At 58.8% G+C, this 57,671-nt stretch carries 45 protein-coding genes (2 of these 45 running past the window's edge); 17 read left to right on the top strand and 28 right to left on the bottom strand.

What is annotated here, in order from left to right:
- The 4 genes from purM to ppx form a co-directional block, all read left to right on the top strand.
- On the top strand, positions 1-943 hold the 3' portion of the coding sequence (gene purM, locus BJ885_RS09900; RefSeq protein WP_008501643.1) for a phosphoribosylformylglycinamidine cyclo-ligase. The gene continues 95 nt to the left of window position 1, outside the view; only the last 943 of its 1,038 coding nucleotides appear in the window; its start codon lies beyond the left edge, outside the window; its stop codon occupies positions 941-943.
- A complete protein-coding gene (purN, locus tag BJ885_RS09895) occupies positions 940-1,581 on the top strand; it encodes a phosphoribosylglycinamide formyltransferase (protein WP_023308771.1) in 642 nt (213 codons plus the stop codon). Before purM ends, purN begins: the two co-directional genes overlap by 4 nt.
- A 207-nt stretch (positions 1,582-1,788) precedes the next feature.
- Positions 1,789-3,849 carry a polyphosphate kinase 1 gene (gene ppk1, locus BJ885_RS09890; RefSeq protein WP_121931847.1) on the top strand — a complete coding sequence of 687 codons (2,061 nt, stop codon included), beginning with the start codon at positions 1,789-1,791 and terminating at the stop codon, positions 3,847-3,849.
- Between the two features lie 3 nt (positions 3,850-3,852).
- On the top strand, positions 3,853-5,391 hold the full coding sequence (ppx, locus tag BJ885_RS09885) for an exopolyphosphatase (protein ID WP_023308773.1): 1,539 nt from the start codon (positions 3,853-3,855) through the stop codon (positions 5,389-5,391).
- 4 nt (positions 5,392-5,395) lie between these two features.
- Here ppx and BJ885_RS09880 read toward each other — a convergent pair whose 3' ends face one another.
- Positions 5,396-7,636: an EAL domain-containing protein gene (locus tag BJ885_RS09880; protein ID WP_121931846.1), complete on the bottom strand. Its 2,241-nt coding sequence runs from the start codon at positions 7,634-7,636 to the stop codon at positions 5,396-5,398.
- A 370-nt stretch (positions 7,637-8,006) separates the two neighbouring features.
- On the opposite strand from BJ885_RS09880, the gene BJ885_RS09875 reads away from it, so the two are divergent.
- Positions 8,007-8,177, top strand: a complete 171-nt coding sequence (locus BJ885_RS09875; RefSeq protein ID WP_147449217.1) for a YfgG family protein — start codon at positions 8,007-8,009, stop codon at positions 8,175-8,177.
- On the opposite strand, the gene BJ885_RS09870 is transcribed toward BJ885_RS09875, so the two are convergent.
- Complete coding sequence (locus BJ885_RS09870) at positions 8,174-9,064, bottom strand: LysR family transcriptional regulator (protein ID WP_121931844.1); 891 nt, start codon at positions 9,062-9,064, stop codon at positions 8,174-8,176. The two genes, BJ885_RS09875 and BJ885_RS09870, sit on opposite strands and share 4 nt — an antisense overlap.
- Positions 9,065-9,161: 97 nt before the next feature.
- Here BJ885_RS09870 and BJ885_RS09865 point away from each other — a divergent pair, with 97 nt between their 5' ends.
- The 3 genes from BJ885_RS09865 to BJ885_RS09855 are packed head-to-tail and all read left to right on the top strand — an operon-like array spanning position 9,162 to position 11,664.
- Positions 9,162-10,391, top strand: coding sequence for an MFS transporter (locus BJ885_RS09865; RefSeq protein ID WP_121931843.1), 1,230 nt, complete (start codon positions 9,162-9,164; stop codon positions 10,389-10,391).
- 50 nt (positions 10,392-10,441) lie between these two features.
- Positions 10,442-10,909, top strand: a complete 468-nt coding sequence (locus BJ885_RS09860) for a DUF6130 family protein (RefSeq protein WP_121931842.1) — start codon at positions 10,442-10,444, stop codon at positions 10,907-10,909.
- Between the two features lie 11 nt (positions 10,910-10,920).
- Positions 10,921-11,664: an alpha/beta fold hydrolase gene (locus BJ885_RS09855; RefSeq protein WP_121931841.1), complete on the top strand. Its 744-nt coding sequence runs from the start codon at positions 10,921-10,923 to the stop codon at positions 11,662-11,664.
- A 10-nt stretch (positions 11,665-11,674) separates the two neighbouring features.
- Here the strand turns inward: BJ885_RS09855 and BJ885_RS09850 are convergent, their stop codons facing one another.
- The gene (locus BJ885_RS09850) at positions 11,675-12,118 is read right to left on the bottom strand and encodes a helix-turn-helix domain-containing protein (protein ID WP_121931840.1); all 444 of its coding nucleotides are present in this window, start codon (positions 12,116-12,118) and stop codon (positions 11,675-11,677) included.
- 115 nt (positions 12,119-12,233) lie between these two features.
- On the opposite strand from BJ885_RS09850, the gene BJ885_RS09845 reads away from it, so the two are divergent.
- Positions 12,234-13,448 (top strand): MFS transporter, encoded by a 1,215-nt coding sequence (locus tag BJ885_RS09845; protein ID WP_121931839.1) that lies wholly within the window; start codon positions 12,234-12,236, stop codon positions 13,446-13,448.
- Here BJ885_RS09845 and iolB read toward each other — a convergent pair.
- From iolB to BJ885_RS09795, 10 genes are all read right to left on the bottom strand, one after another.
- Complete coding sequence (gene iolB / locus BJ885_RS09840; RefSeq protein WP_121931838.1) at positions 13,414-14,238, bottom strand: 5-deoxy-glucuronate isomerase; 825 nt, start codon at positions 14,236-14,238, stop codon at positions 13,414-13,416. The two genes, BJ885_RS09845 and iolB, sit on opposite strands and share 35 nt — an antisense overlap.
- A 9-nt stretch (positions 14,239-14,247) precedes the next feature.
- Positions 14,248-15,138, bottom strand: a complete 891-nt coding sequence (gene iolE / locus BJ885_RS09835; RefSeq protein WP_121931837.1) for a myo-inosose-2 dehydratase — start codon at positions 15,136-15,138, stop codon at positions 14,248-14,250.
- Between the two features lie 11 nt (positions 15,139-15,149).
- On the bottom strand, positions 15,150-17,054 hold the full coding sequence (iolC, locus tag BJ885_RS09830) for a 5-dehydro-2-deoxygluconokinase (protein ID WP_121931836.1): 1,905 nt from the start codon (positions 17,052-17,054) through the stop codon (positions 15,150-15,152).
- Positions 17,055-17,066: 12 nt separating this feature from the next.
- The gene (locus tag BJ885_RS09825) at positions 17,067-18,200 is read right to left on the bottom strand and encodes a Gfo/Idh/MocA family protein (protein WP_121931835.1); all 1,134 of its coding nucleotides are present in this window, start codon (positions 18,198-18,200) and stop codon (positions 17,067-17,069) included.
- A gap of 8 nt (positions 18,201-18,208) precedes the next feature.
- The gene (locus BJ885_RS09820; protein ID WP_028014045.1) at positions 18,209-19,237 is read right to left on the bottom strand and encodes an ABC transporter permease; all 1,029 of its coding nucleotides are present in this window, start codon (positions 19,235-19,237) and stop codon (positions 18,209-18,211) included.
- A gap of 11 nt (positions 19,238-19,248) precedes the next feature.
- On the bottom strand, positions 19,249-20,796 hold the full coding sequence (locus BJ885_RS09815) for a sugar ABC transporter ATP-binding protein (protein WP_047060733.1): 1,548 nt from the start codon (positions 20,794-20,796) through the stop codon (positions 19,249-19,251).
- Between the two features lie 48 nt (positions 20,797-20,844).
- Positions 20,845-21,774: a sugar ABC transporter substrate-binding protein gene (locus BJ885_RS09810; RefSeq protein ID WP_023333011.1), complete on the bottom strand. Its 930-nt coding sequence runs from the start codon at positions 21,772-21,774 to the stop codon at positions 20,845-20,847.
- 31 nt (positions 21,775-21,805) lie between these two features.
- Positions 21,806-22,792 carry an inositol 2-dehydrogenase gene (gene iolG, locus BJ885_RS09805; RefSeq protein ID WP_038417345.1) on the bottom strand — a complete coding sequence of 329 codons (987 nt, stop codon included), beginning with the start codon at positions 22,790-22,792 and terminating at the stop codon, positions 21,806-21,808.
- A gap of 301 nt (positions 22,793-23,093) precedes the next feature.
- A complete protein-coding gene (gene iolD / locus BJ885_RS09800; protein WP_121931834.1) occupies positions 23,094-25,019 on the bottom strand; it encodes a 3D-(3,5/4)-trihydroxycyclohexane-1,2-dione acylhydrolase (decyclizing) in 1,926 nt (641 codons plus the stop codon).
- Positions 25,020-25,030: 11 nt separating this feature from the next.
- Entirely contained in the window at positions 25,031-26,536 is a 1,506-nt protein-coding gene (locus BJ885_RS09795) for a CoA-acylating methylmalonate-semialdehyde dehydrogenase (RefSeq protein ID WP_121931833.1), read from the bottom strand.
- Between the two features lie 292 nt (positions 26,537-26,828).
- On the opposite strand from BJ885_RS09795, the gene BJ885_RS09790 reads away from it, so the two are divergent.
- A complete protein-coding gene (locus tag BJ885_RS09790; RefSeq protein ID WP_121931832.1) occupies positions 26,829-27,659 on the top strand; it encodes a MurR/RpiR family transcriptional regulator in 831 nt (276 codons plus the stop codon).
- A gap of 57 nt (positions 27,660-27,716) precedes the next feature.
- On the opposite strand, the gene guaA is transcribed toward BJ885_RS09790, so the two are convergent.
- Complete coding sequence (gene guaA / locus BJ885_RS09785; RefSeq protein WP_006811514.1) at positions 27,717-29,294, bottom strand: glutamine-hydrolyzing GMP synthase; 1,578 nt, start codon at positions 29,292-29,294, stop codon at positions 27,717-27,719.
- 67 nt (positions 29,295-29,361) lie between these two features.
- Positions 29,362-30,828, bottom strand: a complete 1,467-nt coding sequence (gene guaB, locus BJ885_RS09780; protein ID WP_023333022.1) for an IMP dehydrogenase — start codon at positions 30,826-30,828, stop codon at positions 29,362-29,364.
- Between the two features lie 159 nt (positions 30,829-30,987).
- Here guaB and xseA point away from each other — a divergent pair, with 159 nt between their 5' ends.
- From xseA to BJ885_RS09765, 3 genes are read left to right on the top strand one after another with little or no spacing between them, the layout of a single operon-like run.
- Complete coding sequence (gene xseA, locus BJ885_RS09775) at positions 30,988-32,361, top strand: exodeoxyribonuclease VII large subunit (RefSeq protein ID WP_121931831.1); 1,374 nt, start codon at positions 30,988-30,990, stop codon at positions 32,359-32,361.
- A gap of 58 nt (positions 32,362-32,419) precedes the next feature.
- A complete protein-coding gene (locus BJ885_RS09770; protein WP_029741664.1) occupies positions 32,420-33,439 on the top strand; it encodes a M4 family metallopeptidase in 1,020 nt (339 codons plus the stop codon).
- Entirely contained in the window at positions 33,440-33,790 is a 351-nt protein-coding gene (locus tag BJ885_RS09765; protein ID WP_024908659.1) for a protealysin inhibitor emfourin, read from the top strand.
- On the opposite strand, the gene BJ885_RS09760 is transcribed toward BJ885_RS09765, so the two are convergent.
- The 12 genes from BJ885_RS09760 to BJ885_RS09705 form a co-directional block, all read right to left on the bottom strand.
- Positions 33,787-34,008, bottom strand: coding sequence for a zinc ribbon domain-containing protein (locus BJ885_RS09760; RefSeq protein WP_121931830.1), 222 nt, complete (start codon positions 34,006-34,008; stop codon positions 33,787-33,789). The genes BJ885_RS09765 and BJ885_RS09760 overlap by 4 nt on opposite strands.
- Before the next feature lie 55 nt (positions 34,009-34,063).
- On the bottom strand, positions 34,064-35,608 hold the full coding sequence (locus BJ885_RS09755) for a peptide MFS transporter (RefSeq protein WP_029741661.1): 1,545 nt from the start codon (positions 35,606-35,608) through the stop codon (positions 34,064-34,066).
- A gap of 299 nt (positions 35,609-35,907) precedes the next feature.
- Complete coding sequence (gene der / locus BJ885_RS09750) at positions 35,908-37,380, bottom strand: ribosome biogenesis GTPase Der (protein ID WP_023308811.1); 1,473 nt, start codon at positions 37,378-37,380, stop codon at positions 35,908-35,910.
- 112 nt (positions 37,381-37,492) lie between these two features.
- On the bottom strand, positions 37,493-38,671 hold the full coding sequence (gene bamB / locus BJ885_RS09745) for an outer membrane protein assembly factor BamB (protein WP_008502135.1): 1,179 nt from the start codon (positions 38,669-38,671) through the stop codon (positions 37,493-37,495).
- A gap of 10 nt (positions 38,672-38,681) precedes the next feature.
- Complete coding sequence (locus BJ885_RS09740) at positions 38,682-39,302, bottom strand: YfgM family protein (protein WP_048976611.1); 621 nt, start codon at positions 39,300-39,302, stop codon at positions 38,682-38,684.
- 13 nt (positions 39,303-39,315) lie between these two features.
- Positions 39,316-40,590 carry a histidine--tRNA ligase gene (gene hisS, locus BJ885_RS09735; RefSeq protein ID WP_121931829.1) on the bottom strand — a complete coding sequence of 425 codons (1,275 nt, stop codon included), beginning with the start codon at positions 40,588-40,590 and terminating at the stop codon, positions 39,316-39,318.
- Positions 40,591-40,670: 80 nt separating this feature from the next.
- Complete coding sequence (gene ispG / locus BJ885_RS09730) at positions 40,671-41,789, bottom strand: flavodoxin-dependent (E)-4-hydroxy-3-methylbut-2-enyl-diphosphate synthase (RefSeq protein WP_023308814.1); 1,119 nt, start codon at positions 41,787-41,789, stop codon at positions 40,671-40,673.
- Between the two features lie 26 nt (positions 41,790-41,815).
- Positions 41,816-42,829, bottom strand: coding sequence for a cytoskeleton protein RodZ (rodZ, locus tag BJ885_RS09725; protein WP_029740679.1), 1,014 nt, complete (start codon positions 42,827-42,829; stop codon positions 41,816-41,818).
- 293 nt (positions 42,830-43,122) lie between these two features.
- On the bottom strand, positions 43,123-44,289 hold the full coding sequence (locus BJ885_RS09720) for a bifunctional tRNA (adenosine(37)-C2)-methyltransferase TrmG/ribosomal RNA large subunit methyltransferase RlmN (protein WP_014171168.1): 1,167 nt from the start codon (positions 44,287-44,289) through the stop codon (positions 43,123-43,125).
- Between the two features lie 169 nt (positions 44,290-44,458).
- Positions 44,459-44,890, bottom strand: coding sequence for a nucleoside-diphosphate kinase (ndk, locus tag BJ885_RS09715; RefSeq protein ID WP_003860625.1), 432 nt, complete (start codon positions 44,888-44,890; stop codon positions 44,459-44,461).
- A 156-nt stretch (positions 44,891-45,046) separates the two neighbouring features.
- Positions 45,047-47,371 carry a peptidoglycan glycosyltransferase PbpC gene (gene pbpC / locus BJ885_RS09710; protein ID WP_121931828.1) on the bottom strand — a complete coding sequence of 775 codons (2,325 nt, stop codon included), beginning with the start codon at positions 47,369-47,371 and terminating at the stop codon, positions 45,047-45,049.
- 1 nt (position 47,372) lies between these two features.
- Positions 47,373-52,325: an alpha-2-macroglobulin gene (locus tag BJ885_RS09705; RefSeq protein WP_121931827.1), complete on the bottom strand. Its 4,953-nt coding sequence runs from the start codon at positions 52,323-52,325 to the stop codon at positions 47,373-47,375.
- Positions 52,326-52,611: 286 nt separating this feature from the next.
- Between BJ885_RS09705 and BJ885_RS09700 the strand changes: the two genes are divergently transcribed.
- From BJ885_RS09700 to BJ885_RS09685, 4 genes are all read left to right on the top strand, one after another.
- Positions 52,612-54,156 (top strand): PTS transporter subunit EIIC, encoded by a 1,545-nt coding sequence (locus BJ885_RS09700; protein ID WP_121931826.1) that lies wholly within the window; start codon positions 52,612-52,614, stop codon positions 54,154-54,156.
- A gap of 12 nt (positions 54,157-54,168) precedes the next feature.
- Positions 54,169-55,536, top strand: coding sequence for a 6-phospho-alpha-glucosidase (locus BJ885_RS09695; RefSeq protein ID WP_121931825.1), 1,368 nt, complete (start codon positions 54,169-54,171; stop codon positions 55,534-55,536).
- Between the two features lie 90 nt (positions 55,537-55,626).
- On the top strand, positions 55,627-56,475 hold the full coding sequence (gene sseA / locus BJ885_RS09690; protein ID WP_121931824.1) for a 3-mercaptopyruvate sulfurtransferase: 849 nt from the start codon (positions 55,627-55,629) through the stop codon (positions 56,473-56,475).
- Positions 56,475-57,245 carry a MurR/RpiR family transcriptional regulator gene (locus BJ885_RS09685; RefSeq protein WP_121931823.1) on the top strand — a complete coding sequence of 257 codons (771 nt, stop codon included), beginning with the start codon at positions 56,475-56,477 and terminating at the stop codon, positions 57,243-57,245. The genes sseA and BJ885_RS09685 overlap by 1 nt, the downstream gene beginning before the upstream one ends.
- A 17-nt stretch (positions 57,246-57,262) precedes the next feature.
- Here the strand turns inward: BJ885_RS09685 and sseB are convergent, their stop codons facing one another.
- Positions 57,263-57,671, bottom strand: partial view of an enhanced serine sensitivity protein SseB gene (sseB, locus tag BJ885_RS09680; protein WP_029741156.1) — the 3' portion only. Its footprint extends 368 nt past the window's final position; only the last 409 of its 777 coding nucleotides appear in the window; its start codon lies off the right edge, out of view — the gene reads right to left on this strand; the stop codon is at positions 57,263-57,265.

Raw genomic sequence — 57,671 nt, 5'->3', positions numbered from 1 at the left:
AACCCGCCGCCCGGAAGTGATGGGTGGTCTGGGTGGATTCGGCGCACTGTGCGCGCTGCCGCAAAAATATCGTGAACCTGTTCTGGTCTCGGGTACCGACGGTGTAGGCACTAAACTGCGCCTGGCGATGGATTTAAAACGTCACGACACGATCGGTATCGATCTGGTCGCGATGTGCGTGAATGACCTGGTGGTACAGGGCGCAGAGCCGCTGTTCTTCCTCGATTACTACGCGACCGGCAAACTGGACGTGGATACCGCAGCCAGCGTGATTAACGGTATCGCCGAAGGCTGTCTGCAGTCCGGCTGTGCGCTGGTCGGTGGTGAAACCGCGGAAATGCCGGGCATGTATCACGGCGAAGATTATGACGTCGCGGGCTTCTGCGTCGGCGTAGTAGAAAAATCAGAAATTATCGACGGCAGCAAAGTGGCCGATGGCGATGTGCTGATCGCGCTGGCCTCCAGCGGCCCGCACTCCAACGGCTACTCCCTGGTGCGTAAAATCCTCGAAGTGAGCGGCTGTGACCCGCTGACGACCGAACTCGACGGTAAACCGCTGGCCGACCATCTGCTGGCGCCGACCCGCATCTACGTGAAAAACGTGCTTGAGCTTATCGAGAACGTCGATGTTCACGCTATCGCTCACCTGACCGGCGGCGGCTTCTGGGAAAACATTCCGCGCGTCCTGCCGGACAACACCCAGGCGGTGATCGACGAATCGTCATGGCAGTGGCCAGCCGTGTTTAACTGGCTGCAGACCGCGGGCAACGTAAGCTCTCACGAAATGTACCGCACCTTTAACTGCGGCGTGGGCATGGTTATCGCCCTGCCGGCAAGCGAAGCGGATAAAGCGGTTAAGCTGCTGACTGAAAAAGGTGAAAACGCGTGGAAAATCGGTACGATTAAAGCTTCCGATTCCGAACAGCGTGTGGTCATTGAATGAAAAACATCGTGGTGCTCATTTCCGGCAACGGAAGCAATTTGCAGGCCATCATAGACGCCTGCAAACAGAAGAAAATCAATGGCACCATTCGGGCAGTTTTCAGCAACAAGGCCGACGCGTTCGGCCTTGAGCGCGCGCGGGAAGCGAACATTCCCGCGCACGCGCTGGAAGCCAGCCAGTTCGCCGGGCGTGAAGCCTTTGACCGCGAGCTGGTGCATGAGATTGATGCCTACGCGCCGGACGTGGTCGTGCTGGCGGGCTATATGCGTATTCTGAGCCCGGCCTTCGTCGAACACTTCGCTGGTCGTCTGCTGAATATCCACCCTTCCCTGCTGCCAAAATATCCCGGCCTGCATACCCATCGTCAGGTTCTGGAAAACGGCGATGAGGAGCACGGTACCTCCGTGCATTTCGTTACCGACGAGCTGGACGGCGGCCCGGTGATCCTGCAGGCGAAAGTTCCGGTCTTTGACGGCGACAGCGAAGAAGACGTGACCGAACGCGTGCAGACCCAGGAACACGCCATTTACCCGCTGGTGGTCAGCTGGTTTGTCGACGGGCGTCTCGAGATGCGCGACGGCGCAGCCTGGCTGGACGGCGTGAAGTTACCCCCGCAGGGTTATGCGGCGGAAGAGTAGTTTGTTATGTCGGGTGGCGCTGCTGCGCTTACCCGACCTGTACATTGCATTACCCGATATTCCCTTCTCCAACCTTCTAAAATCCCCAACAAAAAAAATAACTGTCATACTTTTCTGGCACTGTTGGACATATCGTGGAAATGCTCGCCATAATAAGGACGAGACGGATTTACCACGTCCTGTGATTGAACTGGAGTGTGAGCTGTAATGGGTCAGGAAAAGTTATATATCGAGAAAGAGCTAAGCTGGTTAGCATTTAACGAACGTGTACTCCAGGAAGCGGCAGACAAAAGTAACCCGCTGATCGAGCGCATGCGTTTTTTGGGCATTTATTCCAACAACCTGGATGAGTTCTACAAGGTTCGCTTTGCCGAGCTGAAAAGACGCATCATCATCAGCGAAGAACAGGGCTTAAACTCGCACTCGCGGCATCTGCTGGGCAAAATCCAGTCCCGCGTGCTGAAAGCCGATCAGGAATTTGACGGCCTGTATAACGAACTGCTGCTGGAGATGGCGCGCAATCAAATCTTCCTGATTAACGAACGCCAGCTTTCCGTTAACCAACAAAACTGGCTGCGCCACTACTTCAAACACTACCTGCGCCAGCACATTACCCCGATTCTGATCAACCGCGAAACCGATCTGGTACAGTTCCTGAAGGATGACTACACCTACCTGGCGGTGGAAATTATTCGCGGTGATTCCATCCGTTACGCGCTGCTGGAGATCCCGTCCGACAAGGTGCCGCGCTTTGTGAACCTGCCGCCGGAAACCCCGCGCAGACGCAAGCCGATGATCCTGCTGGACAACATCCTGCGCTACTGTCTGGACGACATCTTCAAAGGCTTCTTCGATTACGATGCGTTAAACGCCTACTCGATGAAGATGACCCGTGACGCCGAATATGACCTGGTGCACGAGATGGAAGCCAGCATGATGGAGCTGATGTCCTCCAGCCTGAAACAGCGCCTGACGGCCGAGCCGGTGCGCTTTGTTTATCAGCGCGATATGCCGGACGCCATGGTGGAGATGCTGCGCGATAAACTGACCATTTCGCGCTATGACTCCATCGTACCGGGCGGTCGTTACCACAACTTTAAAGACTTTATTGGCTTCCCGAACGTCGGCAAAGCCAATCTGGTGAACAAGCCGCTGCCGCGCCTGCGCCATCTGTGGTTCGATAAATTCCGCAACGGATTCGACGCCATCCGCGAACGCGATGTGCTGCTCTACTATCCGTACCACACCTTCGAGCACGTGCTGGAGCTGCTGCGTCAGGCCTCGTTCGACCCGAGCGTGCTGGCGATCAAAATCAACATCTACCGCGTGGCAAAAGATTCCCGCATCATCGACGCGATGATCCATGCGGCGCACAACGCCAAAAAAGTCACCGTGGTGGTTGAGCTGCAGGCGCGCTTCGACGAAGAGGCGAACATTCACTGGGCGCGCCGTCTGACGGAAGCCGGTGTGCACGTCATCTTCTCCGCGCCGGGGCTAAAAATTCACGCCAAGCTGTTCCTCATCTCCCGCAAAGAGGGCGACGATGTGGTGCGTTATGCCCACATCGGTACCGGGAACTTTAACGAGAAAACGGCGCGAATTTATACCGACTACTCGCTCTTAACCGCCGATGCCCGCATCACTAACGAAGTGCGCCGGGTCTTTAACTTTATCGAAAACCCGTACCGTCCGGTGAGCTTCGACTATCTGCTGGTCTCGCCGCAGAACTCGCGCCGTCTGCTGTACGATATGATCGATAAAGAGATCGCCAATGCCCAGAAAGGGCTGTCGTCCGGCATCACGCTGAAACTCAACAACCTTGTCGACAAAGGGCTGGTGGACAGGCTGTACGCGGCGTCCAGCTCCGGCGTTCCGGTTAATCTGCTGATCCGCGGCATGTGCTCGCTGATCCCGGAACTGGAAGGCATCAGCGACAATATTCGCGTAATCAGCATTGTTGACCGTTACCTGGAACACGATCGGATCTATATTTTTGATAATGCGGGTGATAAACAGGTCTATCTCTCTTCGGCAGACTGGATGACGCGCAATATTGACTACCGAATTGAAGTCGCGGCACCGCTGCTGGATCCGCGTCTGAAGCAGCAGATCCTCGACATCATCGAGATTCTGTTCAGCGATACCGTGAAAGCACGCTATATCGACAAAGAACTCAGTAACCGCTATGTGCCGCGCGGCAACCGCCGCAAGGTGCGGTCGCAACTGGCGATTTACGACTATATCAAATCACTCGAGCAACCCGATTAACCTATGCCGATAAATGATAAGACCCCACGCCCGCAGGAATTCGCCGCGGTCGACCTTGGCTCTAACAGTTTCCACATGGTCATCGCCCGTGAGGTGGATGGCGCGCTGCAGATCATCGGTCGTCTGAAGCAGCGCGTACACCTGGCGGATGGCCTTGATGAACGCAGCATGCTCAGCGAAGAGGCAATGGAGCGTGGGTTAAACTGCCTGTCGCTGTTTGCTGAACGCCTGCAGGGCTTCTCGCCCTCCAGCGTGTGCATCGTGGGCACCCACACCCTGCGCCAGGCCCTGAACGCCCCGGAGTTCCTCAAGCGGGCCGAAAAGGTGATCCCCTACCCGATTGAGATCATCTCCGGCAACGAGGAAGCGCGTCTGATTTTCATGGGCGTTGAGCACACCCAGCCGGAAAAAGGGCGCAAGCTGGTTATCGATATCGGCGGCGGTTCAACGGAGCTGGTCATCGGCGAAGACTTTGAGCCGCGCCTGGTGGAAAGCCGCCGTATGGGCTGCGTCAGCTTCGCGCAGATGTATTTCCCGGGCGGCACCATCACCCGCGAGAACTTCCAGCGCGCGCGTATGGCGGCCGTTCAGAAGCTGGAAAATCTGGCCTGGCAGTACCGTATTCAGGGCTGGAACGTGGCGCTGGGCGCGTCGGGCACCATCAAGGCGGCGCATGAAGTGCTGCTGGCGATGGGTGAAAAAGACGGGTTCATCACGCCCGAACGCCTGACGTTGCTGACCGAAGAAGTGCTGAAGCATAAAAGTTTTGACGCTTTAAGCCTGCCGGGTCTTTCCGACGAGCGTAAAGCGGTATTCGTGCCGGGGCTGGCTATTCTCTGCGGCGTGTTTGATGCCCTCGCCATAAAAGAGCTGCGTCTGTCGGACGGCGCGCTGCGTGAAGGCGTGTTGTATGAGATGGAAGGCCGTTTCCGCCATCAGGATATTCGCAGCCGCACCGCGCAAAGCCTGGCCAACCAGTACAACATTGACCGTGAACAGGCGAAGCGCGTGCTGGACACCACGGTGCAGATGTACGAACAGTGGCAGGAGCAGAATCCGAAGCTCGCGCACCCGCAGCTTGCCGCGCTGTTGAAATGGGCCGCGATGCTGCACGAGGTGGGGCTGAACATCAACCACAGCGGGATGCACCGCCATTCGGCCTATATTCTGCAAAACAGCGATCTGCCTGGCTTCAACCAGGAGCAGCAAACCATGATGGCGACCCTGGTGCGTTATCACCGCAAAGCCATCAAGCTCGACGACCTGCCGCGCTTTACGCTGTTCAAGAAAAAACAGTTCCTGCCGCTTATTCAGCTGCTGCGTCTGGGCGTGCTGCTCAATAACCAGCGTCAGGCGACAACGACGCCCCCAACGTTAAAACTGAAAACAGACGACCATCACTGGACGCTGAGCTTCCCGCACGACTGGTTTAGCCAGAACGCGCTGGTTCTGCTGGACCTGGAAAAAGAGCAGCAGTACTGGGAAGCGGTCACCGGCTGGCTGCTCAAAATTGAAGAAGAGAGCGCCGACGTCGCCGCGTAACGGCTCAGGCGTCCGCGGTGGACGCCTCTGCTTCCAGCAGTGACTCAAGCGGTGCCGGTCTGCCAATCAGATAACCCTGCACATAATCGATGCCTAGCGCGTGAACCGCGCTACGTATCTCTTCGCTTTCGACATACTCCGCCACCACCAGCATCTTCTTCATGCGCGCCAGATGGCAGATAGACGCCACAATCTGATAATCCAGACTGTTGTTGACGATATTGCGAATAAAGCTGCCGTCAATCTTGAGAATATCCGCGTCCACGCTTTTCAGGCGCGCATAGCTCGCATAGCCGGTGCCAAAATCATCAATCGCAATACGTCCCCCCATTTTCTGCAGCTGCCGGAGGATGTGTAGCGCCTGCTCCGCATTGCAAAAGGTGCTGCACTCCGTCACTTCAAAGATCAGCTGCCACGGCTCAATGGCGTATTTCGCCAACAGGCGACTCACCTCAAGCGGAAACTGCACCCGACACACGGTCGACGGGGCCAGATTAATGGCAAAGCGCTGGCCGGGCAGTCTTTCGCGATGCGCGGCGAGAAAGCCCAGGGTGTGCTCCAGCACCCACAAATCTACCCGCGAAGACAGACCAAACTCCTGCGCGACGGGCAGGAATTGATCGGGGGAGATCAATAGCCCGTTTACATCCGGCATCCGGAGCAGGACTTCGTGATAGCAATCGCCACGCAGGCCGCGAACGGGTTGAACCAGCAGGGTGAATTCGTTGTTATCAAGCGCCTTTTGCAGGCGGCTCATCATCGCGACTTTATCCTTCAGGTTGCGCTGCAAATGGACGGCCCCACGCTGCTGAAGATTTTCCGGATGGTTGGAGGAGAGCGACAGGTCGGCAACCACGCCCAGCTCGCCCAGCACCAGATAAAGATGGTTAACCGGGGACCGGACATAGCAATAGCTCACACCCACCTGCGGCTGCAGCGGCATGCCGTCCCAGACAAAGCGGAACTGCTTGATATGCTCGTCCAGGGCTTCAATCCGCTGCTGGTGCGATTCCGCGTTAAGTCGTACCGCCAGGTCATACCCGGTCAGGTGATACACCAGCTCATTGGGCTGGAGAATGCCATTCACCCACTGCGCCAGCTGCTGCTTGTACTGAATCCGCAGCAACACGCCGTAATTTCGGCCCAGAATTTCCAGCTCTGGAATGCGCAGCAGGCAGAGCGCCGACCACGGGTTTTTCGCCAGATCGCGCGACAGCGCCCGCAGGTTAGGCATATGGACGACCGGGTCGAGCAGCGCCAGCCTGCGTGAGCGTTTGTTCGCCGCGCGCTGCCGGGTCGCCAGCATCGACATATAAATCACCACGAAGGAGAAGACCAGGTAACTGGAAGAGGTGATCGCCAGCTGAATGTCATACCCCGGATTTACCGGGATATAGCGGTAAAAATAGTGAATAGACACCAGCAGTATCGGCGTCCAGATAAGCGAAATCAGCTTATAGCCAAAACGCATCGCGCCCCAGAGCATCACCGGCATCAGCAGGGAAAGAGTGTAGTTGGTGGTGAAAATGGAGCTGTTCTCATTCATCGGAATCAGCAGCAGCGAAAGCAGCCCGCCAAGCGCGATAGCCCACACCAACAACTCAACGACCGTTACCTTTTTGTCTATCTCGGAACGGATCTGTGAGAGAAGGCTTTTGATATAGCGCGGATGACGAAGCAGACGGATCAGCAGATAGCTCAGCGGCACGCCCGTCAGCCCGCTGACCAGCAGCGTCTGATAGTTGATGAGCGTGCGAATATTGAGGGGATTTAATCCTGCAAGGCTCTGACGGCTCTCATACACGCCTAAATACACCGCAAACTGAAACAGCACCAGAAAAAGCGTCGCGGGGCAGAAGACTTGCCAGAAGATGCGCTGCGCCATCAGCCGCACGTCGCCGTACGCGGTCATATTCCGTCTGGGCGCAAACACCCGGTAACCACCCCAGCTGAGCACTAAAGGTACGACAAAATGGAGGACCCCCGCAACGGTTTCAAACATCCCGACCGACGGGTAATAGCGGATAAACAGCGACAATACGATCCCGGGCAGCGCTTCCAGGCCAAAGAACATCATCAGTGAAAGCAAAAATGAGAGGGGTAAATAATAGAGTGCCGCAATGCCGTCGCCCAGCTGCGTGAATGTATTCGCGACGCTCAGCACGGGAAGTAAAACCACAGGCAAAATAAGCGGTAATGCCCACCAGCGGTTTTCATTTTTTTTCAGGAAAGCCAGAATGTTCATAGATGCCCGGTTAAACCCCTTTCGCTCCAGAGGGAAAATAAAGACAGGCATCCAACCTGACGTACGCGCCGCCCGGCGGCGTGCGGGGCGAACAGTATGGAGGAAGGATTTTAAATATCAGGGCCGGGAAGCCGTTGACTTAAATCAAACTACTTTACGCAAATAACTTTTTGCGGCGTTTTTTTGAAATTATTTTCTTCATATTATCAATATGGTAAATGCATTAATTAATTTCAATAACATTAATCAATGTAAACATTGACGGTTATTTACACACATCAGAATTGACCCCATCTTCCCGCTGTGCCTTAATATCCTTGTCGCCCAAAAGGGCTTATCCAGGAAAAACAGAGTGAGTCAGGTCACGCGTATGCGAAAACGACATCAATTTAATACCCGAATGACCCGCATCATACTGCTCATCAGCTTCCTGTTTTTCTTTGGCCGCTTCGTTTACTCTTCAATTGGCGCCTGGTATCACCATCAGGACAAAACTCAGTCGCAGCAACCCAGCCTGACCGTCGATACCGCCGATCGCTAAACAGCCGCAGGATGTTGCACGAGCCGAATAATGGCCGCGATCCCTTTGCTGAGGATTTTATCCTGCCGCATTACCACCGCCAGCTGCCGCTGCAGCATGGGCGTAAGCGACATCACGCATAGCCCTTCGCGATCGGCATCCTGTTCGACCGCCATTCGCGGCACAATACTGTAGCCCAGCCCCGCGCGAACCATGCGTTTGATCGCCTCGATGCTGCCAAGCTGCATCACCGGTGCGATCGCTAATCCATTAGTCGCAAACCAGCCATCGATCAGCGCCCGGGTACCGCTGCCTGATTCAAAGGCAATCAGCGGCTGAGCGTGCAGCGCCTCCGGGGTGAGCGCCCTGAAAGCATCCTGCTGCTCCCGCGACGCGATAAAAACAAACTCTTCGTCCATTACCGGCATGACGTCCAGCGCTCTGCCGCTCACCGGCAGCGTCACCAGCCCCATATCGAGCCGGTTCTCTTCGATGGCCCTGACGATGTCGAGGGTGTTGCCCGTCGTCACCCCCACGCTCAGGACCGGATAGTCTTTGCGCAGCTTCTCCAGCAGCGGCGGCAGAAGATGGATGCAGGCCGTTGCCCCCGTGCCAAGCGTAATAGTGCCGCTCACATCGTGGCTGAATGCGCTCACGGACCGGATAGCGTCATCCACCGCCTGCTGAATACGCTCCCCGTGCGCCAGCAACGCCTGCCCGGCAGCCGTAGCCTTAATCCCTCGCCCGGTACGCTCCACCAGCCGCGTTTGCAGAAACTGCTCCAGCTGACGTATTTGCAGGCTGACGGCGGGCTGGGAAATGCCCAGCACATCCGCTGCCGCTGAAAAGCTGCCGCGCTGGATCACCAGACGGAAGGTGGCGAGATAGCTCAGATTAAGCGTTGTCATTCAAAGTTTCTCTTATATCGCGCATAAGGTTGCTGCCCTGCCAGCACAATAGCGCGCGAGTTATGCTCAGGACAACTGCCTAACGGAATGAAAAACAATGAAAACACCCGCCCTGCCACGCCGCCTCGCCCTCACGGCGGGATGTAATCAGCTTATCAACTGGGGGATCTCGTTTTATATGCCCGGCACCTTTGCGCTGGCGATTTCAGCCGACCGGGGATGGTCATCACCGCAGATTTACCTCGGCCTGACGCTGGCGATGCTGGTGATGGCGGCGGTTTCCCCGTTTGTCGCCCGCCTGCTGGCACGCTTTGGCGGTCAGACGGTGGTGATGAGCGGAACGTTGCTGATCGCCGCAAGCTGCGCAGGGATGGCCTATACCCAGACGGTTTTTGGCTGGTACTGTGCCTGGCTGGTCACCGGCGTCGGGATGCGCCTGTCGCTGTACGACGCGCTGTTCGCCGCGCTGGTAAACCTCTACGGGCAGCAGGCGCGAAGAACAATCTCACGCGTCACGCTGGCGGGCGGGCTGGCCTCCGCCGTCTTCTGGCCGCTGGGCGATGCCCTGCTTCAGGTGATGAGCTGGCAGGAGGCGCTGCGCGTCTACGCTCTCTTCGGCCTGCTGAGCGCGATGCTGATTCGAACGCTTCCCCGGCAAAGGCTGACGGTGACGACAATGGTCGCCGCGCCGCCGCTGAACAACGAGCGGCGTAACGGCTGGCTTTATGCCGCCTTCATTGCCCTCATCACCTTTGTCTCTAACGGCACGTCCACCCATCTGCCGGAGTTTATTGCCCACTTCGGCCTGCCGGTCGCCATCGGCATGCTGTGGGGGATCGGCCAGACGGGCGCCCGCTCGCTGGAAGTGCTGGCGGGTGCCCGCTTAACCCCCTTCAAACTCACCCTTTTTACCGCGCTCGCCATGCCGCTCTGCTTTCTTCTGGGGACGAGCAGCGCCCTGTTTATGTGGTGTGCAGCAGGGTTTGTGCTGGGCTACGGCGCTATCAACGGGCTGGTCACCATCGTGAAAGCCACCCTGCCGCTGGAACTGTTTAGCACCGAAAGCTATGCCCGCCGCACGGGCATGCTGCTTATCCCCGGCCAGCTGATGGCGGCAGCCTCACCGTTTGCCTATGCGTGGCTGAATAAAACGCTGGGGATCGCGGGTGCAATGTGGGTTTCAACGGGGCTGACGCTGGTGATTGCCGGGCTGGCGATAGCGATTGTGTACCGTCCCGGCAGGCAAACTGTATCGCACTGTATCCAGAACCCTGCGCTGACAAACGGGTACAAAACGCCGCCTCCGGCAAATATCTCCGATACATAAAAATGGTTTTCTTTCCCTGTCGCCATTCAGAACCGATGAGGAGAGAACCCATGATCCGTCGTTATGCACTTATCCCCCTGCTTGTCCTGGCATCTGTAGCCCATGCCCGGGCCACACCGCTGGACAACCTGAGCGCCAGGGACGTTAATGGCCCCGCCGCCGTTGCGCCGCTGGCGCAGCCGCAGCCGCCTGCCAGGCTAATAGTCGATCCGCCGCTTGCCGGGCCGCTAAGCAAAGGCGCGGTGTTTATCCAGTACCGTGCCGAAAACCTTCGCATCGAGCCGGTATTCGGCCCCGAAGCGCTCAAGGTCACGCCGCGCATCGGGCACATTCACGTGGTGGTGGATGACGCGCCGTGGCACTGGGCTGACGCCAGCGGAGAGCCGGTTATCCTGGTGGGGCTGCCCGCCGGTAAACACAAGGTGACCATTATTCTGGCCGACCCGACGCATAAGCCGCTCGACCACAAAACCGTTGAATTCACCGTCCCGCCCCACGCGGCGGTCCACCATTTTTAAGGAGTCTGAAGATGAAAGCACTGTCTGTAGTGACGGCAGGCCTGCTGGCGCTTTCCGCCAGCGCCTTTGCGCAGAGTAAAACCAGCGTCGTGCTGGTCCACGGCGCGTTTGCCGACGGCAGCAGCTGGAATAAGGTAATAACCCTGTTGCAGAAGCAGCACGCCGAGGTCATTGCCGTCCAGCTCCCGCTCACGTCGCTTAAGGATGACGTTGCGGCCACGCGGCGGGCCATCGCCCGCGCCAAGGGTGACGTGGTGCTGGTGGGCCACTCCTGGGGCGGCACCGTAATTAGCGAGGCGGGTAACGATGCGCGGGTAAAATCGCTGGTGTACGTGGCGGCGTTCGCGCCGGATTCCGGTCAGTCGACGGCGGATCTGGCAGGAAGCTATCCTGCCCCGCCGGGCAGCGCGGACATTGCTAAAACGGCGGACGGCTATTTATACCTGCCGACAGGAGCCGTCAGAAAGGACTTCGCGCCTGACGTGAAGCCAGCCATTCAAGATACGATTGCCGCCACGCAGGGGCCGATTAAGGCCGAGGCGTTTGGCGAAAAGGTCGCCCACGCGGCGTGGCATGACAAACCGAGCTGGTATGTGGTCAGCAGAAATGACCGAATGATCAACCCCGATCTTGAACGGGCGATGGCGAAGACGATCCATGCGAAAACCGCCGAGGTGGCGGCAAGCCACGTGTCGATGGTGAGCCAGCCGCAGATCGTTGCCCGGACGATTGAGCAGGCGATAAGCAGTAATTAACCGGAGCGACTCATTCGATCTTCTGCACTTCCGTATCCACCGCCAGCAGCGCAGTGCCGTCATGCGCTGCTGGCGCCATAAAGGGAACCGGCCTGCCCGTCCGCCTGTCGACCAGCAGCGAGTAGCGCTCGCCCTGCGCAAACAGATTTTGCTCTCCCCACTGACGCAGCGCCACGATCACGGGGAAAAGACGTTCGCCTTTGTCGGTCAGAACATATTCCTGATAAGCCGTGCCGTCCGATGCCCCCTGTAACGTCAGGATTTCTGCCTCAACCAGCTTGCGAAGCCGGTCAGAAAGGATGTTGCGCGCCACCCCAAGGCTGCGCTGAAAATCCCCGAAGCGCGTCATGCCGTCAAACGCATTACGCACAATAAGAAGCGACCAGCGATCCCCGAGCAGGTCAACGCTGCGGGCAACGGGACAATATTCCTCTTTTACCGTATTTCGGGACATCACCTGTTTTCCTCGCAAAGGCCACCCTATAACTAGTTGCATTTTAAAACTGCTTAGCCTAGCATTCAACCAGTTTCATTTTAAAACCAGGTTATCACAGGCGAGGATTTTGAATATGTCACTGACGTCAGCTCTTCCTTCAGCCGACATGCCGCGCAGCATGGTCTGGCTGTTCGCCACCGCCAGCGGCCTAAGCGTGGCAAACGTCTATTACGCCCAGCCTTTGCTTGACGCGCTGGCGAACGATTTCGGCATCAGCCATGCGGCCGTGGGTGGCGTGGTGACCGCGACACAAATTGGCTGCGCGCTGGCTCTTTTGCTTGTCGTTCCTCTGGGTGACAAAGTGGATTGTCGACGACTCATGGCAGTACAGCTGATTGCTCTGGTGGTGGCGCTGGTTTCCGTCAGCATGGCACAGTCCTCTTCAGCGCTGCTTATCGGTATGCTTGCGACCGGTATGTTGGGCACGGCCATGACGCAGGGGCTGATCGCCTACGCCGCCAGCGCCGCGTCGCCCCATGAACAGGGACGCGTTGTCGGCGCGGCTCAGGGCGGCGTGTTCATAGGTTTGCTGCTCGCTCGCGTCTTTGCCGGTGGCATCAGCGATATCGCTGGCTGGCGCGGGGTTTATCTTTGTGCTGCCGCGCTCATGCTCATGATTGCGTTACCTCTGTGGTGGCGACTCCCCGCTCTGCCAGCCGTCACTGCCACGATGAGCTATCCGCGCCTGATTGGCTCAATGCTCACGCTGCTGCGGCAGGAAAAAGTGCTGCAGATACGCGGCGTGCTGGCGCTGCTGATGTTTGCATCGTTCAACATTTTCTGGAGCGCGCTGGTGCTGCCGCTGAGCGCACCGCCGTTTAACTTTTCGCATACAGCGATTGGCGCGTTTGGACTGGCTGGCGCGGTGGGCGCGCTGGCGGCTGGCCGGGCAGGACGCTGGGCCGATCGGGGATATGCCCAACGCACCAGCGCGGCGGCGCTGAGTATCTTATTGTTAGCCTGGTGGCCCTTGTCGCTGATGGACCGTTCACTCGGGATCTTGCTTATCGGCATCATACTGCTCGATTTGGGCGGTCAGGCGCTGCACGTCACTAATCAGAGCATGATTTTCCGCACCCGTCCCGAGGCGCACAGCCGGCTGGTCGGGCTTTACATGCTGTTTTATGCCGTCGGCAGCGGGCTCGGCGCGCTCGGCACAACGATGACGTATGCCTGTGCCGGCTGGCCGGGCGTCTGCCTGCTTGGCGCCTCGGTCAGCCTGCTGGCGCTGATGTTCTGGTGGCTAACCCGCGCTAGACACCGCTGTCCGCGGGATAATCCCGATTAATCCACGCGTGGTCCTCTTCCCAGGTGAACATCCATTTGCGCACCGGCCCGGCCATAACGTTGAGGTAATAGCTGTCATACCCGGCCATCGTCGCCACCGGGTGATAGCCCTTCGGCACCATCACCACGTCACGGTTGTAGACCGCCATACACTCATCCAGCGTTCTGTCGTCGGTATAGACACGCTGCATGCAGAACCCCTGCTCCGGATTGAGGCGATGGTAGTAGGTCTCCTCCAGATACGTCTCCTGCGGCGGGTTATCCGTGTCGTGCTTGTGGCTCGGGTACGAGCTGGTGCAGCCCTCATTGGTCCACACCTCCACCACCAGCAGGCTGTCGGCGGGCTTGTCTTCCGGCAAAATGTTGTGCACGTAGCGCTGGTTATGACCTTTACCGCGCGCTTCGCCGTCGATATCCTGCGGCGCAATCAGCCGCGTCGGATACGTGCCCTTGCCCGGCGCGGCGCAGACCGCCAGCTCCAGCGTCGTCAGGGCTTTCACCTGCACCGTTTCCTGCGGGGCGACGTAAACCGCCCACGGCTTGATGCGCTCGAACGGGCTCATCCGCTCGCCGATGTCGTTAAACTGCGCGGAGGGCGTGCTGATGGAGGCCCGCCCGGCGACCAGCACCAGGCAGCGCTCTTCGCGGACGGCGGGCAGCGTCAGCGTCTGCCCCTCCTGCAGCTCATACGCCTCAAAGCCAACATATCCCCAGCCGGCGCGTTCCGGCGTAACACACTGGGTGCGCCCCTCCGCGTTCGGCTGTTGCCAGCGTGATAACAGACGTGACATGTCCCCTCCTCACATCAGTCCGGCGTCGCGGGCCAGACGGCTCAGGTTGTTATACCCCAGACGGGCGTAGGTCAGCGGATGGGCAATCACCGGATCCTGCTCCGCCTCGACCACCAGCCAGCCGTGATAATCCTGGGCCTTCAGCAGCCGCATAATCGGCGGGTAATCGACGCAGCCGTCGCCCGGCACGGTAAACACGCCGCTCAGCACCGCATCGAGGAAGCTGGTTTTGCGGTTTTTCACGTCTGCCAGCACGTCGGCGCGCACGTCTTTGCAGTGAACGTGGTTGATGCGCGACGCCCAGCGCTGCGCCACCGCCAGCGGATCGGCCCCGGCAAAGGTCAGATGGCCGGTATCGAGCAGCAATCCGACCGCCTCCCCGGTGTGGATCATCAGGTTGTCCACATCCTCGGCGGACTCAATCACCGTGCCCATATGGTGATGGTAGGCAATCTGGACGCCCTGCTGCTGGGTGTAGCGGGCAAATTCGGTGAGCTTCTCGCCGTACTCCTTCCAGCGTTCCTGCGGGAAGCGCGGGCGCAGATGCACCGGGGTCTGCTGTTCGCCGTGAATGCAGCCGCTCACTTCCGCAAAGACCAGTACCTTCGCCCCCAGCTCGCGCAGCAGCGTCAGGTGGGACTGCACGGCGGCGATCTCCTCCTCCACGCTGCGCTCCAGCAGGCGGCCGGAGTACCAGCCGGAGACCAGCTGCAGGTCGTGGCGCTGCAGGATAGGGCCAAGCAGGCGCGCTTCGCGCGGGAATTTATTGCCCAGCTCGAAGCCGGCAAAACCGGCCTCTTTACCTTCGCTCAGACAGGTCTCCAGCGACGTTTCCGCGCCGAGAGAAGGCAAATCGTCGTTCGTCCACGTCAGCGGGTTAATGCCTAATTGCACACTCATTGTCGTCTCCATTATGCGTGTCCGCGCTCGCGCCACCAGGCGATAAGCTGCAGGTAGTTGTCCCGGATGCGCGCCACCAGCTGCGCATCGTCAATATCGTGCTTCAGCCACGCTCGGGAGGCATCGCCAAACAGCGTGCGCCCCACGGCGAAGCCTTTTACTACCGTCTGCCCCGCTGCGGCTTTGAAGTCGGCGCGCAGCTGTTCCGCCGGAGCGTCCAGGCCGAGGATAACCACCCCGCGGCAGTGCGGGTCCCGGCGTTCGATAATCTCGCTCAGCGCCGTCCAGCCGTCGGCCGAGAGCGGCGGCAGCTTCCACCAGTCCGGGTAAATACCCAGGTTGTAGAAGCGGGAGATGGCGCGCAGGTAGAGCTCGTCGCTGCGCGGCATGGTCGCGGGCAGGATCACCTCCAGCAGCAGCTCGTGCCCGGACCGGCAGCAGGCGTGGTACACCTCAGCGATTTTCAGCTCCTGCTCCAGGCGCAGGCCGTGGGCATCTTCCGGGTGGAAGAAGACCAGGCACTTCACCACGTGCTCCTGCGGCCAGCTGATAAGCTGGGTGCCGATGTTGCCGTGCTCCATCTCCAGCGGCCGGGAGCCCGGCAGCTCGATGGGACGGCCAATCCACCACCCTTCCCCGGTGATCGCGTTCAGCGCGTCCTGACCAAAGGTGCCGTCGCACAGCAGACCGGCTTTGCCCTCCAGCCCGGCGCGGCTCGCCGCCTCGCGGCTGGCCTGCAGGATCAGCTGTTTCAGCGCCGGAATGCGCTTAAGCGACGCTCCGCACTGCATCGCCATATCCTCAAGCTGGCTGCGGTGGTCGAAGGCCATCACGCACAGCTCCGGCCATTCGCGGCGGCGGGTGGTCACCCGATGGAGATGGTTAAGACGCGGGTCGAGATCCGGGCGCGGCACGTCCGCAGCGCGGGAAAGATAGTCATCCAGCTCGATTTTGCTCGGCATCGCCGGGGCGCAGCCGTGGCGCGAGACCACCAGCGCGCCGCAGGCGTTGGCGTAGCGGCATGCCTGCTCCCAGCCCTCGTCGTTCAGGTAGCCGCGCAGCAGGCCGGACATAAACGCGTCCCCCGCCCCAAGGACGTTCAGCACCTCCACGCGCACGCCGGTCACCGTCAGGCCGTCGTCCAGACGGGGCGGAATGGCGTCGGTATAGACCGAGCAGCCGAGCGCGCCGCGTTTGCAGACCAGCGCAGCGTCACTGACGGCGCGCACCTGCTCCAGCGCCTGGAGGGTATCCGTGCTGCCACCCGCAATGTGAAACTCCTCTTCGGTGCCGACAATGACGTCGAAGAGGTGCAGAACCTCCTGCAGCTCGCGGGTGACCTTATCGGCGGCGATAAAGCGCGTTTCGCCGTCGCCTAAGGCGGTCAGCCCCCACAGCACCGGACGGTAGTCGATGTCCAGTACCGTGCGTACGCCGTGACGGCGGGCATAGCCCAGCGCCGTCAGCACCGCCTCGCGGGTCTGCGGATGAGAAAGGTGGGTCCCGGTGATGGCAAGACAACGTGCGGAGGCAATGTAGCTTTCGTCCACATCGCTGGCGGTAATCGCCATATCCGCGCAGTTATCGCGATAAAAAATCAGTGGAAAGGTGTCCCGGTCTTTAATGCCGAGCAGCACCAGCGCCGTAAGGCGTTGTTTATCGGTAATCAAATGGCTGGTATCGCAGCCCACCTGGTTGAGCTCTTCCCGCAGGAAGCGGCCCATATGTTCATCGCCGACGCGCGCCAGCATCGACGAGCGTAAACCCTGACGCGCGGTGCCGTACGCCACGTTACCCGACGACCCGCCGAGGTATTTGGCGAAGCTCGACACGTCCTCCAGACGGGCACCAATCTGCTGGCTGTAGAGGTCTACCGCCACGCGGCCCATGCATATCACATCAAACTGCTTTTCCACGTTGATACCTCATCAGACAATGTCGTTCACGTTCAGCCAGCGGCCTTCCCGGTGCGAGAGTGCAATCGCGTCCAGCACGCGCGACACCTTCCAGCCCTCTTCGAAGTCCGGCCACATCGGCGCGTCGGCGGCAATCCCGTCCACCAGGTCGCGCACCTCCACCGTTTTTTGATCGTTAAAGCCAATCCCGTGGCCCGCGCCCATGCAGAACGCGGCGTAGTCCGGGTGCGCCGGGCCAACGAGCAGCGTGCGGAACCCCTGACGGTTCACCGGATCGTCATGCAGATAGAGCTTCAGCTCAGCCATGCGCTCCTGGGTGAAGCTGATGGCGCCTTTCGTCCCGGTGATGACGTACGAGAGCCCCATCTTGCGGCCGCAGGCAACGCGGGAGGTTTCAATAACCCCTTGCGCCCCGCCCGCGAAGCGCACCATCGCGTGGGCCTGATCCTCGTTTTCAACGGCAATCATCTCTGACGATCCGGCCTTCGCCGGGCGCTCCGGGACCACGATCTTCAGGTCGCCGCAGACCTGCTCGATCTCCCCGACCAGGTACTGGGCCATATTGACGATGTGCGCCGCGAGGTCGCCCAGCGCCCCCAGCCCGGCGGTCTCTTTAAAGCAGTGCCAGTGAATGGGCGACAGCGGGTCGGCCATATAGTCTTCGTTGTGGGTGCCGTAGAAGTGGATCACCTCGCCAATCTCGCCGCGCGCGATAATCTCCTTCGCCAGTTGCGCCGTCGGGTTCTTCATGTAGTTGAACCCCACCAGCGTTTTCACCCCGGCCCGCTTCGCGGCGTCGACCATCTCGCGCGCGTCGTGGGCGTTAAGCGCCAGCGGCTTCTCCGAGTAGACGTGCTTGCCGTGGCGGATCGCCTCCAGCGCCATCTCCTTATGCAGGTGGTTGGGTGAGCAAATATCCACCACGTCAATGGCCGGGTCGGCCACCAGCTCCCGCCAGTCGCCCGTGGAGCGGCTGAAGCCAAACGCCCGCGCGCGCTCTGCCGCCAGCTCCGGCGTGACTTCCGCCACCATCTCGCGCACCAGCCTGCCGCGCAGGTTGAACACCGTCGGGGCCTGGGCATAGGCGATAGCGTGCGCCTTGCCGATATACCCGGTGCCAATTAATCCAATACGAACCTCTTTCATCGTGATCCTCACAGTGCGCCGCGACGGCTTTTGGCATAGGTATCGAATGCCACCGCCAGAACGATAATTAATCCGGTGATAATCTGCTGGTAGTAGGCCGAGACGTTCATCAGCACCAGGCCGTTAATCAGAATGCCCATGATGATGGAGCCGATAATGGTGCCGCCGATGCGCCCGTAGCCGCCCATCAGCGAGGTGCCGCCGATCACCACCGAGGCGATGACGCGCAGCTCAAAGGAGATCCCGGCCACCGCCTCGGCGCTCCCCAGACGCGCGCTCAGGATGAAGCCCGCCAGCCCCGCCAGACAGCCAATCAGCACGTAGACGCTGACCAGCACGCGCTTGACGTTCACCCCCGCCAGGCGCGCCGCCTCCGGGTTGCCGCCGATGGCGTAGACGAAGCGGCCCCAGCGGGTTTTATGCAGCGCCAGATAGCCGCCGACGGCGACGATGGCGAAGATCCAGATAGGAATGGAGATGCCGAGCAGCTCCCCGCGTCCCCACCAGCGGTAGCCAGGGTCGAAACCGGCAATCGGCGCGCCGTCGTTAATCACCAGCGTCAGGCCGCGCCAGATGGTCATGCCGCCGAGGGTAACGATGAACGGCGGCAGGCGCAGGCGGGTGACGCCCAGGCCGTGCAGGAAGCCAATCGCCGTGCCCATGGCCAGACAAATCCCCAGCCCGATCAGCCAGCTCATGCCGCCCCAGGCGTTCGGATCGACGGTGGTGAAGTTGTCGCCTTTGATCACGTACGCCGCGGTCATGGCGCACACCGCCAGAATGGAGCCCACGGAGAGGTCGATCCCGGCGGTCAGAATGACGAAGGTCATCCCCACGGCCATGATCCCGTAGATAGACACTTCGGTCAGGATGTTGAAAATATTGCGTTCAGAGAAAAAGTTGCTGTTCTGCGACTGGAAGAAGATCAGCAGCAGGATCATGAAAATCAGCACCCCGAAGCGCTCGAAGAAGGCGATGGGGTCGATGCGTCCGGCGCGTTTTACCGGGGCCTGCGTTTTAGAAATCATCTGCGTCATGAGAAACTCCGTTATGCCGCGTTCAGGGCGTTGTGGTTGATGGCCATCATCGTCATCAGCCGTTCTTCGTTAGCGTCGTCGCCGTGGATCTCGCCGGTCACCCGGCCTTCGCTGAGGGTGATGATCCGGTCGGACACCGCCATCACCTCAGGCAGATCGGAGGAGATCACGATCACCGCCACGCCCTTTTTCGCCATGTCAAACAGCACCTGGTGCACTTCCGATTTGGTCCCCACGTCGATGCCGCGCGTCGGCTCATCGACGATCAGCACCCGCGGGTTGAGCGCCATGCAGCGCGCGAGGATCACTTTTTGCTGGTTGCCGCCGGAGAGCTTGCGCACCTCCTGCGCGCTGTTGACCATTTTGATCTGCAGCGCCTTGCGGTAGGACTCAATCAGATCGTCTTCTTTGCGGGTGTTTACGAACCAGCGCCACTGCAGCAGCGAGGAGAGGCAGGAGAGCGACAGGTTGTCGCGAATCGACAGCCCCAGCACCGCCCCCTCTTTTTTGCGGTCTTCCGGCACCAGCGCCACGCCCTGATCGAGGGCATACAGCGGGTCGCGCGGCTGGTACGGCACGCCGTCCAGCTCAAAGCTCCCGGAGGTAAACGCGTCTGCGCCAAACAGGCAGCGGGCCACTTCGGTACGTCCCGCGCCCACCAGGCCGGCAATGCCTAAGACTTCCCCGGCGTGGACGTGGAAGCTGATGTCGTGCAGGGCAATGCCGTGCGGATCCAGCGGCGGCTTTTCGCGGCTCAGCCCCTTCACCGCCAGGCGGACGGGTTTGTCTTCATGATGCGTTTCGCTGGCGGGACGACGGTTAAAGGCCACGTCGCGTCCGACCATCAGGCGGATCAGCTGTTCGACGTTGGTCTCCGCCACCGCGCCGGTGCCGGTGAAGCGGCCGTCCTGGAAAACGGTAAAACGATCGCAGAGCTGGAAAACTTCGTGCAGACGATGGGTAACGTAAATAATGCTCACGCCGCGGTTTTTAAGCTCCCGCACCACGCGGTGCAGGCTTTCCACCTCGCTGTCGCTCAGCGCGGCGGAAGGTTCGTCCATAATGATTAACCGGGCGTTGAGGGTCAGCGCCCGTGCGATCTCCACCATCTGCTGCTGGGCCACGCTCAGACGGGCGACAGGCGTGGTCGGCGCAACGTTCAGCTGGAGGTAATCGAGAATGACCTGCGCCTCCTGGTTGACCGCCCTTTCGTCGACGATCAGGTTACGCCTGCGCGGCTCGCGGCCGAGAAACATGTTTTCCGCGACGGTCATGTTGGGCAGCAGGTTGAACTCCTGATAGATGGTGATAATGCCCTTGTTCTGGCGCGCCACCGGGGAGTCGTCCACCGGCAGCGTTTCGCCGTTGAACCAGATATCCCCGCGCGTTTGCGGCTGCGCGCCCGCGAGCGCCTTCAGCAGCGTGGATTTTCCCGCCCCGTTTTCCCCCAGCAGGGCGTGAATTTCTCCGCTGCCGACGGTCAGCTGAGCGCTGCTCAGCGCCCAGACGCCGGAAAAGCTTTTTGCCAGGTCGGTCACTTTCAGTAAGGGTTGCGACATCAGTCTGCTCCTCCTCATGATGAGCCGCCAGAGGCGGCTCGGGACATATTAATTACCGGCCTCACCGATACGCTCAGCCTGCTGCAGGTTCTCTTTGGTGATCAGCGTCGGCGGATAGTCGGCCCCGGTAATGGCTTTCTTCTCGCGCACGTTGGCCACCAGCTGGCTCATCGCCGTCTGCACCGCAAAGCCCGGGCGCTGATCCGCCGTTACCGCCAGCCAGCCGTCGCGCACGCGGGCCAGCGCTTCCGGCACCGCATCAAACCCGGTCACGAGGATTTCGCCCGGCTTCACGCCCTGGCTCTGCAGCGCTTCAATCGCGCCCAGCGCCATATCATCGTTGGCGGAGAGGATCACCTGCGGCCGTTTCGGCAGCGAAGGCAGAACGCTTTCAACAATACGCATCCCTTCAGAACGCATCCAGTTGCCGGTCTGATCGGCGACGATCTTGTATTTATCCCCGCCCGCCTTCAGGCTGTCGCGGATCCCTTTGGTGCGTTCAATATTGGAAGAGGAGCCCGGCTGACCGGTGAGGAGAATGATGTCCGCGCCGTTGGGGAATTTGGTTTTAACGAAGTCGCCAACCGCCTGGCCGCCCTTGTAGTTGTTGGCGCCAAAGTGCGGCACTTTCTTCTGGCTGTCGACGGAGCGGTCAAGGGTGACGATCGGCAGCTTTGCATCCTGAATTTCATCCACCGCGCTGGAGACCGCGTTGACGTCGTTCGGGGAGACGATAAAGCCCTGCGCCCCGCGGGTGATGGCGTTTTCCAGGTCAGCCACCTGCTTCGGCGAGCTACCCTGCCCGTCCAGCACCTGAAGCTTCACGCCCATCTCTTTTGCGGCTTTCACCGCCGTGCGCTGCATGTGAACTTCAAACGGCATGGCCAGGTTTGGCGTACTGAAAACAATTTGCTCGTTTTCGGCGAGGGCGGCCCCGGACGTCATGGCGATGAGGGCGGCTACGATCAGTTTTTTCATTATTATGTCTCTCTGTGTAGGGTTGTTGTGTTTAGAGGACGATCTCGCGCTGGCTGCGCAGTGACTCCAGCGCTTTATCCGCAAGGTACAGCGCACGTTCACCATCATCGCCGCTGCAGTCAGGCACCGCTTCGCCGCGCAGGACCGCAACAAAGTGTTCCCATTCCGCGGCGTAAGCGGATTTGTAGCGCTGCAGGAAGAAGTGTTCCGGCAGCGCGCTGGTGCAGCCCTGTTTGCCGTAGTGCTGCACCTGGTTTTCAAGAATGTTGCCCGCGCACAGCAGCCCTTCGGAGCCGTGCAGCTCCAGGCGCTGGTCGTAGCCGTAAGATGAACGGCGGCTGTTAACGATGGTCGCCATCGCGCCGGAGGCGTATTTCAGAACGATAAACGCGGTATCGATATCCCCCGCCTCGCCAATCGCCGGATCCACCAGGTTGCTGCCCTGGGCATACACCGACACCGGCTCTTCGCCCATGATGAAGCGGGCCATGTCAAAGTCATGAATGGTCATATCGCGGAACATGCCGCCGGAGACGCGCACGTACTCCGCAGGCGGCGGAGACGGGTCGCGAGAGATGATCAGCAGCGATTCCGGTTTGCCGATGCGCCCGGCCTGGGCGTCGGTTTTCACGCGGCGAAACTGCGGGTCAAAGCGGCGGTTAAAGCCAATGAACAGCGGTACGTCGTACTCTTTGACTACCTTCAGGCAGTCGCGCACGCGGGCGAGGTCAAGGTGTACCGGCTTTTCGCAGAAGATGGCCTTGCCGTGGCGGGCGGCCATTTCAATCAGATCCGCGTGGGTATCGGTGGCGGAGGCAATCAGCACGGCGTGAACGTTAGGGTCGGTCATCGCCTCGTTCAGGCTCTGCTGGCGGGCCTGATACTGCGCGGCGAGACGGGTGGCAAATTCCTGATTCGGGTCAACCACGGACCAGAGCGTGGTCGCGCCGTGGCTGGCGATGTTAGCTGCATGTACCTGGCCAATTCGGCCAGCGCCCAGTAAAGCAATGTTAAACATAACGGCTCCCGGTGTTGGTGAATGCTGTGAACTAACGACCCTATAAATAAAACATTTATTTCATTTTTATAAATAGTGAAAATTATGTTTTTGAGTGTGGGTTAACACTTTTGAGATGAATGAGATAAATTTTGTTATCAATCTCACAACATGGAAGGACGTGCGGCAACTCCCCTCACCCCGGTCCTCTCCCCAATGGGGCGAGGGAGAAAAGCGCGCACCAAACTATACCCTCTCCCCTTTGGGGAGAGGGTTAGGGTGAGGGGAAAATGAAATGAAAATTTCGTTACGAAGAGAAAACTCAATACTGGCGGGCTTTTTTCACCTGCGCCTGCGTTTGCTCAGCGGCCTCACGCACGGCAGAAGAGTCCGCCACCTGCGCGTCACCGGTTCGCCACCACGAGGCGTAGTCGTGGGTCATGGTCTTCGGCAGCACCTTGATGTCCAGCAGCGTCGGGCCCGGATGTGCCCGTGATGCCTCCAGCGCCGCCAGCAGGCTTTGCTCATCGTTCACCCGCCACGCCCGGCAGCCGTAGCTTTCCGCGTTTTGCGCAAAGTCGACCTTCACCAGCGGCCCGTCAAGCCGCCCGGTTTCCGGGTTGCGCCGACGGTTTTCCGTGCCAAAGCTGCCCATGCCGTGCCCCATCTGCAGGTTGTTAATGCAGCCGAAGCTGGCGTTATCAAACAGCAGAACGGTGATCTTAATACCCTCCTGCACGGCGGTTTGCAGCTCGGAGTGCAGCATCATGTAGGAGCCATCCCCCACCATGGCGTACACCGGCAGCTCGGGTCTGGCGAGCTTCGCGCCGATGGCCGCCGCAATCTCGTAGCCCATGCAGGAGTAGCCGTACTCCAGGTGATAGCTGTCCGGCGTTTTGACCTGCCAGAGGCGCTGTAAATCCCCCGGCAGCGAACCGGCCGCGCCCACCACAACGGCGTTATCTTCAATATGCTGGTTGATCAGCCCCAGCACCCGCGTCTGGGTCAGGCGGGTGTTGAGCGTCTCGCCGTATTCCGCCAGCTGCGCATCCAGGTGCCCCGCCACTTCGGGCGCGTCGTCAGGACGCCACTGGCGGTCCCACAGGCGGCGGCACTCGTCGCGCCAGGCGGACTTCGCCCCGGCGATCGCCTCTCCCCAGCCGCTGCGGTAACCCCCGAGCGCGTGGGTCAATGCCTGCAGCCCGGTTTGGGCATCGGCAATCAGCGCGGTGGCGTCCAGCTTCAGGGCGTCAAACTCGGCCACGTTCAGCAGCAGGAATTCGACGTCCGGGTGGGAAAAGAGCGCCTTGGAGCCGGTAGTAAAGTCGGTCAGGCGCGTGCCGATGCCGATCACTAAATCCGCCTGCGGTGCGAGCTGGTTGGCGGCCATTCCGCCCGTTACTCCTACGCCGCCCAGGTTAAGTGGGTGGTCACTTACCAGCGCCCCCTTTCCGGCCTGGGTTTCGGCAAACGGCAGCCGCAGCGTCTCGACAAACTCGCGAAACGCCTCATGCGCGCCGGAATAGCGCACGCCGCCGCCGCACACCACCAGCGGGCGACGCTTGCGGGCGATCAGCGCCCGCGCCTGCGCCAGACGCTGCGGATCGGGCGGACGGCGCTCGATGTGGTGCACGCGACGCGCGAAGAAGCTCAGCGGGTAGTCCCAGGCTTCCCCCTGCACGTCCTGCGGCAGACAAATGGTCACCGCGCCGGTATTGGCGGGGTCAGTAAGCGTTCGCATCGCGCTTAGCATCGCGCTCATCAACTGCTCGGGGCGGTTGATGCGGTCCCAGTAGCGGGAGACCGGACGGAAGCAGTCGTTGGTGCTGATGCTGAGATCGTGATACTGCTCGATCTGCTGCAGCACCGGGTCCGGCTGGCGGCTTGCATAGATATCGCCCGGCAGCAGTAAAAGCGGGATACGGTTTGCGGTGGCGGTTGCCGCCGCCGTGACCATATTGGCGGCGCCCGGTCCGACGGAGGAGGTGACGGCAAAAATACGCTGGCGGCGGTGCTGTTTGGCGAATCCCGTCGCCATATGGGCGATACCCTGCTCGTTGCAGCCCTGCATGATGTGCAGATGACCGGGGTCCTGCTCCAGCGCCTGGCCGATACCGAGCACGTTGCCGTGACCAAATATGGTGGCGACGCCCTCCACGAAGGGCGTTTCGTTGCCGTCTACGCTAACGTACTGTTGATTAAGGAACCGGACCAGCGCCTGGGCCATGGTCATACGTTCGGTTTGCATAAAACCTCCTGTCAGCCCAGCGTCGGCATGGAGAACGCAGCGCCTGTCTCCTGCTGCATTTCCGGCCAGCGCGCGGTGATGGTTTTCATTCGGGTGTAAAAGCGCACGCCGTCGTTGCCGTGGACGTTGAGCGCGCCAAAAATCGAGCGCTTCCAGCCGCCGAAGCTGTGGAACGCCATCGGCACCGGGATCGGCACGTTGACCCCCACCATGCCCGCCTGCACCTCTTCGCAGAAGCGGCGCGCGCAGCCGCCGTCGCGGGTGAAGATCGCCGAGCCATTACCATATTCATGGCGGTTAATCAGATCCACCGCGCTGGCGTAATCTGCTACGCGCACCACAGAAAGCACCGGACCGAAGATCTCTTCTTTATAGATGGTCATCTCAGGAGTGACGTTATCGAACAGCGTCGGCCCGACGAAGTAGCCCTGCTCGTGGCCCTTCACGCTGAAGCCGCGACCGTCCACGCGCAGTTTTGCTCCCTGCGCTTCCCCGCTGTCGATGTAGCCCAGCACCTTGCTGCGATGCGCGGAGGAGATGAGCGGCCCCATTTCGTTTTCCGGCGACTGGTCCAGGCCCGGCCCGACGCGCAGCGCGGCAATCTGTTTCTCCAGCCGGGCGCAGAGGTCATCGGCGGTTTTATCCCCCACCGCCAGCACCACCGAGAGCGCCATGCAGCGTTCCCCCGCCGCGCCGTAGGCCGCGCCCATGATGGCGTTGGTCGCCATCCCCATGTCGGCGTCCGGCATCAGGATGCAGTGGTTTTTCGCGCCGCCCAGCGCCTGACAGCGCTTACCATGGGCGGACGCGGTCTGGTAAATGTATTCCGCAATCGGCGTGGAGCCGACAAAGCTCACCGCCTGCACGCGCGGGTCGGTCAGGAGCACATCAACGGACTCTTTATCACCCTGCACCACGTTGAACACGCCGTCCGGCAGGCCGGCCTCTTTCAGCAATTGCGCCAGCGCGAGCGCCAGAGAAGGATCTTTTTCCGACGGCTTCAGCACGAAGGTGTTGCCGGTCGCCAGCGCAATCGGGAACATCCACATCGGCACCATCGCCGGGAAGTTAAACGGCGTGATCCCGGCGCAGACCCCGAGCGGCTGCATCAGCGAGTGGCTGTCGACGCCCGTGCCGACGTTCGCCGAGTGTTCGCCCTTTTGCAGATGCGGAATGCCGCAGGCAAACTCCACCACCTCCAGGCCGCGGGTCAGTTCGCCCACCGCGTCGGAGAAGACCTTGCCGTGCTCTTCGCTGATGATGCGGGCCAGGCGATCCATGTTCTCCTCCAGCAGCGCCTTGAAGCGGAACATCACGCGCGCGCGCTTCAGCGGAGCATGGCGCGCCCAGGCCGGAAACGCCTGCTGCGCGGCGGCAATCGCCTGCTCCGTTTCCCGCGCCGTACTCATCACCACCTGGCGGATCTGCTCGCCGGTGGCCGGGTTGAAGATCGCCTGAACGCGCTGGCCTGAACCGGTGACACATTCGCCGTGAATAAAATTCGCTACCGTCTCCATCCTTAACCTCTCGCTGTTGATACGTGACTGTTACCTGAACACTGTGTACTGGACACTATATATGAAACAAATATTCCATTTTAAGTTGAAATAAAATAAATGATGATTATTGTGATCAAGGATGGATTTTTATGTTAACAGGCAACAACACTGACACCGCGTGCGCTATTAAGGAATTTCGGGCGAGGAAATGACTGAAGTTTCTGTTTCATTTTTGCTGCCAGATGGATGGCCGACATTTAAAAGACGCGGTTTTGCGTTTAGAATCATAAGACTGTATTTGGGGGATAAGATGACGACAGCAACCAGCCTGAACGAACTGCAGCAGCAAATCCGCGATCGCTACGATAGCCTCAGCAAGAGGCTGCAGCAGGTCTCCCGCTATGTGCTGGACAACACCAACAGCGTGGCCTTTGATACGGTTGCCGTCATTGCCGAGCGCGCCGACGTGCCGCCCTCGACGCTGATCCGCTTTGCCAACGCCTTTGACTTCACCGGCTTCAACGAAATGAAACAGCTGTTTCGCATGAACCTGGTGGAGGAGACCGCCAGCTACAGCGACCGCGCCCGGCTGTTCCGCGAGATGGAAAGCGAGGCCGTGCCGGAAACGCCGCTCGATATCCTGCAAGAGTTCGCCCGCTCGAACGCGCAGGCGCTACAGCAGCTGGCCGCCCGCGCCGAACCGGATATGCTGGAGCGCGCGGTGCAGCTGCTGGCCGACGCCGACACCATCTATATTGCCGGACTGCGCCGCTCCTTTAGCGTCGCCGCGTATCTGACCTACGCCCTGAGCCACCTCGAGTGTCGCCCTATCCTGCTCGACGGCATGGGCGGCATGCTGCGCGAGCAGATCAGCCGCATTAAGGCGCGCGACATTGTGGTGTCGATCAGCTTCTCGCCGTACGCGGAAGAGACGGTGATGGTCAGCGAAACCGCCGCCAGCGTTGGCGCGCGGCAGATCGTGATTACGGACAGCCAGATAAGCCCCCTGGCGACGTTCAGCGATCTCTGCTTTGTGGTGAAAGAGGCGCAGGTGGATGCGTTCCGGTCACAGTCGGCGACGCTGTGCCTGGTGCAGTCGCTGGTGGTGGCGCTGGCGTATCGGTTGGGAGAGGGGAAGTAAGGCAATAAAAAAACCCCCTGCACAGGCAGAGGGTTTGGTTGTTAATTCAGCGGGAAATCATTCCCACTCAATCGTAGCCGGTGGCTTACCGCTGATGTCATACACCACTCGGGAAATACCGTTCACTTCGTTGATGATGCGGTTAGACACGCGGCCTAAGAAGTCATACGGCAGGTGCGCCCAGTGCGCGGTCATGAAGTCGATGGTTTCCACCGCACGCAGGGAAACAACCCAGTCGTACTTACGGCCATCGCCCATTACGCCGACGGAGCGAACCGGCAGGAACACGGTGAACGCCTGGCTTACCTTGTTGTACAGGTCAGCTTTGTGCAGCTCTTCGATGAAGATCGCGTCCGCGCGACGCAGCAGGTCGCAGTACTCTTTCTTCACTTCGCCCAGCACGCGCACGCCCAGACCCGGACCCGGGAACGGGTGACGGTAGAGCATGTCGTACGGCAGACCCAGTTCCAGACCGATCTTACGCACTTCGTCTTTGAACAGCTCGCGCAGCGGTTCAACCAGGCCCATCTTCATCTCTTTCGGCAGACCGCCCACGTTGTGGTGAGATTTGATGACGTGTGCTTTACCGGTTGCAGAGGCCGCGGATTCGATCACGTCAGGATAGATGGTGCCCTGCGCCAGCCACTTCACGTCTTCCAGCTTCAGCGCTTCTTCGTCGAACACTTCCACGAACACGCGGCCGATGATCTTACGTTTCGCTTCCGGATCGTTCTCGCCTTTCAGCGCGTCCAGGAAGCGCTGCTCGCCTTCCACGTGAACGATGTTCAGACCGAAGTGGTCGCCGAACATGTCCATAACCTGCTGGGCTTCGTTGAGACGCAGCAGACCATTGTCCACGAAGACGCAGGTCAGGTTTTTACCGATGGCGCGGTGCAGCAGCATCGCGGTCACGGAGGAGTCCACGCCGCCGGAGAGGCCGAGGATCACCTTGTCATCGCCAACCTGCTGGCGGATACGCTCAACGGCGTCGTCGATGATTTTAGCCGGGGTCCACAGGGCTTCACACTGGCAGATGTCACGCACGAAGCGCTCCAGCATGCGCATACCCTGACGGGTGTGGGTCACTTCCGGGTGGAACTGCACGCCGTAGAAGCGTTTTTCTTCGTTCGCCATGATGGCAAACGGGCAGCTTTCGGTGCTGGCAACGGTCACGAAGTCAGACGGGATGGCGGTAACTTTGTCGCCGTGGCTCATCCACACGTCCAGCAGCGGTTTACCGTCTGCGGTCAGGGAGTCTTCGATACCGCGCACCAGCGCGCTGTCGGTGACGACTTCTACCTGTGCGTAGCCAAACTCGCGCTCGTTAGAGCCTTCGACGTGGCCGCCCAGCTGCATTGCCATGGTCTGCATACCGTAGCAAACGCCGAATACCGGCACGCCAGCTTCGAACACGTACTGCGGCGCGCGCGGGCTGTTCTCTTCGGTGGTGCTTTCCGGGCCGCCGGACAGGATGATGCCGCTTGGATTGAATTCGCGAATCTGTGCTTCCGTGACATCCCACGCCCACAGCTCACAGTAAACGCCCAGTTCACGTACGCGACGCGCCACCAGCTGAGTGTACTGAGAACCGAAGTCCAGGATGAGAATGCGATGTTTATGAATGTTTTCCGTCATTGACGCTAATTCCGAGGCAAGTGAAACAAAAACAGAGCGCCCGGCAGAAGCCGGGCGCGGAAACTTATCAGGAGCCCAGACGGTAGTTCGGGGACTCTTTGGTGATCGTCACGTCGTGAACGTGGCTTTCCTGGATACCCGCACCGCTGATGCGTACGAATTCCGCTTTAGTACGCAGCAGGTCAATGGTACCACAGCCGGTCAGACCCATACAGGAGCGCAGGCCGCCCATCTGCTGGTGAATGATCTCTTTCAGACGGCCTTTATAGGCAACGCGACCTTCGATACCTTCCGGCACCAGTTTGTCTGCGGCGTTATCGGTCTGGAAGTAACGGTCAGAGGAACCTTTGGACATCGCGCCCAGGGAGCCCATACCGCGGTAAGATTTGTAAGAACGGCCCTGGTAGAGTTCGATTTCACCCGGAGATTCTTCGGTACCGGCCAGCATGGAGCCTACCATTACTGCAGCTGCACCCGCGGCGATCGCTTTGGCGATGTCGCCAGAGAAGCGGATACCGCCGTCAGCGATAACCGGAATACCGGTGCCTTCCAGCGCTTCAACTGCGTCAGACACAGCGGTGATCTGCGGAACGCCCACGCCGGTGACGATACGGGTAGTACAGATAGAGCCAGGACCGATACCCACTTTCACCGCGCTGCAGCCAGCGTCAGCCAGCGCGCGAGCGCCTGCGCCAGTGGCCACGTTGCCGCCAATGATCTGCAGGTCAGGGTATTTGGCACGGGTATCACGAATACGCTGCAGAACGCCTTCGGAGTGGCCGTGAGAGGAGTCAATCAGCAGGACGTCAACGCCCGCAGCAACCAGCGCGTCAACGCGCTCTTCGTTACCGGCACCTGCGCCAACCGCAGCGCCAACGCGCAGACGGCCATGCTCGTCTTTACAGGCGTTAGGCTTACGTTCTGCTTTCTGGAAATCTTTAACGGTGATCATGCCGCGCAGGTGGAAGCTGCTGTCAACAACCAGCGCTTTTTCAACGCGTTTTTCGTGCATTTTTGCCAGCACCACGTCGCGGGTTTCACCTTCGCGAACGGTAACCAGACGCTCTTTTGGCGTCATATAGACGCTGACAGGCTGGTTCAGGTCAGTCACGAAACGCACGTCACGACCGGTGATGATACCGACCAGTTCGTTCTCTTCGGTCACAACCGGGTAACCGGCGAAGCCGTTACGTTCGGTCAGGGCCTTCACTTCGTGCAGCGTGGTAGTTGGCAGAACGGTCTGTGGGTCAGACACGATGCCGGATTCATGTTTCTTCACGCGGCGAACTTCTTCGGCCTGACGTTCGATAGACATGTTTTTGTGAATAAAGCCAATGCCACCTTCCTGTGCCAGGGCGATAGCCAGGCGCGCTTCAGTCACGGTGTCCATTGCCGCAGAGAGCATAGGAATGTTCAGGCGAATGGTTTTCGTCAACTGCGTGCTGAGATCGGCAGTATTCGGCAGAACGGTGGAGTGAGCGGGAACGAGGAGGACGTCGTCAAACGTCAGTGCTTCTTTAGCGATACGTAGCATGGGCAATATCTCTGACCTGGGTGGTTAAATATTGCCGTGGCATTATACAGAGCGTAACCGATTGCATCCACACTTTTTTAAAAAAAATGCTTGCGCTCCCCTCTCAGCAGGTTACTATCGACTGAATAACTTGCTGATTTAGAATTTGATCCCGCTCACATGTTATCCTCTCAATCCCCCTCAATTTATACTGTCAGCCGCCTTAATCAGACGGTGCGTTTGCTGCTTGAGCAGGAAATGGGGCAGGTCTGGATCAGCGGTGAGATCTCTAACTTCACGCAGCCGTCCTCCGGTCACTGGTACTTTACCTTAAAAGACGACACCGCCCAGGTGCGCTGCGCGATGTTCCGCAACAGCAACCGCCGCGTGACGTTCCGCCCTCAGCACGGCCAGCAGGTTCTGGTGCGCGCCAATATTACCCTGTATGAGCCGCGCGGCGATTATCAGATTATCGTCGAGAGCATGCAGCCTGCGGGTGAAGGCCTGCTGCAGCAGAAGTATGAACAGCTAAAAGCAAGGCTCTCTGCCGAAGGGCTGTTCGACCAGCAGTACAAAAAGACGCTGCCCGCCCCCGCCCACTGCGTTGGGGTCATCACCTCGAAAACCGGTGCGGCACTGCACGATATTTTGCACGTGCTGAAGCGTCGCGACCCTTCCCTGCCCGTCACCATCTATCCGACCGCTGTTCAGGGTGACGATGCGCCGGGACAGATAGTTCGCGCCATTGAGCTGGCGAACGCCCGTCAGGAGTGCGACGTATTAATCGTCGGGCGCGGCGGGGGTTCGCTGGAAGACCTGTGGAGCTTTAACGACGAGCGCGTGGCGCGAGCAATCTTTGCAAGCCTTATCCCCGTGGTGAGCGCCGTCGGCCACGAAACGGACGTGACGATAGCCGATTTTGTGGCGGATCTGCGTGCACCTACCCCGTCCGCGGCGGCGGAAGTGGTCAGCCGCAACCAGCTGGAGCTGCTGCGTCAGATTCAGAACGGCCAGCAGCGCCTTGAGATGGCGATGGATTACTTCATTGCCAACCGTACCCGCCGCTTTACCCAGCTTCATCATCGACTTCAGCAGCAGCACCCGCAGCTGCGTCTGGCGCGTCAGCAGACCGTGCTTGAGCGCCTGCGTCAGCGCATGAGCGTTGCGGTGGACGCGCAGCTCAAGCGCGCGGTATCGCGCCAGCAGCGCGTAACCCAGCGCCTGAATCAGCAGAACCCGCAGCCGAAAATTTATCGCGCGCAAACGCGGATCCAGCAGCTGGAGTATCGTCTTGCGGAGACTGTCCGCGCCCGACTGAGCACCACCCGCGAACGTTTTGGCAATGCGGTGACCCATCTTGAAGCGGTCAGCCCCCTCTCCACGCTGGCGCGCGGCTATAGCGTGACGACGGCGACGGACGGAAAAGTGCTGAAGCAGACCAAACAGGTAAATACCGGCGATGTGCTAACGACGCGTCTTTCAGACGGCTGGGTAGAAAGCGAAGTGAAATCAATTAAACCGGTGAAAAAGACGCGTCAGCGTAAAACCGGATAATTCTTCGCCGGTTACTTACTATACTGCTGCTATTCCCTTTTTTAATAAGGAGAGCAGCATGCCCCATCTTCATAGCGTTATTCCCCCTTATATTCTTCGTCGTATTATTGAAAGCGGTTCCGAGCCGCAGCAGCGCTGTGCCCGTCAGACGTTAACTCATGTCCAGACGCTGATGGCCCACATGCCCGGCAAACCCGCCGCGCCGCACGTGAATAAAGCCGGACAGCTGGAGCGCGATATTTACGACGCGAAGCAGACCCAGGAGCTGCCGGGTACCCAGGTGCGTTACGAAGGCCAGCCGTCGAACGGCGATGTCGCGGTGGATGAAGCCTATAACTATTTAGGTATCACCCATGATTTCTTCTGGAAAGAATATCAGCGTGATTCGCTCGATAATAAAGGGCTTATTTTGACCGGCACCGTTCACTATGGCCGGGAATATCAGAACGCCTTCTGGAACGGACAGCAGATGGTATTTGGCGACGGCGACGGAGAAATATTTAACCGCTTTACCATCGCCATCGACGTGGTGGCGCACGAGCTGAGCCACGGCGTGACCGAGACCGAAGCCGGGCTTATCTATTTTGAACAGTCGGGCGCGCTGAACGAGTCTCTGTCGGACGTGTTTGGCTCGCTGGTCAAACAGTACCATCTGAAGCAAACCGCCGATAAAGCTGACTGGCTCATTGGTGAAGGGCTGCTGGCGAAAGGGATCAACGGCAAAGGGCTGCGCTCGATGTCTGAACCCGGCACCGCCTATGACGATCCTCTGCTTGGCAAAGACCCTCAGCCTGCGCACATGAAAGATTTCATTAAAACGCGCGAGGATAACGGCGGCGTGCACCTGAACTCCGGCATCCCCAACCGGGCATTTTATCTGGCCGCGACGGCGATCGGCGGCTACGCCTGGGAAAAAGCGGGTTATGCCTGGTACGACACGGTTTGCGATCGCAAACTGGCGCAGGATGCGGATTTTGAGGCCTTCGCAAAACTGACGATCGCGCACGGAGAGAAACGCTCCGGCAGCGACGCTGCTGCGGCCATTAAACAAGCCTGGGAACAGGTGGGAGTGTTGTAAATGCAGGTTCCGGAACTGACGGATGACGCCGTGGTTGAGCTGGCCCGGGAAGGCGGCGTCGCTTTTATTCCCAAGCTGAGCGGACAGCGCACCATCGCGCTCTCCTCGCTCAATGAAGCCCAGCGCCAGCGCCTGGTTAGCATCCTGGAGCAGGCTTTTCCACGCGGCCAGCCGCCGGGGCAAGCCTCTTCACCCGGCAGCGGCGACCAGCGCTATTTCCGCATCCAGATTATCTGGACCGGGCAAAATCAGGCGCACTACGCCGATATCATCGTGCTGGTGCCCGAGCAGGAAGCGCCCGAGTCGCTGGTCGAGCTGTGGAAGAAAGGCGAAGGCTGCGTCTGCGATTAACCTTCGGCCCGAACAAACTCCACGCGTTTTTTAGAGATAAGGCCGTGGCCGTTCTGGCAGAAATAGTCCACCGCCCCGCAGGCCTTTAATACCTGGAGTGGCTGATGGCAATCCGGGCAGCGGGCTTCAAGCGCAATGTCTTTATTACAGCTGTCGCAGTGCGCCACCCCGTTCAGGGGCTCCAGCTGTGCCTGGCAATCCGGGCAGGTAATCGACATATTCTCTCCTGTTGGGTTTTACCGGGGCATAACGCCGCCCCGGCAAGATCGAGGTTTATGAGGCGTTAGCTGCCGGTTTAGTCTGCGCATTTTCCAGCATGCGGCGCACCGGAACAATGAGGACGATCAGTACCGCAGCACAGATCAGCAGCGCGATGGAGCAGCGAGCAAAGAGATCCGGCAGCATATCCAGCTGATCGGCCTTCACGTGGCCGCCGATCAGGCCCGCCGCCAGGTTACCCAGCGCGCTGGCGCAGAACCACAGCCCCATCATCTGGCCGCGCATTCTTTCCGGCGCAAGCAGCGTCATGGTCGCCAGACCAATCGGGCTCAGGCACAGTTCGCCGAGCGTCAGCATCAGGATGCTGCCCACCAGCCAGAACGGCGACACGCCCGCCCCACCGCTGCTCAGCACGTTCTGTGCCGCCAGCATCATCAGGCCAAAGCCCGCCGCCGCACACAGAATACCGATAACAAACTTGGTGATGCTGCTCGGGCGAATGTTTTTGCTCGCGAGCTTCGGCCATGCCCAGCTAAACACCGGTGCCAGCAGGATGATGAACAGGGCGTTAATCGACTGGAACCACACCGCCGGGATTTCAAAATCACCAATCATGCGGTTAGTGTAGTCGTTGGCAAACAGGTTGAATGAGGTTGGCTTCTGCTCAAACGCGGACCAGAAGAACGCCGCGGAGATCAGCAGAATAAAGCAGACCAGCAGCCTGGCGCGCTCTTTACGGTTCAGCCCCGCAAAAACAAACAGATAAATGAAGTAGAGGGCAACGGACGCCGCAATCACGTAGACCAGCACGCTGGCTACCGCGACCGGGTTAATCACAATCACGCCCTGCGCAATCAGCGTCACGATCGTTGCCACGCCTGCCGCCAGCGCCAGCAGCCAAACGCCCACGCCGTTACGCTTCACCACCGGACTGTTCCAGGTGGAGTCGAGGCCAACTTCACCGTCATAGCGCTTCATTGCCGGAACGGCAAACACGCGGAAGATAATCAGCGCCACCAGCATCCCGATGCCGCCAATACCAAAGCCCCAGTGCCAGCCGTGGGTTTTGATCAGCCAGCCGGAAATCAACGGCGCGATGAACGAGCCCATATTGATGCCCATATAGAACAGCGAGAAACCGCCGTCACGACGCGCGTCACCTTTTTTATACAGGGTGCCGACCATCACCGAGATACAGGTCTTAAACAGCCCGGAGCCAAGCACGATGAACATCAGGCCGATAAAGAACAGGTTGTTCCCCATTACCGCAGAGAGCGCGATTGACAGGTGTCCTAGCGCAATCAGGATCGAACCGTACCAGACGGCTCTCTGCTGACCGAGCCAGTTATCGGCCAGCCAGCCGCCCGGCAGCGCGGCCAGGTACATGGTACCGGCAAAGATACCGACAATCGCCGAGGCGTTTTCACGCGCCAGGCCCATCCCGCCGTCATAGACGGTGGCGGCCATAAACAGGATCAGTAACGGACGAATGCCGTAAAACGAGAAACGCTCCCACATCTCGGTGAAGAACAGGGAACCGAGCGGATACGGATGGCCGAAGAACGTTCGGCTCTCTTTTTGATTAACAGTGGATTGCATAATTCTCCCGAAAGGTATGTCGTCGTGCTTGTAAACACCAGCAGGTACGCCGGCCAGTTACGTATCTGGCCGATTTTTTACATGCGGCGAAAAGTTAGTTAACCATTTGATAACCAGGCGCTAGTTTTGTCTAGTACCGGACCCTGGACTTTAAGATGAAAATTCGACAATTGTCTACTTTCTTAGATTTAAACTTGGTTAAAAGTGAATAGTGATTGACTTCACACAGAGAAAACCGGCTGTATGATTGGGCAAAAAAAACCCGCGATAAACGCGGGCTTTCGTGAAGCAGGCAAAGCTTATTTGCTTTTCTTAATGTGCTTAATCAAACGCTTACGCTTACGCATCTGGTTTGGCGTCAGGGTGTTGCGCTTGTTGGCAAACGGGTTTTCCCCTTCCTTAAACTGGATACGGATAGGCGTGCCCATTACGTCCAGCGATTTACGGAAGTAGTTCATCAGATAGCGCTTGTAGGAATCCGGCAGGTCTTTCACCTGGTTGCCGTGAATTACTACGATTGGCGGGTTATAACCACCGGCGTGGGCATATTTCAGCTTCACGCGACGGCCGCGCACCAGCGGCGGCTGATGGTCTTCTGCAGCCATGTTCATGATGCGGGTCAGCATCGCGGTGCTCTGACGACGGGTGGAGCTGTCATACGCTTCACGTACGGATTCAAACAGGTTACCCACGCCGCTGCCGTGCAGCGCAGAGATGAAGTGCACGCGGGCGAAGTCGATAAAGCCCAGACGGAAGTCGAGGGTCTCTTTCACCTGCTCGCGCACTTCATTGCTCAGGCCATCCCACTTGTTGACCACGATAACCAGTGAGCGCCCACTATTGAGGATAAAGCCGAGCAGAGAGAGATCCTGATCGGAGATACCTTCGCGTGCGTCGATGACCAGCAGCACTACGTTGGCATCTTCGATCGCCTGCAGGGTTTTGATAACGGAGAATTTTTCCACCACATCGGTGATTTTCCCGCGCTTACGCACCCCGGCGGTGTCGATGAGGACATACTCACGCTCATCGCGCTGCATAGGAATGTAGATACTGTCACGGGTGGTGCCCGGCATGTCGTAAACGACCACGCGCTCTTCACCCAGAATACGGTTAGTAAGCGTAGACTTACCTACGTTTGGACGACCCACGATAGCCAGCTTGATCGGCAGATCCTGCGGGTTGAAGTCGTCTTCAGGCTCTTCTTCGCCCTCTTCTCCGTCTTCGAACTGCGCCCAGTATTCAGCGTCTTCGTCGACTTCTTCCGGCGGGTTTACTTCGTCAACCCACGGCAGCAGAACGGTTTCCAGCAGGCTGGTCACGCCACGGCCATGCGATGCCGCAATCGGGTAGATTTCACCCAGGCCCAGAGACCAGAAATCCGCGACGGCCTGATCGGCATCGATGCCGTCAGTTTTGTTCGCCACCAGGAAGGTCGGCTTTTCGCGTGAACGCAGGTGTTTGGCAATAGCGGAGTCCGCCGGCATCAGGCCAGCGCGCGCATCCACCATAAACAGCACCACATCCGCTTCTTCAATCGCCAGCAGCGACTGTTCCGCCATGCGGGTTTCGACGCCGTCTTCCGTGCCGTCAATACCACCGGTATCAATACAGATGAACTCGCGTCCTTCCACCTCTGCACGACCGTACTTACGGTCACGCGTCAGCCCCGGGAAATCCGCAACCAGCGCATCACGGGTGCGTGTTAAACGGTTAAAAAGAGTGGATTTTCCAACGTTAGGGCGCCCGACAAGCGCGACCACAGGTACCATGTTTGAAGCCTCATAAAATTCAAAATAACGTCGCTTTTGCGGCGTTTTTAAAAATGTCAAAACGGCTCCTGAGTGAACAGGAGCCGTTTAGTATACTACAACCGCCGGGTAATTAACGCGTGATCGCGTACAGCGTGCCGTCTTTTGCCTGAATCAGCAGCTTGCCGTCGGCCACAACCGGATCGGTCAGGAAACCAGAGCTGTCGACTTTTTGCTGTGCAACAAAGCGACCGTTATCCGGATCGATCCAGTGCATATACCCTTCGCTGTCACCGACTACCAGGCTACCGTTGTACAGCGCAGGCGCGGTCAGCAGACGGTGCAGCAGATCGCTTTGCGTCCACAGCGTGACGCCGCCTTCGGTGCTCAGCGCCAGCAGACGGTCGTTCTGATCGACCATATAGATGCGGTTGCCCTCAACGATGAAATCGTTCACAGAACCCAGCTCACGTTTCCACATAATCTGGCCGCTGCGCAGATCCAGCGCGGTCAGGTTGCCGTTATAGGCCAGCGCGTAAACCACACCGTTAACGATGACAGGCGTTGTGTCTACGTCGCTCAGACGGTCAATTTCCGTTGAGCCAGTGGCCTGAGAGATACGCTGCTGCCAGATCATCTGGCCCTGCTGCATCAGCACTGCGCTCACGCGACCGTTGTCACCGCCCACAATGGCAGCACCAAATGCGGTAGCCGGTGCGGATTCGCCGCGCAGAGAGAGCGCAGGCATATCCAGGTTAACGGTCCATTTCACCAGACCGTCAGCTTCGTTCAGCGCCTGCAGCTGGCCGTTGCTGGTATGAATCAGCACCAGGCCGTCGCTCACCACCGGACGAGACAGGGATTCACCCGCTACGGTTGTTTGCCAGGCAATAGAACCGTCGCTGCTGTTCAGCGCATAAACCTGCGCTTTTTCGCTGCCCACGTAGACATGGCCACCGGCAACGGTCAGACCGCCAGACAGGAGTGCAGGTTTACGGGAGAACCAGCCGTCTTTTTCCGCCAGGTTAACGGACCATACTTCTTTCCCGTCATCGGCGTTCACCGCTTTCACGGTACCTTTGCGGTCAGCGGCATAGACAACGCTGTCTGCATACGCCGGATGAAGGTTGGAATAGAAATCACCAATTCCATTGCCCACGGAGACATCCCACGCGGTGGATGGGGTAAACTGGTTTTCAACCGTCGGCAGTGGGGACATTTTCACAACGTCTTCTTCGCCACTGAACAGTGAACAACCACTCAATAACGTAACAGAAAGCAGTCCTGGCAGAAGTAATTTACGCAATTGCATCGGGTCCCTCTCAGACGGACAAATTATTTATTTTCATCTGCATCATTTCGCTCAGCGCAGGTGAAGCATTGCTCTCTACGCCAGCTTGCCACGCTTTACGCGCGCCCGCTTTGTCACCTTTGCTCAGCAGTGCTTCACCGCGCAGATCGGCAACGATGGCAGCAAAACCTTCGCCTTTGATGGTATCGAGCGTTTTCAGCGCATCGTCAGCTTTCTTCTGCTGAACCTGAATACGTGCCAGGCGCAGATTGATCACCGCTTTCAGGTTCTCATCGCTGGCCGCAGCAAGGCTCTGAGAGAGCTGTGCAGCGGCTTTATCCAGTTCGTTCTTATCAACGTACTGCTGAGCCACTTCCAGCGCAGCCAGTGCACCGTAGGTGTTTTTGTTGTCAGCCGCAAATTTTTCTGCCGCAGTCAGCGTTTGCGGCTGATCGGCACGAATTGCGCTAACGGTAGTTTCATAAGACAGTGACGCGCCGCGCGCGGAATCCGCCTGATGATTGTTCCAGTAACGCCAGCCCACCAGCGCACCGACACCTAAAATAACCCCAACAACCAGCGCTTTGCCGTTTTCAACAAAGAAGCGTTTAATCGCGTCGACCTGATCGTGTTCGTTCTCGTAAATTTCCACGCAGTCCTTCTCCTTAGCCCAATAGAGTGCGCAAGTGCGCCGCAACGCCGTCCTGCGTTACCGTTGTCTGTTCACCAGAGCGCAGGTCCTTCACCACCACTTCGCCGTTAGCCACTTCGGACTCGCCCAGCACCAGTGCAATACTTGCGCCCCACTTATCGGCACGAGCAAACTGTTTTTTGAAGTTGCCGCCGCCATGGTTGGTCATCAGCTTAACGCCCGGCACCGCATCGCGCACGCGTTCGGCAAGCTGCATCGCCGCAGACTGCGTTTCCGCGCCTGAGGCCACCAGGTATATATCGACAACGGAATCTGCTTTAAATTCCGGATTAACTGCCTGAACCAGCAAAACAAGTCGCTCAAGGCCCATCGCGAAGCCAACAGCAGGCGCTGCGCGACCGCCAAGTTGCTCAACCAGACCGTCATAACGGCCGCCCGCACAAACGGTGCCCTGAGAGCCGAGGCTGGTGGTCACCCACTCAAATACGGTACGGTTGTAGTAGTCCAGACCGCGCACCAGGCGCTGGTTCACGGTATAGGCGATGCCTGCCGCTTCCAGCAGCTTGCACAGGCCCGCGAAGTGTTCGCGAGATTCTTCATCCAGGTAGTCACCCAGCGCAGGCGCATCGTTCAGCAGTGCCTGAACATCCGCGTTTTTGGAATCCAGAACGCGCAGCGGGTTACTGTACATGCGACGTTTGCAGTCTTCGTCCAGCTTCTCTTTATGCTGTTCCAGGAACGCCACCAGCGCATCGCGGTAGTTAGCGCGTGCTTCCAGAGAACCGATAGAGTTCAGCTCAAGGGAAACGTGATCGGCGATACCGAGGGCGCGCCACCAGCGGGCGGTCAGCATAATCAGTTCGGCGTCAATGTCCGGGCCCTGCAGGCCAAAGACTTCCACACCCAGCTGATTGAACTGGCGATAACGACCTTTCTGAGGACGTTCGTGGCGGAACATCGGGCCGATATACCACAGGCGCTGCTCCTGATTGTACAGAAGACCATGTTCGATGCCGGCGCGTACGCAGCCCGCCGTCCCTTCCGGACGCAGGGTCAGGCTGTCGCCGTTGCGGTCCTCAAAGGTGTACATCTCTTTTTCAACCACGTCGGTGACTTCACCAATCGCGCGTTTGAATAACGGGGTCTGCTCTACAATCGGCAAACGGATTTCGCTGTAACCGTAGCTGCCGAGCACCTGCTTCAGTGTGCCTTCAATGCGCTGCCAGATGGCGGTTTCGCCAGGCAGATAATCGTTCATGCCGCGGATGGCTTGAATGTTTTTTGCCACGTTTATTCTCTTTCTATATACAAAAAAAACCCAACGAATGGGTTCAATCATACATGGGAAGCGGCACGCTTCCCATCACGTTATTTTTCAACCTGCTGAACGCTGATACGCTGTGTTTCGTCCATCATGGCGGCTTTGGCGCGGATGCGGGCTTCAAGCTGGTCGATCATGTCGCTATTATCCAGACGATCTTTACGAACGCCATCTTCATAGAGACCACTTTTCTTGTTACCGCCGGTTACGCCCAGAGTTGACACCAGCGCTTCACCCGGACCGTTTACCACGCAGCCGATGATGGAGACGTCCATCGGGGTGATAATATCTTCCAGACGCTGCTCCAGGGCATTCACCGTCCCGATCACATCAAACTCCTGACGTGAGCAGGTTGGGCAGGCAATGAAGTTGATCCCACGCGCGCGAATACGCAGTGATTTCAGGATATCGAAACCGACTTTGATCTCTTCGACCGGATCGGCCGCCAGCGAGACGCGCAGGGTGTCACCGATCCCTTCAGAGAGCAGCAGTCCCAGACCGATCGCGGATTTAACAGAGCCGCTGCGCAGGCCTCCCGCTTCGGTGATCCCGAGGTGCAGAGGCTGGTCGATCTGCTTTGCCAGCAGACGATAAGACTCTACCGCCAGGAACACGTCGGACGCTTTTACGCTGACTTTGAACTGATCGAAGTTAAGACGATCGAGATGATCGACATGGCGCATCGCGGATTCGAGCAGCGCCTGTGGCGTCGGCTCGCCGTATTTTTCCTGCAGGTCTTTTTCCAGGGAACCGGCGTTAACGCCGATACGGATAGGAATATTTTTATCGCGGGCGCAGTCCACAACCATGCGGATACGCTCTTCGTTACCGATGTTGCCCGGGTTAATGCGCAGGCAATCAACGCCGTATTCGGCCACTTTCAGTGCGATGCGATAGTCGAAGTGGATATCAGCCACCAGCGGAACGCTGACCTGCTGTTTGATCAGTTTGAACGCCTCAGCGGCATCCATGGTCGGGACGGAGACGCGAACAATGTCCGCACCTACACGTTCTAATGCTTTGATTTGATTGACCGTCGCTTCCACATCGGTGGTGCGCGTATTGGTCATCGACTGAACGGCGATAGGTGCCCCATCGCCGATTGGCACATTCCCAACGTAAATCCGTTTCGATTTTCTACGTTGAATCGGAGCCTGGTTATGCATGAAAAATCTCCCGCGTTGCCCGTCTGTTACTGTGCTGCTGATTGTTCGGCATTAACGGTAAGACGTGCAACCTGGTTAGTTCTGATAAAGCGGCTCAGGTCGACAGGTTTTCCTTGATACTGGATCTGTACCGCTGCCGGAGCGCCGATTTTAAGTTTATAGGGAGCCTGGCCGGTTAGGTTTAACGTGCCATCTTTACGCTGCAGGCCGCTGAACAGTTTTTTACCTGTCGCGTCAGTCACTTCCAGCCAGCAGTCGGCGCTGAAGTTCATCACCAGTGCGTTGGGATCGGCTGCTGTCGCCGTACCTGCCGGGCTGGTTGGCAGATTCGCTGCGCTATTGTCTGCAGGCTGAGTAGCCGCAGGCGCGTTCGCCGCAGTATCAACATTAGCCTGAGAAGGGGCAACAACCGCGTTTTGATCTTGAGCCTGCGGCGCAGCGGTGTTAGCCGTTGCTACCGGAGCCTGTGCAGCATCGGTCGCCGACGCGTCTGGCGCTGCGGTCTGTGGCTCGCTTGAGGAAGCTGCGCCGTCGGTATTCAGCGGCACGCTCTGACCGTTCTCACTTCCGGCCTGGTTGAGTTCGGCGGAGGATTGATCGGCCATAGTAGTAATCTCTTCCTGCTGGGCCTTGTGGTTTTGCCACCACCATGCGCCGGTCAGACCGATCACCACAAACAGCACCAGCCAGGTAAAGCTCATCAGCCAGCCATCGCGTTTTTTACGACGTTTCCCCAGGGAGAAGGTCTGCATCGGCGCAACTTTCGCTGCACGGACCGGTGCCTGCTTCTCCATCATTGGCAGTAATTCGTTTTCGGGGATATGCACCAGTTTTGCGTAAGAGCGGATATAACCGCGCAAGAACGTTGAAGCCAGATCGGCAGGTGCCTTATCTTCTTCAATATCGCGAACCGTGGAAACCTTCAGGCACAAGCGTTCCGCAACGGCTTGCTGGCTGAGTCCGAGTTGTTCACGGGCGTTGCGAAGACGAACGCCAGTGGAGAGTGCTTCATGTTGGTCGTGAGTGGCTTCAGTATTCATTCGCTACAACTACTGGTACGTGAAAAATAAGGGTTCAGGTGCCGGTGAGTCACAATGCCACCCGCACCGCGAAACTTCTGGTCAGTTAACCTTGAACAGAGAGTATAAGACTGTCAGCCCGGAGATGACAGTACAGCCCTGCCCGTACGGCTAAACTGTTGTTACGTCGTTACATACTGCCCGAAAGTCGGATGAAACGCACCGTAATTATTGTTCAGTCATCACGAATCTGACTGATTATTCAGTAAGAGTATGCTTCACGGCGCAGATAATGCGCCGTGAGTGCATAATAATCAAACAGCTTTAACCGCGATCGTCTCGCCCTGCATACGTTTACGCAGGGTACGTTTGGTACGGTCAATAACATCACCTGCCAGCTGTCCGCATGCTGCATCAATGTCATCACCACGGGTTTTACGCACGATGGTGGTGAAACCATACTCCATCAGCACCTTGGAGAAACGGTCGATACGGCTGTTCGAGCTACGGCCATACGGCGCGCCCGGGAACGGGTTCCATGGGATCAGGTTGATTTTACATGGCGTATCTTTCAGCAGTTCAGCCAGCTGATGTGCATGTTCGGTACCGTCGTTGACGTGGTCAAGCATCACGTACTCGATGGTGACGCGGCCCTGGTTGGCGTTGGATTTCTCCAGATAGCGACGCACCGCAGCGAGGAAGGTTTCGATATTGTACTTTTTGTTGATCGGCACAATTTCGTCACGAATTTCGTCGTTTGGTGCATGCAGGGAGATCGCCAGCGCAACGTCAATCATATCGCCCAGCTTGTCCAGCGCAGGCACAACGCCAGAGGTAGACAGCGTGACGCGACGCTTGGACAGACCAAAACCGAAGTCATCCAGCATGATTTCCATCGCCGGAACGACGTTGGTCAAGTTCAGCAGCGGCTCACCCATCCCCATCATCACCACGTTGGTGATAGGACGCGTACCGGTTACTTTTGCCGCACCCACGATTTTCGCGGCACGCCAGACCTGGCCGATAATTTCTGACACCCGCAGGTTACGGTTAAAGCCTTGCTGCGCGGTAGAGCAGAATTTGCACTCCAGCGCACAGCCTACCTGAGAGGAGACGCACAGCGTGGCGCGGTCTTCTTCCGGGATGTAGACGGTTTCAACGCGCTGATCGCCGACCGCAATCGCCCATTTGATGGTGCCATCCGCTGAGCGCTGCTCTTCCACCACTTCCGGTGCGCGGATTTCAGCCACTTCCTTAAGCTTGTTGCGCAGGACCTTGTTGATGTCAGTCATGTCATCAAAATTGTCGCTGCAGTAATGGTACATCCACTTCATGACCTGATCGGCACGAAACGGCTTTTCGCCCATCTCTTTAAAGAACTCGCGCATCTGCTGACGGTTCAGATCCAGCAGGTTGATTTTTCCATTTTTATTGGGAACCGCAGGAATGGCGACTTCGGAGGTATTCACTAATTCAGACATAATATTTTCCGGCCTCGTTGTTACACGTTATGGCCCATGGAGGGTTGAATAGAAACGCCCCGGAAAGCAGTCTGCTCGTCCGGGGCGTTGCATTGTACAAAGTCTGGCGCAGGGATGCCACGTCTGGACGCGGCATTTACGAAAATAATGTGTAAACGAAACCGTTAAATTAACGGGTGCGTGGACACACTTCGCCTTCTGCGAAGAAGAAAGCGATTTCGCGTGCAGCAGATTCAACAGAGTCAGAACCGTGGGTGCCGTTCTCGGTGAAGCTGTCCGCATAGTCAGCGCGCAGAGTACCTGCCAGCGCGTTGTCCGGGTTGGTTGCGCCCAGCAGATCGCGGTGACGCTGTACTGCGTTTTCGCCTTCCAGCACGGATACCACGATTGGACCGGAGGTCATGAACTCAACCAGGCCGTCAAAGAATGGGCGACCTTCGTGCTCAGCGTAGAAGCCGCGAGCCTGCTCAACGGTCAGGTGCAGCATTTTGGTGCCAACAATTTTGAACCCTGCTGATTCAAAGCGAGCGAAGATGCTGCCAATAACGTTTTTTGCCACCGCGTTTGGTTTGATGATGGAAAAAGTACGTTCAATAGCCATGATAACCTCTGTCAATGTTCTGTTGTTTTGCATACCTGAGTATGGTGTGGCGCGGATTATAATGAGCAATAGCGCCATTGCCTATGGATTCAGGTAACATTTTTTTAAAATAAGACGAGTTTTAGCAACAGCTCACATCTGAAAGCTGTTTTCAGATCACTGCAGCGTAAAATTCACCGTCGCGACCTGCCCGGTCTCATCCATAACGAGTAACTGATAATCGCCCGATTTATCAAGCAGTAATGTGTAAACTCTTCCCTTCACATTCAGCGGTTCACCGTTCAAAAACCACCAGCGCTCACCGCTATTGCCGGTCGCCTGAAGCGGCAGCGAAACGCGGGATTCCCCCGGCAGACGTTTGATGACGGCCCCTTCGCGCACGCCTGTCAGGATGAGTGGCGCAGGTGCGTCCTGCGACAGCGGAGGACAGGTGGTTGATGAAGGAGGGACCCGTACCGCACGACGCTCGGTCGCCGGCAGCCAAGGCTCCAGCGGCAGCGGCCAGACATCAAGGACTTTTTCAGTTGCATCAGGGCAATCTGCCGCCACGCGTTTACCCGTTTTATCCAGCCAGACCGGAAAACGAATGCCGCGTATCCCTTCCTGTTCGGGCAATAGCAGCGTGGGCGGCTCACTCCCTTCCAGCAGCCAGGTCGACAGGCGACGCCGACAGTTTTCACTCCCTTCCGGCAGCGACTGGCCTCCCGGCCAGCAGATCACGCCCCGCCCGACGCTCTCCGGACGCGGGTCGCGCGGCAGGCGGGCCTCGTCTACCGTTGAGCGCGACTGAAGCAGGTTATTGACCTGGTTTAATAGCGGAACCGCGCTGGCGAAACCAAACTGCCCCGCTACGGGCGTGCCGTCCGGTCGTCCGGTCCAGATGCCAATCACGTAACGGGCATTCAGACCGATAGCCCAGGCATCGCGGTAGCCGTAGCTGGTGCCGGTTTTCCACGCCAGCGGCGCGATCTGCGGTAACGCATTATCCGGCAGCGGCTGCGCCTCGTTCGCCAGAATACGGCGAATAATCCACGCCGAGCCTTTCGACAGCAGCGGACGTTCAATCAGCGGATCGCCCGGCTGTAACCGCAGCCTTCCCGCCTTACCGTGTCGGGCAAAGGCGCTGTAGGCAGCGGCGATATCGGCCAGCCGCGCGCCTGCCCCGCCGAGGATCAGAGAAAGATTTGGCTGCGCCCCCGCGGGCAGGATCAGCGGCAATCCCGCGTTGCTCAGCATCCCGGCAAACCGTTTTGGCCCGTAGGCTTCCAGTACCTGTACCGCGGGCAGGTTGAGGGAGCGCACCAGCGCTTCACTCATGCTGACCGGTCCGTGGAACCCGCTATCAAAATTCCCTGGGCGATAATCACCGGTTTTTCTGGGAACGTCCTGGAGCAGCGAGGCGGGATGGATCAGGCCATCGTCCAGCGCCATACCGTAAATAAAGGGCTTTAACACCGATCCCGGGGATCGGATCGCATTGACCATATCCACGTGGCTGAAACGCGTGTCATCGTTAATATCCACCGAGCCGACCCAGCCACGCACTTTCATATCGGTGTGATCCACGACGATCATCGCCAGCGAGCTGCGTGCCGGCAGGCGAGATTTCCAGTTCATCGCCAGTTCTTCCAGTTGCCGCTGTAGCCCGGCATCCAGCGTGGTGACAATTTTAGTGTCGCGGCTTTTGCCTAGCATCATGCGTGCAAAGAGCGGCGCCAGCTGCGGCATCTGCCGGGGCGCCAGCCATACCGATTCCTCCCGTGATTCTATGACCTGCTTCGCGGACCAGACGCCCTGCGTTACCATGCGGTCTAGCACTTTGTTGCGCGCCGCCTCGGCCCGGTCAGGCCAGCGGTCCGGACGTAAGCGGCTGGGTGCCTGCGGCAATACCGCCAGCAGCGCCGCTTCGGAATAGCTGAGCTGCGACGGCGGTTTGCCAAGATAGGTCCAGCTTGCCGCCCCGACGCCCTGCAGCGTGCCGCCAAAGGGGGCACGGTTGAGATAGAGCGTGAGGATATCGCGTTTAGAGAGGTGCCACTCCAGCTGCATCGCCCGCCAGAGCTGACGAATTTTACCGCCAAAGGTGCGCGGATGCGGGTCCAGCAGGCGTGCCACCTGCATGGTGAGCGTACTGCCGCCAGAGACGACTTTGCCAGAACTGAGATCCTGCCAGGCGGCGCGCAGAACAGAGAGCGGGTTTACGCCAGGATGATCCCAGAACCAGCGATCTTCGTACTGGATCAGCGCCTCAAGATAGCGGGGAGAGACCTCTTCAATCGTAACCGGATAGCGCCAGATACCGTCGCTATCGGCAAAACGCCAGAGCGGCGTGCCCTTCTCATCCACCACCACCCGGGCGGGGTTAACCTCTTTCAGAGGCAACGGCCACAGGCGGTCGGCGGCGACGATCAGCCCCCATAAAACGAGAAGCGCTCCCGCCAGCCATAGCCAGCGGGAGCGTGTCAGACGTGCCATTCGCATATTATGGAACAACAATCAGCGGGCCGCTGGCCGCCCCCGTTGCCCGCCACTGCGGAACGTACATAGACTCCACCATCGGCACCGGCACCTGGTAGGTTCCCGGCGTCACGGCACGGGCCAGATAAACCAGCGTGACCGGCTGACCTTCGTTTACCGGCACGGCAGCCACAAAGCGGTCGTCGCGGAATTCCATATGCTGAATGTCCGCCTGCTGCATCTGGCTGAGCAGGTTCTGTACCTCACTGCCGCTGTCCTGCAGGCTGGCGCTGCTGCTCGCCAGGTTCTGGTTTTCGAGCTCCAGACCCGCAGGGAGCAGATCCACCACCAGCGCATCCGGCACGTTCTGGCTGGCTTTAACTTCCAGCCACACCAGCACCAGCTCACCGCTCTTCAGCGAAGAGAGCGATTTACTGCTGCCGTCGGTTGCCAGGATATGACGTTCCACCTGCAGCACGTTCGCGCTCGGCTGAGGGGCATATTCCGGATAATCGGTGCTGTCCAGGCGTACCCACAGCGGTGTTGTCCCGGTATTGGTCACCTGCAGCGCGCCAAGCTCGTCGCCGCTCACGTTTTGCACCAGTGACTTATCGCCGCCTGATGCGGTCTCAGACAGCGAAGTTTTCGCCTGCCACGCACCAGACAGGGTTTGCAGCGAGCGTCCTGCCAGGAACAGCGCATTGCTCTCCTGCGTTGACAGCCAGCGCTGGCTGAAGGCCTGTTCAGACAGGGCATTCAGCAGCGTATTTTGCGCATCAGGCAGCAGCTTGTACTCCTCCAGAAGAGAGAGCATCAGCGCGTTATCGCGAAGCTGGCTGCCGTAATCGGCCATCCAGGTTTTGCTGTCGTTACGCGATGTTTTGAGCGCCAGATCCAGCGCCTGCTGGCTTCGCGGCGCATCGCCCATCAGTTTGAGCGCCATGCCCAGCTGCATCAGCGGCAGCCCGGAAGCCGCCTGCTCGTGGCGATCCCAGATTTCACGCAGCGCGCCCAGCGGCGCTTTTTGCTGACGTGCCAGCACCAGCGCGGCATAGGCCTGCACGGCAAACTTGCTGGCCTGAGTATCATCGCTGTAGCGAATGGACATCATTCCCGGATCCTGCAGGTAGCGCAGCAGGCGGTTATTGGCGTTATTCACTGCATCGGCAGGTACGCTGTAACCCTGCTCGCCCGCGCGCACCAGGAAGTCGGTCACGTAGGCCGTCAGCCAGTACTCTTCCGGACCGTTTTTATCCCACAGCGCAAAACCACCGTCCTCACGCTGCATCTGCAACAGGCGAGAGATGCCAATATCAATCGCCGCACGGCGCTTGTCATCGGTGTCGCCCTTGATGCCAAGTGCAGTCAGCTGCGCCGCGTTGGTGTAGAGCGACGGGAACAGGCCACTGGTGGTCTGTTCCAGGCAGCCATACGGATACGCCTGCAGTTCGCGAATGTAGCGCGCCAGGTTAAGCGGTGGTTTGCCGCTCAGCAGCAGTTGTCCCTGCAGGGTAGCAGGGGAGAAACCGTTGCTGTGCTGCGCCGGTGCGGTCCAGGACTCGCCGGGGTTCAGCATGGCACCGGTATTCACCGTCTGCGCCGGGAACGCCGGACGCACGCCGATTTTCCAGCTCTTTTGCTGCGGTGCGAAAGTCTCGCCCGGAAGCTGCAGGCCGGTCACCTGAGCGGTCACCTCACCGTCACCATAACCCTCCAGCGCACGCACCGGAATAAACAGGGTGCTGCGCGCGCCCGGAGACAACTGAACCGGCTGCGGCTGCCCGCCTTCCAGCGACAGTTTGCCTGTCGCGGTCAGGGCGACGTTCAGCGTTTGCGGCTTGTCGGTCAGATTGGTGAGATCCAGCGTCAGCCGTGAGGTGTCCCCGCTTGCCAGGAAGCGCGGCGTGTTAAGCTCGGTAATGACCGGCGCGGCCACTACAACCTTGCTTTCACTGCTGCCGAAATCGTCTTCCGTCCAGGCCTGCGCCATCAGACGCAGCTCGCCGTTGAAATCACCAATCGGCAGCGTAATCATGCCTTCTCCGTTGGCATCCAGCGTCACCGGCTGTGCCTGCTGGGCAATAATGGTGACGTGGTTCACCGGCGGTTTACCGCCGCGCTTCAGCTCATCACCGTCACCACCAAAGCGCAGCGCGGCCAGGCGGCCCTGCCCTTCGATGACCTGTCCGTAGATATCGTAGATATCCGCGCCGTAGCGCTTCTGGCCGAAGAAAGCCTGCCACGGATCGGGCGTAACGTAATCGGTAATATTCAGCACGCCGCTGTCCACCGCCGAGACAAGCACGTTCACTTTCTGCGGCACCGCACCCTCTTTCACGCTGGCTTTCACCTTCACCGAGAGCGTCTGGTTTGGACGCATTTTCTGCGGGTTATCGAGCGCAATGTTCAGACGGCGATTTTCATCGCCCATCGGCAGATGCAGCAAGCCGACCGCACGTTTCGGCGTGGCGGATTTGGATTTATCACCAGGACGCACCACCAGCGTGCTCAGGTAGAGATCGTGACGTTTCCAGGCTTTGTCGACCGGGATAGCGAGATCGAGGCCGTTTGCCGGTACGTCGATCTCTTTCCACCACAGCGGCCCTTCGCTGGACTCAATCATCGCATAGCCCTTACCTGCTGACGGCGCTGCAATGTGCAGGTTAATAGTATCGCCTGGCTGATAGGCTGGCTTATCCAGCTTCAGCGTCACGCGGTCAGGGCGCGCAGCCCCGGTGCCGTCGCTGTTATCCTGCCAGCTGTAGCCAGCCCAGAAGCGCACGCTGCTAACCATCTCATCAGGCGCTTTAACCTCCAGACGGTATGAGCCCCACTCCACCGGGAAGGTGACTTTACCCGTCTCGTCAGCCTTGAGAGTCAGCTCCTGCTCGCCTTCAACCAGGTCTTTCTGATCGAACTGAGACTGCCAGCCTTCGCTCTCAGACCAGTTCCAGAAGTAGTCACGGCGCTCGCGAATGAGACGAACCTGTAACCCTGAAACCGCTTTTTTCGCTCCGCTGGCATCGGCGTAAACGATGTCGAAGCTGGCATTGCCGTTCTCGTCAACAATCGGCTGGTTGACGGTGGTATCGGTTCGGTAGTCGTAAACGGCTTTACTGGCGAACTGAGGGCGGATACCCGGCAGCTCAGCCGCCGGCCAGATGGCCTGCTCAGCGCGACGCGTCACCGGACGACCGCCCGACTCCAGCAGGCTGGCCTGCAGGATCAGCTGCAGCGGAGAATGCACCTCTTTCCACTGGCTTTCGGTAGAAACCTGCCCACGCCCCTGCTCATCAAGCGTAAGCTGAACTTCATCCAGGCTGCGGCTCAGGTTCTCCTCGGCGATATCGCCAAACTGGAAGCCCGGCAGCGCAGCCACCGCGTCACGCAGCGGACGCAGGAAAAGCTGGCCCTGCAGAGAATTACCGTTGGCCGGGGCGCCATACAGGTAATAGCCCACCACGTTAAAGTCCACGTTATCCTGCGGTGAAACCGGCGTTTTTTGTCCGCTCAGGTTCAATGCCATACGCTCAGGCATGAAGTCTTCGACGTGGAAATCCCACATGCGCTGCAGGTTATCCCCCGTGTTGGCGCGGATATGCCACATACCGGTCTGCGCCCCGCTGTCCAGCGGATAGTTAAAGCGATAGAGCCCGTTCTCTGGTTTGACGACAATCGTACGCGCGACCTGTCCATCCGGGCGCAGCACGTCAAGCTTCACGGGCTGATCCGGAAGCGGCTTACCGTCACTGTCGCGCAGTAAGCCGTTGAGGATCACCGTTTCACCCGGACGATAGAGATCGCGCGGGCCAAACATAAAGAATTGCTTGCTGTAGCCGGGGCTACCGGCAATATCGAACTCCGCCAGATCCAGCGCCGGAAGCTTAAGATCAAGCAGCGTGGTCTGGCCGTCTTTGCTCGCCAGAATCAGCGCGGCTTCTTTGTCCGTTTCAAGCTTCGCATGACCGTCAGCGTCGCTATTTGCCTCGGCAAGCGTCTGGCCTTTGTCGTTCAGCAGCGTGACGGTCACGCCGGACTGCGCAGCACCGTTTTCCAGCCTCTGAGTGAAAATATCCAGGCGGTTATGGTAACGGTGAGCGGACAGGCCAATATCGCTTAAGGTAAAGAGCGTTGCGGCGTTGCTGTAGTTGTAGTGCCCTGCCTGGTTCATGACCGCGATATAAACGCCAGACTGCTGGAGCGGTTTAATATCCTTCAGGGGCAACAGCAATTTTTCGCGCGTATTGCGTGCCGGATTAAGATCGAATCGACCGGTGTAAACCAGCTCCGCCATCTTCAGCAGGTTATCGGATTCCCAGTTGGTCAGCGAGTTACGGTACTCCCACTGGCTGACAAGGGAGGCCAGCGATTCCGGCTTCACGCGGTAAAAGTTGACATCGACATTGTTGACGTTGAGCGCCATCACCGGCAGACCTTCCACCACCTTACCCGGCAGCAGCGAGCCGCGGCTGGCAAAACCAACGGTCGGTTCAATGTCCCGGGTGGTCAGGGCTTTTTCATAATCAATGCCAAACGTCGCCTTGTTCAGCGCCTGCAGGTCACGTTCAACGGTGACGACCAGGTTACGGTTAGGCTCCAGATGGCGCAGTCGAAGCTCTTTCAGGTTAGGCGCAAGTTCCCACGCCCCGTCAACCTTACCGCTTTTCTTATCCACGACATGCACCGTTTTGGCGAAATCCTGATCGGGATTTAGCGGAACAGAAAAGGTCAGCACCAGCGTGGCGGCACCGTCGAGCTGAACTTCTGAGGTATCCAGCAACGTCAGCGCTTTTCCCTGACTCTGGGCAGCCAGTTTAGCCAGCGTTTCAGCATTAGGCTTTTCTGCAGCTTTCGGTGTAGATGCGGTGGATGCCGCGGGAGCCGCAGCCTGAGATTTATCGTCGCTGTTATCACAGCCGACAAGCGTAAACGTGGTAAGCAGCGCAAGAGAGAGCGCGGCTAAGCGAAACGGTTTCATCCTTTATCCCTGGCCCATGGAGCCTGTTGGTCGTCGTCCGGATAAGTATTATCCGCAAGTTTCATTAATTCAAAAAGGTCAATTTTAAAATCTGGAAAGCGCCTCGCAGAATGGCATCACGTCGCTACACCGTGATGGAACCGCGATCACAGCGCATAACGTCACATGTTACCTTTCAAGTCATTTGTTTTTAAAACAAGAAGATAGCTGGCTAAGCTCGCCTGAAGGCTGCTAGTTTTATGACCATGACGCACCCCGAGTGCGCGGTTCAAAAAGAGAGAAAGCCATGAAACGAGCCGTGAACGCCCTACAAAATTTCGGAAAATCATTGTACGGACCGGTACTTATCTTACCGATCGTCGGTCTGTTTATCGCCTTTGGTAACGTGCTGGGTAACGGTAATCTCGCTGAATACCTGCCGTTTCTGGGCCATCCGCTGATTCAGCATACTGGTCAGCTTATCGCTAAATCTGCCGTGTCGGTGCTGGTTAACCTGGCGCTGGTGTTTGCCGTCGGGATCCCGATTGGTCTGGCGACGCGTGATAAAGGCTATGCCGCGCTGATTGGTCTGGTGACCTTCGTCGTGTTCATCAACGCCATGAACGTCACGCTACAGCTGCAGGGCGCGCTGGCGCCAGCGGCCCAGATGAAAGCGGCCGGGCAGGCCATGGTACTGGGCGTGCAGGTGCTGGAGATGGGCGTTTTTGCCGGGATCCTGACCGGGGCGCTCTCCGGATATCTGTACAACAAATACTCCGGCGTAGAGTTTAACGGCGCGATGGCGATTTACTCCGGTCACTGTTTTGTCGCCATCGTCATGCTTCCCGTCTCCATGCTGCTCGGCGTGGTGATGAGTGAACTGTGGCCGTTTGCCCAGCAGGGCATTAGCGCCCTGGCGCTGGCCATCAAAGGCTCCGGGCCGTTTGGCGTGGCAATCTACGGTTTCCTGGAACGTATTCTGGTCCCCACCGGCCTGCACCATCTGGTTTATACGCCGTTCCTCTATACCGAGCTGGGCGGCACGCAGGAGGTGTGCGGCGCAACCTATCAGGGCGCGCGCAATATCTATTTCGCCGAGATGGCCTGCCCGGACGTGAAGCAGCTCAGCAGCACCGTGGTGTGGGACGCGCGCGGCATCAGCAAGATGTTCGGCCTGCCTGCCGCAGCCCTGGCGATGTATATGACCGCAAAGCCAGAGCGTAAAGCCATTGCGAAAGCCATTCTGATCCCGGCGGCGCTGACATCGCTGCTGGTCGGCGTAACCGAGCCGATTGAGTTCTCCTTCCTGTTCGTCGCCCCGCTGCTCTTCGTGGTGCACGCGGTGCTGACCGGCATCGGCATGATGCTGTTCTCGCTGCTGGGCGTTCACGCCATCGGTGCCAACGGGATTATCGACTTCATCCTTTACAACCTGCCGCTCGGCACGGAGAAGTCCAACTGGCCGATGTACATCGTGGTCGGGCTGATCATGTTTGCACTCTACTTCGTGGTGTTCCGCTTCCTGATCCTGCGCTTCAACATGAAAACGCCGGGCCGCGAGGATGACGATCAGGAGACGCGCCTCTACAGCAAGCAGGAGTATCAGTCCAAAGGCAATAACGACGGGCTGGGCGAATCCATCGTGACGGGTCTGGGCGGCCGGGAAAACATTGAGGTGGTGGACAACTGCTACACCCGCTTACGCGTCACGGTGAAGGACGTCGACATCATCGACGAGCCGCGCCTGAAGGCGACCGGCGCGAAAGGGATTATCAAACAAGGTAACAACGTTCAGGTGGTCTACGGGCTGCACGTCAAAAAAATGCGAGAAGCCGTTGAGACGTTTCTCTGAGAGGAGCTAAAGATGTTTACACCCCCATTTATTCTGTCGATTGCCGGCGGCGGCAGCACCTACACGCCGGGCATTGTGAAAAGCCTGATGGTGCGCCTGCAGGATTTCCCGCTGGCTGAAATCCGCCTTTATGACATCGACGAGGCGCGTCAGAACACCATTGCGCCCGTCGTCGAGAAGGTTATTCGCGACCACAGCCAGAGCATCAAGTTCACCGTCACCAGCGACCCGGAAGTGGCCTTCAGCGGCGCGCATTTCGTCTTCGCCCAGATGCGCGTCGGCCAGTATAAAATGCGAGAGCAGGATGAGAAGATCCCGCTGCGCCACGGCGTGGTCGGCCAGGAAACGTGCGGACCCGGCGGGCTGGCCTACGGGCTGCGCACGATCCTGCCGATGGTGGAACTTATCGATCTGGTGGATCGCTACGCGCACGAAAAAGCCTGGATCGTGAACTACTCCAACCCGGCGGCAATAGTCGCGGAGGGCGTGCGCCGGCTGCGTCCGGACGCGCGGGTTCTGAACATCTGCGATATGCCTGTGGCTGCAATGCGCAATATGGGGGCGATTCTGGGTGTCGATCGCCGCAGGCTGGAGGTGGACTACTTCGGCCTGAACCACTTCGGCTGGTTTACCCGCGTGCTGGTGGACGGCGAAGACAAGCTGCCCGAGCTGCGTAAGCATATCGCGAAGTTTGGCCTGCTGACGGAAGACGCGGCCAAAACCGACCCGCAGCACTCGGATCCTTCGTGGGTAAAAACCTGGCGCAACATTAAGCCAATCATGGACAACTTCTCGGAGTATCTGCCGAACCCGTATCTGCAGTACTACCTGATGCCGAACCAGATTGTGGAGCATCAGAACCCGGACTATACCCGCGCCAATGAAGTTATGGACGGGCGCGAGAAAAAGCTGTTCGCCGCAGCCGAAGAATATAAGCGCACCGGGATCCTGCCGGACGCCTTCCACGTGGGCGTGCACGGCGAGTTTATCGTCGATGTCGCCCGCTCGCTGGCCTTTAACCTGCGGAGCCGCCACCTGGTGATGGTGGAAAACCGCGGGGCGATTACCAACCTGCCGTACGATGCCGTGGTGGAAGTGCCCGCGTATATCACCTCCGAAGGCCCGGAACCGATTCGCATCGGTCAGGTGCCGCTGTTCCATCAGACACTTTTGCAACAGCAGCTGGCGTCTGAACAGCTGCTGGTGGAAGCGACCATCGAGGGCAGCTATGAGAAAGCCCTGCAGGCGTTTACCCTCAACCGCACCGTGCCGACCATGGAACACGCGAAAGCGATTCTGGATGAGATGATCGAGGCTAACCGCGACTACTGGCCTGCGCTGCAAAAAGCCTGGCAGGACGGTGAAACGGTGAAAAAGTAGGGGCTTGCTCGCGAGTTGAACGTGGTTTGCTTGTCGGTGTCAGAAAAAACACCGACAATCCTTTTTTACGGAAAAGAATGGAGGCAACCCATGTCCACCTCATATTTTGTCGCCGCCGACTGGCTGATTGAGCACGGTGACGATCCGGAAGTTCAGATTATTGACGCGCGTATGGCCGCGGCCGGGCAGGAACACCTTCGCGATATGGTCGCGGAATACCGTGCCGGACATCTTCCTGGCGCGGTATTTTTTGATATCGAAGCCCTCTCCGATCACAACTCTCCCCTTCCGCACATGCTGCCGCGTCCGGAAGCATTTTCCGTGGCGATGCGCGAGCTGGGCGTCAGCAAAGACAAACACCTCGTTGTCTATGATGAAGGTAACCTCTTCTCCGCACCGCGCGCGTGGTGGATGCTGAAAAACTTCGGCGTGGAAAAAGTCTCGATTCTGGCGGGCGGGCTGGCGGGCTGGAAGCGTGACGAGCTGCCGCTGCAGCAGGGCGACGTGACGCTGCCGGAAGGCGAATTCGATGCCACGTTCGACGCGCACGTGGTGAAACGCCTGACCGACGTGCTGGTCGTGAGCCATGAAAAAACAGCGCAAATCGTCGATGCCCGTCCTGCTCCGCGCTTCAATGCCGAAGCGGATGAACCGCGTCCAGGGCTGAAGCGCGGACATATTCCGGGCGCGCTGAACGTGCAGTGGGGCGACCTTGTGTTTGAGGGCGAGCTGAAAACCACCGACGAGCTGCGCGCCATTTTTGACCGTGCAGGCGTGGATTTACATCGTCCGATTATTGCCAGCTGCGGCTCCGGCGTCACGGCCTGCGTGGTGATCCTGGCGCTCGCCACGCTCGGCGCGCGCGACGTCACGCTCTACGACGGCGCCTGGAGCGAATGGGGTGCGCGGGACGATCTTCCTGTCGAACCCGCGAAATAATGGATAACCGCCTGGCCACGCTGTTAACGCGCGGGGCGTTGCTGACCCGCGCGGAGTATCGCGTCCTCGCCCACCTCACGGAGCACCCGCTGCTGGTGGGCAACATCACGGTACGCGAGCTGGCGCAGGCGACATTTGTTTCTACCGCCACCATCATGCGGCTGTGTCAGAAGCTGGGGTTTAGCGGCTTTAGCGAGTTTATCTGGCACTGCAAGCAGCTGCTCTCCGACACGCCGCATATTGCTACCCAGGCTCCCTCCCTTCCAGAACTCCCGGCGCTGTTTAATCAGTTTATCGCCAACTATCAGCACACCTTCCAGTGGGTCACACAGGAGAAGCGCCAGCAGTTTGCCGACCTGCTGCGCCAGAAAGAGAGCTTCTTTCTCTACGGGGCCGGGTTTTCCTATCTGTTTGCGGAGTACCTGACCAAGAAGCTGCAGGTGCTGGGCAAAACGGCGTTTATCTCGGGGCCGGGAGACAGCCGGAATATTTTCCTCAGCAACGCCTCACGCTATCAGGTGTTTATTGCCGTCTCGCGCAGCGGCGAAACGGAGCAGGTGCTGGATAAAGCGCGGATTGCCAAAAACGTCGGTATGACGATCGTCGCGTTTACCCGCGCCTCGGCCAATACGCTGGCGGGGATGGCGGACGTGCATTTTGCCCTCTATGACGAAGCGGTACACTTCGCCGCCGAAGCCGCGGGGGTGACGTCGTTTGAGTCGAATCTGGTGCTGCTGATGGATTTACTGCTGCTGGAAGCAACGGGGTGATATTCACCCCGCCATAATCAGATGATGCGGTTAGTTTTGAGATCGCGCAGGAAGCCGCCCCAGCGGCGCTCGTAGAACGGGGTGATGTGCTCGGTAATAAAGTGGCTGATGCCCTTCTCACCGTTCTTCACCTGGCAGATATCAATCGGCTCATCGCCCGGCAGCGTGTCGGTCGCCACGCTTCCCGCCGCCTGAATGATTTCGTCGATATCGCCGTCCGCCTCAATACCAATCAGCAGTACCGGATGCTCGTCCGCGCGCTCTTTAATGGAGCAGAGAAACGCGCGTCTAACCGGTTTCAGGGTTTTGAACAGCGTCGTCAGGGAATCAATCATCTGCGCGGGCGGCTCGGCTACTTCAGACAGCAGCAGCGTTTCGCCCCCTTCCAGCACTTCCTGGGTGCTGAGCGGGTTGCCCTCTTCGCCA

The organism is Enterobacter sp. WP_7_1, assembly GCF_003688535.1.
Taxonomy (GTDB): Bacteria; Pseudomonadota; Gammaproteobacteria; order Enterobacterales; family Enterobacteriaceae; genus Enterobacter; species Enterobacter asburiae.
The sequence above is the reverse complement of the archived record's forward strand: the minus strand, read 5'-3'. Positions and strand labels throughout refer to the sequence as shown.

What these genes read in the sequence shown, in the direction of transcription:
- purN (WP_023308771.1), top strand. Translation starts at nt 940, where the DNA reads ATGAAAAACATCGTGGTGCTCATTTCCGGCAACGGAAGCAATTTGCAG.
- ppk1 (WP_121931847.1), top strand. Translation starts at nt 1,789, where the DNA reads ATGGGTCAGGAAAAGTTATATATCGAGAAAGAGCTAAGCTGGTTAGCA.
- ppx (WP_023308773.1), top strand. Translation starts at nt 3,853, where the DNA reads ATGCCGATAAATGATAAGACCCCACGCCCGCAGGAATTCGCCGCGGTC.
- BJ885_RS09880 (WP_121931846.1), bottom strand. Translation starts at nt 7,636, where the DNA reads ATGAACATTCTGGCTTTCCTGAAAAAAAATGAAAACCGCTGGTGGGCA.
- BJ885_RS09875 (WP_147449217.1), top strand. Translation starts at nt 8,007, where the DNA reads ATGCGAAAACGACATCAATTTAATACCCGAATGACCCGCATCATACTG.
- BJ885_RS09870 (WP_121931844.1), bottom strand. Translation starts at nt 9,064, where the DNA reads ATGACAACGCTTAATCTGAGCTATCTCGCCACCTTCCGTCTGGTGATC.
- BJ885_RS09865 (WP_121931843.1), top strand. Translation starts at nt 9,162, where the DNA reads ATGAAAACACCCGCCCTGCCACGCCGCCTCGCCCTCACGGCGGGATGT.
- BJ885_RS09860 (WP_121931842.1), top strand. Translation starts at nt 10,442, where the DNA reads ATGATCCGTCGTTATGCACTTATCCCCCTGCTTGTCCTGGCATCTGTA.
- BJ885_RS09855 (WP_121931841.1), top strand. Translation starts at nt 10,921, where the DNA reads ATGAAAGCACTGTCTGTAGTGACGGCAGGCCTGCTGGCGCTTTCCGCC.
- BJ885_RS09850 (WP_121931840.1), bottom strand. Translation starts at nt 12,118, where the DNA reads ATGTCCCGAAATACGGTAAAAGAGGAATATTGTCCCGTTGCCCGCAGC.
- BJ885_RS09845 (WP_121931839.1), top strand. Translation starts at nt 12,234, where the DNA reads ATGTCACTGACGTCAGCTCTTCCTTCAGCCGACATGCCGCGCAGCATG.
- iolB (WP_121931838.1), bottom strand. Translation starts at nt 14,238, where the DNA reads ATGTCACGTCTGTTATCACGCTGGCAACAGCCGAACGCGGAGGGGCGC.
- iolE (WP_121931837.1), bottom strand. Translation starts at nt 15,138, where the DNA reads ATGAGTGTGCAATTAGGCATTAACCCGCTGACGTGGACGAACGACGAT.
- BJ885_RS09825 (WP_121931835.1), bottom strand. Translation starts at nt 18,200, where the DNA reads ATGAAAGAGGTTCGTATTGGATTAATTGGCACCGGGTATATCGGCAAG.
- BJ885_RS09820 (WP_028014045.1), bottom strand. Translation starts at nt 19,237, where the DNA reads ATGACGCAGATGATTTCTAAAACGCAGGCCCCGGTAAAACGCGCCGGA.
- BJ885_RS09815 (WP_047060733.1), bottom strand. Translation starts at nt 20,796, where the DNA reads ATGTCGCAACCCTTACTGAAAGTGACCGACCTGGCAAAAAGCTTTTCC.
- BJ885_RS09810 (WP_023333011.1), bottom strand. Translation starts at nt 21,774, where the DNA reads ATGAAAAAACTGATCGTAGCCGCCCTCATCGCCATGACGTCCGGGGCC.
- iolG (WP_038417345.1), bottom strand. Translation starts at nt 22,792, where the DNA reads ATGTTTAACATTGCTTTACTGGGCGCTGGCCGAATTGGCCAGGTACAT.
- iolD (WP_121931834.1), bottom strand. Translation starts at nt 25,019, where the DNA reads ATGCAAACCGAACGTATGACCATGGCCCAGGCGCTGGTCCGGTTCCTT.
- BJ885_RS09795 (WP_121931833.1), bottom strand. Translation starts at nt 26,536, where the DNA reads ATGGAGACGGTAGCGAATTTTATTCACGGCGAATGTGTCACCGGTTCA.
- BJ885_RS09790 (WP_121931832.1), top strand. Translation starts at nt 26,829, where the DNA reads ATGACGACAGCAACCAGCCTGAACGAACTGCAGCAGCAAATCCGCGAT.
- guaA (WP_006811514.1), bottom strand. Translation starts at nt 29,294, where the DNA reads ATGACGGAAAACATTCATAAACATCGCATTCTCATCCTGGACTTCGGT.
- guaB (WP_023333022.1), bottom strand. Translation starts at nt 30,828, where the DNA reads ATGCTACGTATCGCTAAAGAAGCACTGACGTTTGACGACGTCCTCCTC.
- xseA (WP_121931831.1), top strand. Translation starts at nt 30,988, where the DNA reads ATGTTATCCTCTCAATCCCCCTCAATTTATACTGTCAGCCGCCTTAAT.
- BJ885_RS09770 (WP_029741664.1), top strand. Translation starts at nt 32,420, where the DNA reads ATGCCCCATCTTCATAGCGTTATTCCCCCTTATATTCTTCGTCGTATT.
- BJ885_RS09765 (WP_024908659.1), top strand. Translation starts at nt 33,440, where the DNA reads ATGCAGGTTCCGGAACTGACGGATGACGCCGTGGTTGAGCTGGCCCGG.
- BJ885_RS09760 (WP_121931830.1), bottom strand. Translation starts at nt 34,008, where the DNA reads ATGTCGATTACCTGCCCGGATTGCCAGGCACAGCTGGAGCCCCTGAAC.
- BJ885_RS09755 (WP_029741661.1), bottom strand. Translation starts at nt 35,608, where the DNA reads ATGCAATCCACTGTTAATCAAAAAGAGAGCCGAACGTTCTTCGGCCAT.
- der (WP_023308811.1), bottom strand. Translation starts at nt 37,380, where the DNA reads ATGGTACCTGTGGTCGCGCTTGTCGGGCGCCCTAACGTTGGAAAATCC.
- bamB (WP_008502135.1), bottom strand. Translation starts at nt 38,671, where the DNA reads ATGCAATTGCGTAAATTACTTCTGCCAGGACTGCTTTCTGTTACGTTA.
- ispG (WP_023308814.1), bottom strand. Translation starts at nt 41,789, where the DNA reads ATGCATAACCAGGCTCCGATTCAACGTAGAAAATCGAAACGGATTTAC.
- rodZ (WP_029740679.1), bottom strand. Translation starts at nt 42,829, where the DNA reads ATGAATACTGAAGCCACTCACGACCAACATGAAGCACTCTCCACTGGC.
- BJ885_RS09720 (WP_014171168.1), bottom strand. Translation starts at nt 44,289, where the DNA reads ATGTCTGAATTAGTGAATACCTCCGAAGTCGCCATTCCTGCGGTTCCC.
- ndk (WP_003860625.1), bottom strand. Translation starts at nt 44,890, where the DNA reads ATGGCTATTGAACGTACTTTTTCCATCATCAAACCAAACGCGGTGGCA.
- pbpC (WP_121931828.1), bottom strand. Translation starts at nt 47,371, where the DNA reads ATGCGAATGGCACGTCTGACACGCTCCCGCTGGCTATGGCTGGCGGGA.
- BJ885_RS09705 (WP_121931827.1), bottom strand. Translation starts at nt 52,325, where the DNA reads ATGAAACCGTTTCGCTTAGCCGCGCTCTCTCTTGCGCTGCTTACCACG.
- BJ885_RS09700 (WP_121931826.1), top strand. Translation starts at nt 52,612, where the DNA reads ATGAAACGAGCCGTGAACGCCCTACAAAATTTCGGAAAATCATTGTAC.
- BJ885_RS09695 (WP_121931825.1), top strand. Translation starts at nt 54,169, where the DNA reads ATGTTTACACCCCCATTTATTCTGTCGATTGCCGGCGGCGGCAGCACC.
- sseA (WP_121931824.1), top strand. Translation starts at nt 55,627, where the DNA reads ATGTCCACCTCATATTTTGTCGCCGCCGACTGGCTGATTGAGCACGGT.
- BJ885_RS09685 (WP_121931823.1), top strand. Translation starts at nt 56,475, where the DNA reads ATGGATAACCGCCTGGCCACGCTGTTAACGCGCGGGGCGTTGCTGACC.